This is a genomic window from Vibrio gazogenes, from assembly GCF_023920225.1.
In the GTDB taxonomy this organism is placed as follows: domain Bacteria; phylum Pseudomonadota; class Gammaproteobacteria; order Enterobacterales; family Vibrionaceae; genus Vibrio; species Vibrio gazogenes.
Map to the genome: position 1 here is coordinate 288357 of NZ_CP092588.1, position 57671 is coordinate 346027.

The 57671-nt window shown below is 45.7% G+C and carries 52 protein-coding genes and 1 pseudogene (2 of these 53 cut by a window edge); 32 read left to right on the forward strand and 21 right to left on the reverse strand.

Going from position 1 to position 57671, the window contains the following annotated elements:
- Positions 1-261: the 5' portion of a porin family protein gene (locus tag MKS89_RS16900; protein WP_072954632.1), read on the reverse strand. The gene continues 780 nt to the left of window position 1, outside the view; the window shows 261 of its 1041 coding nt (coding positions 1-261); the start codon lies at positions 259-261; its stop codon lies beyond the left edge, outside the window.
- Positions 258-698 (reverse strand): hypothetical protein, encoded by a 441-nt coding sequence (locus tag MKS89_RS16905; protein ID WP_131814838.1) that lies wholly within the window; start codon positions 696-698, stop codon positions 258-260. The genes MKS89_RS16900 and MKS89_RS16905 overlap by 4 nt, the downstream gene beginning before the upstream one ends.
- Positions 699-799: 101 nt before the next feature.
- Here MKS89_RS16905 and MKS89_RS16910 point away from each other — a divergent pair, with 101 nt between their 5' ends.
- Positions 800-3457, forward strand: a complete 2658-nt coding sequence (locus tag MKS89_RS16910; RefSeq protein ID WP_072954637.1) for a hybrid sensor histidine kinase/response regulator — start codon at positions 800-802, stop codon at positions 3455-3457.
- 37 nt (positions 3458-3494) lie between these two features.
- On the opposite strand, the gene MKS89_RS16915 is transcribed toward MKS89_RS16910, so the two are convergent.
- Positions 3495-3962 carry a dCMP deaminase family protein gene (locus tag MKS89_RS16915; RefSeq protein ID WP_072954640.1) on the reverse strand — a complete coding sequence of 156 codons (468 nt, stop codon included), beginning with the start codon at positions 3960-3962 and terminating at the stop codon, positions 3495-3497.
- Between the two features lie 584 nt (positions 3963-4546).
- Here MKS89_RS16915 and MKS89_RS16920 point away from each other — a divergent pair.
- From MKS89_RS16920 to MKS89_RS16930, 3 genes are all read left to right on the forward strand, one after another.
- Positions 4547-4966, forward strand: a complete 420-nt coding sequence (locus tag MKS89_RS16920; protein ID WP_072954643.1) for an OsmC family protein — start codon at positions 4547-4549, stop codon at positions 4964-4966.
- Positions 4967-5046: 80 nt separating this feature from the next.
- The gene (locus tag MKS89_RS16925) at positions 5047-5853 is read left to right on the forward strand and encodes an AraC family transcriptional regulator (RefSeq protein WP_072954645.1); all 807 of its coding nucleotides are present in this window, start codon (positions 5047-5049) and stop codon (positions 5851-5853) included.
- A 175-nt stretch (positions 5854-6028) separates the two neighbouring features.
- Complete coding sequence (locus tag MKS89_RS16930; RefSeq protein ID WP_072954648.1) at positions 6029-6946, forward strand: DUF808 domain-containing protein; 918 nt, start codon at positions 6029-6031, stop codon at positions 6944-6946.
- Positions 6947-7031: 85 nt separating this feature from the next.
- Here MKS89_RS16930 and MKS89_RS16935 read toward each other — a convergent pair whose 3' ends face one another.
- Positions 7032-7604 (reverse strand): O-methyltransferase, encoded by a 573-nt coding sequence (locus MKS89_RS16935; RefSeq protein ID WP_072954651.1) that lies wholly within the window; start codon positions 7602-7604, stop codon positions 7032-7034.
- Positions 7605-7696: 92 nt separating this feature from the next.
- On the reverse strand, positions 7697-7939 hold the full coding sequence (locus tag MKS89_RS16940; protein ID WP_072954653.1) for a hypothetical protein: 243 nt from the start codon (positions 7937-7939) through the stop codon (positions 7697-7699).
- 151 nt (positions 7940-8090) lie between these two features.
- Here MKS89_RS16940 and MKS89_RS16945 point away from each other — a divergent pair, with 151 nt between their 5' ends.
- The gene (locus tag MKS89_RS16945) at positions 8091-8234 is read left to right on the forward strand and encodes a hypothetical protein (RefSeq protein ID WP_159439564.1); all 144 of its coding nucleotides are present in this window, start codon (positions 8091-8093) and stop codon (positions 8232-8234) included.
- 143 nt (positions 8235-8377) lie between these two features.
- On the opposite strand, the gene MKS89_RS16950 is transcribed toward MKS89_RS16945, so the two are convergent.
- Entirely contained in the window at positions 8378-9421 is a 1044-nt protein-coding gene (locus tag MKS89_RS16950; protein WP_072954656.1) for a sigma-54 interaction domain-containing protein, read from the reverse strand.
- A 341-nt stretch (positions 9422-9762) separates the two neighbouring features.
- Between MKS89_RS16950 and MKS89_RS16955 the strand changes: the two genes are divergently transcribed.
- From MKS89_RS16955 to MKS89_RS17010, 12 genes are all read left to right on the forward strand, one after another.
- Positions 9763-10002, forward strand: coding sequence for a hypothetical protein (locus MKS89_RS16955; RefSeq protein ID WP_072954658.1), 240 nt, complete (start codon positions 9763-9765; stop codon positions 10000-10002).
- A gap of 45 nt (positions 10003-10047) precedes the next feature.
- Positions 10048-11985, forward strand: a complete 1938-nt coding sequence (tssC, locus tag MKS89_RS16960) for a type VI secretion system contractile sheath large subunit (RefSeq protein WP_077316229.1) — start codon at positions 10048-10050, stop codon at positions 11983-11985.
- A gap of 42 nt (positions 11986-12027) precedes the next feature.
- Complete coding sequence (locus tag MKS89_RS16965; protein WP_072954664.1) at positions 12028-12651, forward strand: type VI secretion system tube protein Hcp; 624 nt, start codon at positions 12028-12030, stop codon at positions 12649-12651.
- A complete protein-coding gene (locus MKS89_RS16970; protein ID WP_072954667.1) occupies positions 12648-13010 on the forward strand; it encodes a hypothetical protein in 363 nt (120 codons plus the stop codon). The genes MKS89_RS16965 and MKS89_RS16970 overlap by 4 nt, the downstream gene beginning before the upstream one ends.
- Positions 13011-13066: 56 nt before the next feature.
- A complete protein-coding gene (gene tssF / locus MKS89_RS16975) occupies positions 13067-14911 on the forward strand; it encodes a type VI secretion system baseplate subunit TssF (RefSeq protein WP_072954670.1) in 1845 nt (614 codons plus the stop codon).
- Positions 14875-15924, forward strand: a complete 1050-nt coding sequence (gene tssG / locus MKS89_RS16980; RefSeq protein ID WP_072954673.1) for a type VI secretion system baseplate subunit TssG — start codon at positions 14875-14877, stop codon at positions 15922-15924. The genes tssF and tssG overlap by 37 nt, the downstream gene beginning before the upstream one ends.
- Before the next feature lie 9 nt (positions 15925-15933).
- Positions 15934-16413, forward strand: a complete 480-nt coding sequence (locus MKS89_RS16985) for a hypothetical protein (protein ID WP_072954676.1) — start codon at positions 15934-15936, stop codon at positions 16411-16413.
- Complete coding sequence (gene tssK, locus MKS89_RS16990) at positions 16410-17828, forward strand: type VI secretion system baseplate subunit TssK (RefSeq protein WP_072954679.1); 1419 nt, start codon at positions 16410-16412, stop codon at positions 17826-17828. The genes MKS89_RS16985 and tssK overlap by 4 nt, the downstream gene beginning before the upstream one ends.
- 2 nt (positions 17829-17830) lie before the next feature.
- The gene (locus tag MKS89_RS16995) at positions 17831-18559 is read left to right on the forward strand and encodes a DotU family type IV/VI secretion system protein (RefSeq protein WP_072954682.1); all 729 of its coding nucleotides are present in this window, start codon (positions 17831-17833) and stop codon (positions 18557-18559) included.
- The gene (locus MKS89_RS17000) at positions 18556-22653 is read left to right on the forward strand and encodes a type VI secretion protein IcmF/TssM N-terminal domain-containing protein (RefSeq protein ID WP_072954684.1); all 4098 of its coding nucleotides are present in this window, start codon (positions 18556-18558) and stop codon (positions 22651-22653) included. The genes MKS89_RS16995 and MKS89_RS17000 overlap by 4 nt, the downstream gene beginning before the upstream one ends.
- A gap of 24 nt (positions 22654-22677) precedes the next feature.
- A complete protein-coding gene (gene tssA, locus MKS89_RS17005) occupies positions 22678-23817 on the forward strand; it encodes a type VI secretion system protein TssA (protein ID WP_072954687.1) in 1140 nt (379 codons plus the stop codon).
- 281 nt (positions 23818-24098) lie between these two features.
- Positions 24099-24398 (forward strand): hypothetical protein, encoded by a 300-nt coding sequence (locus tag MKS89_RS17010; protein WP_072954689.1) that lies wholly within the window; start codon positions 24099-24101, stop codon positions 24396-24398.
- A 1695-nt stretch (positions 24399-26093) separates the two neighbouring features.
- Here MKS89_RS17010 and MKS89_RS17015 read toward each other — a convergent pair.
- Positions 26094-26378 (reverse strand): hypothetical protein, encoded by a 285-nt coding sequence (locus tag MKS89_RS17015; RefSeq protein WP_205409105.1) that lies wholly within the window; start codon positions 26376-26378, stop codon positions 26094-26096.
- Between the two features lie 1174 nt (positions 26379-27552).
- On the opposite strand from MKS89_RS17015, the gene MKS89_RS17020 reads away from it, so the two are divergent.
- The 6 genes from MKS89_RS17020 (at position 27553) to MKS89_RS17045 (ending at position 36071) form a co-directional block, all read left to right on the forward strand.
- Positions 27553-28173, forward strand: coding sequence for a GNAT family N-acetyltransferase (locus tag MKS89_RS17020; RefSeq protein WP_072954697.1), 621 nt, complete (start codon positions 27553-27555; stop codon positions 28171-28173).
- A gap of 324 nt (positions 28174-28497) precedes the next feature.
- A complete protein-coding gene (locus tag MKS89_RS17025; protein ID WP_077316226.1) occupies positions 28498-31383 on the forward strand; it encodes a phage late control D family protein in 2886 nt (961 codons plus the stop codon).
- Between the two features lies 1 nt (position 31384).
- Positions 31385-33997 carry a DUF2169 domain-containing protein gene (locus MKS89_RS17030; protein ID WP_072954703.1) on the forward strand — a complete coding sequence of 871 codons (2613 nt, stop codon included), beginning with the start codon at positions 31385-31387 and terminating at the stop codon, positions 33995-33997.
- 16 nt (positions 33998-34013) lie between these two features.
- Positions 34014-35093, forward strand: a complete 1080-nt coding sequence (locus tag MKS89_RS17035) for a pentapeptide repeat-containing protein (protein ID WP_077316225.1) — start codon at positions 34014-34016, stop codon at positions 35091-35093.
- A gap of 16 nt (positions 35094-35109) precedes the next feature.
- Positions 35110-35634, forward strand: coding sequence for a DUF3540 domain-containing protein (locus tag MKS89_RS17040; RefSeq protein WP_072954708.1), 525 nt, complete (start codon positions 35110-35112; stop codon positions 35632-35634).
- Between the two features lie 38 nt (positions 35635-35672).
- Entirely contained in the window at positions 35673-36071 is a 399-nt protein-coding gene (locus MKS89_RS17045; RefSeq protein ID WP_072954711.1) for a DUF4150 domain-containing protein, read from the forward strand.
- On the opposite strand, the gene MKS89_RS17050 is transcribed toward MKS89_RS17045, so the two are convergent.
- The 3 genes from MKS89_RS17050 to pyrC all read right to left on the reverse strand — a co-directional run bounded on the left by MKS89_RS17050 (position 36061) and on the right by pyrC (position 38207).
- Positions 36061-36576 (reverse strand): hypothetical protein, encoded by a 516-nt coding sequence (locus MKS89_RS17050; protein ID WP_072954713.1) that lies wholly within the window; start codon positions 36574-36576, stop codon positions 36061-36063. The genes MKS89_RS17045 and MKS89_RS17050 overlap by 11 nt on opposite strands.
- A gap of 11 nt (positions 36577-36587) precedes the next feature.
- Complete coding sequence (locus tag MKS89_RS17055; RefSeq protein WP_072954716.1) at positions 36588-37019, reverse strand: SPOR domain-containing protein; 432 nt, start codon at positions 37017-37019, stop codon at positions 36588-36590.
- 150 nt (positions 37020-37169) lie between these two features.
- Positions 37170-38207, reverse strand: coding sequence for a dihydroorotase (pyrC, locus tag MKS89_RS17060; protein ID WP_072954719.1), 1038 nt, complete (start codon positions 38205-38207; stop codon positions 37170-37172).
- Positions 38208-38422: 215 nt separating this feature from the next.
- On the opposite strand from pyrC, the gene MKS89_RS17065 reads away from it, so the two are divergent.
- Positions 38423-40240 carry a hybrid-cluster NAD(P)-dependent oxidoreductase gene (locus tag MKS89_RS17065; RefSeq protein ID WP_072954721.1) on the forward strand — a complete coding sequence of 606 codons (1818 nt, stop codon included), beginning with the start codon at positions 38423-38425 and terminating at the stop codon, positions 40238-40240.
- A 70-nt stretch (positions 40241-40310) separates the two neighbouring features.
- Here the strand turns inward: MKS89_RS17065 and MKS89_RS17070 are convergent, their stop codons facing one another.
- Positions 40311-40937 carry a cupin domain-containing protein gene (locus MKS89_RS17070; RefSeq protein ID WP_072954724.1) on the reverse strand — a complete coding sequence of 209 codons (627 nt, stop codon included), beginning with the start codon at positions 40935-40937 and terminating at the stop codon, positions 40311-40313.
- A gap of 254 nt (positions 40938-41191) precedes the next feature.
- Here MKS89_RS17070 and MKS89_RS17075 point away from each other — a divergent pair, with 254 nt between their 5' ends.
- The gene (locus tag MKS89_RS17075) at positions 41192-42304 is read left to right on the forward strand and encodes a 1-acyl-sn-glycerol-3-phosphate acyltransferase (protein WP_072954727.1); all 1113 of its coding nucleotides are present in this window, start codon (positions 41192-41194) and stop codon (positions 42302-42304) included.
- A 133-nt stretch (positions 42305-42437) separates the two neighbouring features.
- On the opposite strand, the gene MKS89_RS17080 is transcribed toward MKS89_RS17075, so the two are convergent.
- Positions 42438-43067, reverse strand: coding sequence for a leucine-rich repeat domain-containing protein (locus MKS89_RS17080; RefSeq protein ID WP_072955097.1), 630 nt, complete (start codon positions 43065-43067; stop codon positions 42438-42440).
- Positions 43068-43334: 267 nt separating this feature from the next.
- A complete protein-coding gene (locus MKS89_RS17085; RefSeq protein ID WP_072954730.1) occupies positions 43335-43640 on the reverse strand; it encodes a YfcZ/YiiS family protein in 306 nt (101 codons plus the stop codon).
- A gap of 644 nt (positions 43641-44284) precedes the next feature.
- Between MKS89_RS17085 and MKS89_RS17090 the strand changes: the two genes are divergently transcribed.
- Positions 44285-44773 carry a TetR/AcrR family transcriptional regulator gene (locus MKS89_RS17090; protein WP_072954732.1) on the forward strand — a complete coding sequence of 163 codons (489 nt, stop codon included), beginning with the start codon at positions 44285-44287 and terminating at the stop codon, positions 44771-44773.
- 136 nt (positions 44774-44909) lie between these two features.
- On the opposite strand, the gene MKS89_RS17095 is transcribed toward MKS89_RS17090, so the two are convergent.
- Both MKS89_RS17095 and MKS89_RS17100 read right to left on the reverse strand, forming a co-directional pair.
- Positions 44910-46943: a methyl-accepting chemotaxis protein gene (locus MKS89_RS17095; protein ID WP_072954735.1), complete on the reverse strand. Its 2034-nt coding sequence runs from the start codon at positions 46941-46943 to the stop codon at positions 44910-44912.
- A 343-nt stretch (positions 46944-47286) separates the two neighbouring features.
- Positions 47287-48201 (reverse strand): homocysteine S-methyltransferase family protein, encoded by a 915-nt coding sequence (locus tag MKS89_RS17100; RefSeq protein ID WP_205409103.1) that lies wholly within the window; start codon positions 48199-48201, stop codon positions 47287-47289.
- A gap of 236 nt (positions 48202-48437) precedes the next feature.
- Here MKS89_RS17100 and MKS89_RS17105 point away from each other — a divergent pair, with 236 nt between their 5' ends.
- Both MKS89_RS17105 and MKS89_RS17110 read left to right on the forward strand, forming a co-directional pair.
- Positions 48438-48965, forward strand: a complete 528-nt coding sequence (locus MKS89_RS17105) for a PAS domain-containing protein (protein ID WP_072954737.1) — start codon at positions 48438-48440, stop codon at positions 48963-48965.
- A gap of 9 nt (positions 48966-48974) precedes the next feature.
- Entirely contained in the window at positions 48975-50459 is a 1485-nt protein-coding gene (locus MKS89_RS17110) for a methyl-accepting chemotaxis protein (RefSeq protein WP_077316224.1), read from the forward strand.
- A 167-nt stretch (positions 50460-50626) separates the two neighbouring features.
- Here MKS89_RS17110 and MKS89_RS17115 read toward each other — a convergent pair whose 3' ends face one another.
- The gene (locus MKS89_RS17115; protein WP_072954740.1) at positions 50627-51847 is read right to left on the reverse strand and encodes an aldose 1-epimerase family protein; all 1221 of its coding nucleotides are present in this window, start codon (positions 51845-51847) and stop codon (positions 50627-50629) included.
- A gap of 405 nt (positions 51848-52252) precedes the next feature.
- On the opposite strand from MKS89_RS17115, the gene MKS89_RS17120 reads away from it, so the two are divergent.
- Together MKS89_RS17120 and MKS89_RS17125 are read left to right on the forward strand one after the other, a co-directional pair.
- Complete coding sequence (locus tag MKS89_RS17120; RefSeq protein ID WP_072954743.1) at positions 52253-52495, forward strand: type II toxin-antitoxin system ParD family antitoxin; 243 nt, start codon at positions 52253-52255, stop codon at positions 52493-52495.
- The gene (locus tag MKS89_RS17125; protein WP_072954745.1) at positions 52492-52791 is read left to right on the forward strand and encodes a type II toxin-antitoxin system RelE/ParE family toxin; all 300 of its coding nucleotides are present in this window, start codon (positions 52492-52494) and stop codon (positions 52789-52791) included. Before MKS89_RS17120 ends, MKS89_RS17125 begins: the two co-directional genes overlap by 4 nt.
- Before the next feature lie 33 nt (positions 52792-52824).
- Here the strand turns inward: MKS89_RS17125 and MKS89_RS17130 are convergent, their stop codons facing one another.
- Positions 52825-53136: a putative quinol monooxygenase gene (locus MKS89_RS17130; protein WP_072954747.1), complete on the reverse strand. Its 312-nt coding sequence runs from the start codon at positions 53134-53136 to the stop codon at positions 52825-52827.
- 136 nt (positions 53137-53272) lie between these two features.
- Here MKS89_RS17130 and MKS89_RS17135 point away from each other — a divergent pair.
- Positions 53273-53476: pseudogene (locus tag MKS89_RS17135) on the forward strand (IS110 family transposase); the annotation flags it as partial.
- A gap of 363 nt (positions 53477-53839) precedes the next feature.
- Here the strand turns inward: MKS89_RS17135 and MKS89_RS17140 are convergent.
- Positions 53840-54442, reverse strand: a complete 603-nt coding sequence (locus tag MKS89_RS17140) for a nitroreductase family protein (protein WP_072954750.1) — start codon at positions 54440-54442, stop codon at positions 53840-53842.
- A 144-nt stretch (positions 54443-54586) separates the two neighbouring features.
- Between MKS89_RS17140 and MKS89_RS17145 the strand changes: the two genes are divergently transcribed.
- The gene (locus MKS89_RS17145; RefSeq protein ID WP_072954753.1) at positions 54587-55477 is read left to right on the forward strand and encodes a LysR family transcriptional regulator; all 891 of its coding nucleotides are present in this window, start codon (positions 54587-54589) and stop codon (positions 55475-55477) included.
- A gap of 116 nt (positions 55478-55593) precedes the next feature.
- On the opposite strand, the gene MKS89_RS17150 is transcribed toward MKS89_RS17145, so the two are convergent.
- From MKS89_RS17150 to MKS89_RS17160, 3 genes are all read right to left on the reverse strand, one after another.
- Entirely contained in the window at positions 55594-55788 is a 195-nt protein-coding gene (locus MKS89_RS17150; RefSeq protein ID WP_131814842.1) for a hypothetical protein, read from the reverse strand.
- A 462-nt stretch (positions 55789-56250) separates the two neighbouring features.
- Positions 56251-57297: a hypothetical protein gene (locus MKS89_RS17155; RefSeq protein ID WP_131814844.1), complete on the reverse strand. Its 1047-nt coding sequence runs from the start codon at positions 57295-57297 to the stop codon at positions 56251-56253.
- 78 nt (positions 57298-57375) lie between these two features.
- Positions 57376-57671, reverse strand: the 3' end of a protein-coding gene (locus MKS89_RS17160) for a TIGR04141 family sporadically distributed protein (protein ID WP_072954761.1). 1321 nt of this gene lie beyond the right edge of the window; the window shows 296 of its 1617 coding nt (coding positions 1322-1617); its start codon lies beyond the right edge, outside the window — the gene reads right to left on this strand; the stop codon is at positions 57376-57378.

Here is a 57671-nt window from a genome sequence, read left to right on the forward strand (position 1 = left end):
AGGCCGTTTGACGACCTGAACCGAACTCCGAAACTGATCATTGATGACCCAGTCGAGTTGCAGGCCGAGTGTACTGTCACAGTCGGCACACCATTGATCATCGATATTCCGGTAAGTAAAAACAGGGACCTCGCTGTCAGAACGGCTGAGACTGAACGTGCCGAAGCCGCTGAGACGAATGGCGTCATTAAATTCGTACTGTTGTGCACCGATTTGGAGTGTGACCATCCAGACTGAGATAAATAGTATCCAATGCTTCATAGCGAGTCCTCGTCACCCAAACGATAAAGAATACGAACCTGATCTGAAAGCCAATCTTGAGGAATATAGACAATGCCATTTGGGTGTTCATCCAACCACTGACTGATGGTGTTCATATCTTCATTGTATAGTTCATAAGGGGGGATAAATTTGCCGGAAAAACTTTGTCTGGCCCGAATCGCCTGCATCTGGGTCGGGGATTTCCCCAACAAGCGATGGTAGAAATGTGTTCTGATCGTCGAGTTAGCAGGCAAGTCAGCCAATTGAACATGAGTGCCGTTAATATGGGTCAGCCGCCCTCGGTAGAGCATTTTGACTTGAGCATCGGTTAATAACGGGAGCGTATTCGCCTTGGTAATAACCGCGAATTGCTCTGCAATACAAGGTGTACTGAATAACAACATACAAAGCATCCACCAAGTACCAACAATACGCAAATACAGTTCTCCATTGCATCGAGATTAAGTTCGGGCAAGTCATTTTATAACGTCTATATTTAAAAAGTAGGCTAGCTTCGTAAAGTTTCAAGGAAGAAATTATGTCGGTACTCAAATGTTTATCGATAAAAAACCGACTGATTGTGCTATGTATTGTACCAGTCATCATTATCAGTTGGGGTGCGTATCAGTGGTTCATGCAGGTCGAGAATCGAATGAATGGATACGCGAATACGATATTTCGCATTTCAATTTTAGAGAAAATTTCTACACTGTCCGATCAATTTTATCAGTTGTTGGATCTCCGGCAGACAACCGGTGGGGTTGAATCTGATCAATTGTTACGGTTTCAGCAGGCAACGCAAAGCGTTGCCGCTGCGCTCAAGCAAAATCAAGGTGGTGTGCTGGCTTACGGCGATCAACCGGTGATTGTCTCCAACCTCGATGAACTGTCAAAACTGACAGAACGGCTGTCCGATATTCAGGATGATGATTTGATGGCTCAGTCATTGTGGGGATTTGATTTAATCTATGAAATGATGGTTGCTTTGCAGAAGCCATCGGGCTATTTAGCTCCCACGCATATTTACCAGATGGAAACAACGTTTGGTCAGTTAAGCTGGTTTCTATATTGGATTGAGCGAGAAACTTGGCTGATGCATGAGATCCAAAATAAGCATCGGGTCGATGCCTTTATGCGCCAAGAGTATTTTGAAATTATTGCGAGACAGCAGACTTATTTAGAATATTTTATTAATTTCGGTGCCAGCGATGCACAATTGAATCAGATGACCAAGTTTTTGTCTCAGCAGGAATTTCAACAGGCCAGCGTTTTGAGAGACAAGGTACTTTATGACCGGATTGAACCACAACTTCTCAATCAATATATTACCAGCCTTGAACGTAAGCAGGATGCATTGCATCAGCTTGTGCTCGGTTATGCCAAGACGTTATCACAAAATATCGAGACGCTGGTGAATCATGATAAACAGTTTATCTATACGGCGATTGTGCTGGTGATTCTGACGTTATCTGGTTTGATTTTGCTGAGTATTAGTACGTCATATCGTATTTCGACCCGATTGAACCGGATTTTACATGCGATGGCACAAATCAATGAAAAGTCACAGGCCAACTATGTGGAGAATATTCCCGTTGACGGGTATGACGAATTTGCCCGTTTTGCGATCGGCATGAACGATGTAATGCAAACATTAACTGAGCAGAAAATCCATCTGGTTAGAGCCAAAGAAGAGGCAGTTTCCGCCAATCGGGCAAAAAGTGCCTTTCTTGCCAATATGTCCCATGAAATTCGAACTCCGTTGAATGGGATCATCGGCTTAACGGAAATGCTCAGGATGCATGAGTTGACCGCCCCCCAAAAAGAGGTGATTGCAGATATTGAAGTGTCTTCGCAAACGTTGCTGATCCTCATCAATGATATTTTAGATCTGTCTAAAATTGAATCCGGTCGACTGGCGATTTCACCGCACTCGTTCAATATCAGAGAGCTCGTTTATGACGCAGTCAATATGCTGAATTCCAAGGCGGTTGCCCAATTTAACGAGTTGCAAGTCTCACTGGGTCCGAAATTACCGACCCTTGTGATTGCTGATGAATTTCGTCTCAGACAAATTTTAATGAATCTACTGTCCAATGCTGTGAAGTTTACCCATGAAGGCAAGATCAGAACAGAAATCCTGTTTCAGGAGGCTGATTCAACATTGATCTGTCGCATCAAAGATACCGGCATCGGCATTGAGGAAGACAAAATAGAGCAAATCTTTGAGCCGTTTAGTCAAGAGGATGACAGCATCACGCGACGTTATGGCGGTACCGGATTAGGGTTGCCGATCTGTAAGCAGTTACTCACGCTGATGAATGGTGCGTTAACGGTTGAGTCGGTTAAAGGCAAAGGAAGCTGTTTTGAGGTGAAACTCCCACTCAAGCTGCCAGCGGAGCAGCCGAAGCCTGAGCCGTTTGCATTTCGGGCATTGCTGATTTCGAACAGTTCGGTATACAGTGCGCAAATCCATCATGAGTGTCAACGGCTCGGTGGGGAATTGAACCGAATCGAGTCATTGGATGACATCGGCCAAAAGCTTGACCGTTCATTAGATACGATTTTGTATTGTCCATGTCTGACACGTAACGCTAGCCAAGAGATTAAGAAACTACGTCAGCTTTTTCCATCCGTAAGAATTGTCATTTGTCAGCATCATCTCTTCTTAAACCGGGCATTGGTGAGCCTGGCCGATGCAAATATTACTCTACCGTTCTTGGGAGGGCGCATGGAGTCGGCACTGCGTGAAACTCATCCGGGACTTCATCAACCCACTCAGGCAAAAAGCACGGTGACAGACGAGCGGCTCACAAAACGAATCTTAGTGGTGGAAGATAATCTGATGAATCAGAAGATTGCCAGCTTCTTTCTCGATAAAGCCGATTTTGAATATACCGTGGTCAACAATGGTCAGGAAGCATTGGATGTGATAACGCAGGGGGGGCAGTATACCGCGGTATTGATGGATTGCATGATGCCCGTGATGGATGGTTTTACTGCCACGCGCAAAATTCGCCACTGGGAAATTGAAAATCAACGTGGACACATCCCCATTATTGCACTGACGGCCAGTGTGCTCGATGAAGATATTACCAAATGTTATGAAGCAGGCATGGATGCATACCTGCCCAAACCTTATAAAGCGGAACAGCTGCTCGACATGCTTAACTCGTTTCAGGTGTCGTCATTCCGCTAAACTGATGGGCTGAGCTCTTGTATGCCGGCAGCGTGAACTAACGAGTATTGCTATCCGTGCGGTTGTTCAGCTCGCTGAGCGGTATCCAGTAGACACCGACATTGGCTTGATCGAACATATCCTGACTGACTTGAATTTTATCCCCCCAGCGGGAGAGAAAGTCTTGGCTCTGTTCAGGACAGTATACGGTAGTGATTCCGGTCTGGATAATTTTGGCGGCACAATTGGGACAGGGAAAGTGCGTGACATAAATGTCGCAGCCATCCAAGTCACGTTTGGCGAAGAGGATTGCATTTTCTTCCGCGTGCAGGGTTTTCAGGTATTTCATATCCCGATCATCGATATCGACACTATCGGAGATGCCATGCGGATAGCCATTGAATCCGACGGAGACGATGCGGTTCTGTTTGGTAATTACGGCACCAACCTGAGTGGAAGGATCTTTACTCCAGGACGAGACCAGTTCGGCCATCTGATAGAAGCGGTGAACCCATTTTGACATCATGTGTGATAACCCTATGTTATTTTCGCCTATTTATATCACGCAGTTTATATTGAATCCGGTGCGGAGGGAACCGGGGAGATTTTTAGGATATTTTTTGTAAGAGATCTCTTACGTGGGATGTGAGAAATGGCTGTTTGTTTGTCAGTGTTATATGTATGTTATTATTTTAACTGAATGATAATATTGTAATTTTATATTTTTGTGAAGTTCGTCAGTGGGATAATTTTCGACCCGATGATTTGCACGGAAATCGAATTCGCGTATTCTGAAACTGTCGGTAGGATACTGACAAGAACAGGAAAGGCCCAAGGATTGGTCATCTTCAGGAAGAAGATTCGATGGTTCAGGACGACTCATCGGCATGGATCGCAAAGGGACACCCGCCAAGATGGCGATGTAATGGAATGCGCTGAAGGACTCAGCAGACTATCAGGGAATAGATGCAGGGAGCACATTGAGTAGCTGGATTGCTGCGAGTACGAACAGAAACCCCATCAAGCTTTGCTTGATGGGGTTTTCTATTTGCATTCCAGTTAACGGCGTGTAGGATAAGCTGCGTTTTTCAATAGATAAAGGTTAAGCATATGCAAGCTGAGGTTACTTGGGTTGATGGATTGAAATTTATAGGTCAGTCCGCGTCGGGTCATTCGATTGTTATGGATGGCAGCGGCGGTAAAACGGCGCCGAGTCCGATGGAAATGGTGCTGATGGCTGCCGGAAGCTGTAGCTCTGTCGATGTTGTCGACGGGCTGAAATCCGCAGGACAGCGAGTCACCGACTGCCGAGCGAAGTTAACCACGGAGCGTCGTGACACAGCGCCGCGTCTGTTTACTCAGATCCATATCCATTTTCAAGTTTCCGGTGAAGCATTGGATCCGGCGATTGTCAGCAAAGTGACCACAGATTCACTGGAAAAATATTGCTCCGTTTGTCTGATGCTCGGACAAGGCGTGGAAATGCGTCATAGCTGGGAAATCATCGCAGCGGATACTGACAATTGCTGATGCCATGCATTGGTGAATGCATTCCCAAACAAAAACAAACAAGAATGATGGCGTGAAAATCAATCGATGATGAGGTGCTGATGAGAAAAAACAAATCGACTTGGCGGCTTCATCCTCAGTTTGCTGTGAAACAGGCACCTTCAGATGTTTTTATGAATTTCGAAGCGTTTGTTTCGAATACGGAAACACGCATTCACAGTCATCCTTGGGGGCAGGTGCAACTGATTTCCGGCGGCATTTTAGAAATGGAAGCCGAGGAAACTCGCTTTCTTGCACCCCCGCATTTGGCAATTTGGGTACCGGCTGGTGTTGTGCATCGTAGCTATAATCGCAAGCCGCTCGACTACTGTTCCCTCAATATCGATCAGTCCCTGACCCCGGCATTTCCGCAGCAGACCAGCTTACTGAAAATCACACCGATTGTGCAGGCGATTATTGAAGATTTTCGCCAGCGGCAAGTGAGCGTACCGCAGAGCGAGGCGGATCAGCGATTGGTTGATGTTTTGCTCGATCAACTGTCCGCTCAGGAGACCGAACTGCACTTTTTGCCTTCATCAACCCATAAATATCTCTTATCCATCTTGGCTGCGGTTGAAGACAATCCCGCCGATGATACCAGTTTAAAAATCTGGGCAGAGCGGGTACACACCACGGAACGGACACTGGCACGCTGTTGTCAGAGTGAACTAGGGATGAGTTTCACAGAGTGGCGGATGCGGGTTCGCTACCTGCATTCGATGGAGTTGCTGCGTCGTGGCTGCTCAGTCAAAGAGGTGGCATACACTCTGGGTTATCGTCAGGCCAGCCCGTTTATCAGTATGTTTAAAAAATATGCAGGTGTGACACCAGAACAGTATAAGCACCGTTTCCTCGCCCTTGATGAGTGAGTATTCACGCGTCATTACCTGATTTTTCCATGGTGTTTGTCGTGATGTAGTACTGGATTGATGTGCTTGTCTTACGGCGCGGATCGGGTCATGATGAGTGCTGCATTTCAATACAGTTTTTTAATGCATTTTTTCAATACATTGTTTCAATACAATACCGAATGAGAGAACCTTTATGGCCGGAGTCAGCTTACTTACTCTTCTTGATGATATCGCGACCCTGCTCGACGATATTGCGGTGATGTCTAAAGTCGCTGCCAAAAAAACGGCTGGGGTGCTGGGGGACGATCTGGCGCTGAATGCGCAGCAGGTCTCCGGTGTGGCGGCTGAGCGTGAAATTCCCGTAGTGTGGGCCGTTGCGAAAGGCTCGCTGCGCAATAAAGTGATTCTCGTCCCGATTGCGTGGGGGTTAAGCCAAGTCGCTCCGTGGTTAATCATGCCATTGTTGTTGCTCGGTGGGTTATATCTCTGTTTTGAAGGGGCGGAGAAGGTGATTGAAAAATATAGTCACTCACCGCATCAGGATGCTGAACAAGCACAACAGGAAGAAGACGAGAGCTCGTTGTCTCTCGAAGCATATGAAAAGTGCAAAGTCGCCGGGGCGATCCGCACTGACTTTATTTTGTCAGCAGAGATCATTGTGATTGCGCTGGGGACGGTGCAGGGACAGTCAGCCCTTGATCAAATCTTAGTGATGGGGTTTGTCGCGGTATTGATGACGGCGGGTGTGTATGGCTTAGTTGCCGGGATTGTCAAACTTGATGATCTCGGATTCTATCTCGAACGACGTTCCCACAGCCGGGGCATTTTTCATGTGATAGGGCAGATGCTGATTCACGCCGCCCCACGGTTTATGAAACTTCTGACTGTGGTCGGTACGCTGGCGATGTTTCTGGTCGGTGGCAGTATTATTACCCATCAGGTGATGTTACTGCATCATGGTATTGAGTCATTCGTCCATTGGATACCGGATATCTCTCTGATGCATTCAGTCGGTCGTCTCATCGGGCAGAGTCTCATCGGTTTTCTCGCCGGATTAACCCTCGCGGTGATATGGATAAGCGGACATCGCCTTTTTACCCGCTCTTCGTAGTGACTTCATTTTTCTCATAGAACTGGCTCTCACGGACCTCATAATCAACTTGTTTTGCAAGCTGAATGCCTTGCTAGCCGCGTGTTTAGCTTTTGTAAACGAGCAACTCACCCTTACCAACGGGAACTAATGAAGTGCTTAGGTTGCTTTGATGACTTAACCAGCATGTGAACGCTTCAAGCTCATCTTGATGAGAGGTCGCATTGTCACAAACAAGCAGACCACCGGGCTTGAGGCGCTGAAATAACCGTTCAGCTAATGCGACATAGGTTTTTCGGTCTGCATCGAGGAAAATAAAATCCATCTGCTCAGGAACATCGGTTAGCACTTCACTGATGTCACCAACCAGCTGAGTCACCTTTGAACTGACATTCGCGCTTGCAAAGTTTACGCTGGCTTCTCTGACCTTTTCCAGGTTCGCTTCAACAGTGTAAACCATGCCGCTGTCTTGAAGTGCAGACGCCAGCCAAATGGTTGAATATCCGTTAGATGTGCCGATCTCTAAGATTTGATTTGCACCGGTGGCCTTTACGAGAACAGAAAGAAACTCACCAGTATCTCTCGTGATATTGAGATATTTCTTTGATTTATCAGATTGAGCCTGGTCATTCTCAATACCAAGTCGCTCTAGCTTTGCCATGATTTTTTGTCGTTCCATTGTATTTTCTCTAGCACATTTGGGGGGGTAGATTAAACACGAATATAGGTCAAAGTTGTTCCTTGAGTGATCTCCAAAGGCTGATAAGTCATTTATTGAAACGCTGTGCCATGATTTTCTAGCGTTTCTTTACCACACATCGTACACACGACATATCTGTCGGTTAACTCCAACGAAGCGCCAGCGGGTAAAGAGGCGGCGGAACCACTAAAGAAACCATCCAGAAATGCTTTGAACTGTTCTTTTCTCGATTGACCGTATTTCGATGGTTTTTGCTTCATCACCTCTTTGTGCTCGGTGTCCTGACCGCAATTTTCACAAAATCTAGTCTTCATCCTGATATCCTTGAAGTGGCTATACATTGATGAATGTACCATTTCCGCTTTTCTCATGTTTGACATGACGCCACACTTTCACACGATGTTATATTTTTCTTTTTACGTCAGTGAATGAAGGAAATGATGAGAAGCATCACATTTCAGTTTCATGCAGAACTGTAAGCCTCAGGCTGTGAAGATACTGGCAGAAGAAGGGGCGGCTTTTGTGTGCCAAGAAACTGTTGATGTCGACAGGAAATCGATTCATCAAGCACTGCTTGAAATTGTCAGTGGACAGAAATTAAATATGTAACCACTTGTAGGAGGCGATGGCGTATCACGTTATCCTCTTCTATTCCCAGCATTGTGATATGAGAATATTATAAAATAAATTTTTATAATCTACATACATAGTCATTTGAATGATTCATCAATTTATCCTAGTCGATGGTGTATTTATAAAATATTTACCTCGTTGTTTTTAATGTTATATTTTTTCACCATTTTACCAAAAGCTCTTCTCTCTTTTCCACAGAGTTTTGCGGCTTGCGTAACATTGCCATCACAGATATAAAGTATTCTAGAAACAAATTTTGCTTCAAATGTTTCTATAGCTGCCCTTTTCGCATCTGAAAAGTTCAAAAGCTCATCAACATTATTTTCCATCAATGGTAATGTGAAGGTCATTGTCTCATGTAATGAGAGATGAGGTTTTGTGATCGTTGGATGAGTATCGTCAATAAGTTCTCTGTCTGAACTTTGTATATCGATCAATTCATTTTTTGATAATAAATAATGCCGATGAATACAATTTTCTAATTCTCTGATGTTACCAGGCCATGACTGGCTGGTGAGGTAGTCCATTAAATCTGCCGTGACAGATGTTCTGTTGAGTAGATATTGGCGGTTGAGCTTATCTATAAAGTGTTTAACAAGTAATGGTATATCTGACTTTCTCTCTCTCAGTGGAGGAATTGAGATGGATAAAATAAATATTCTGAAGTACAGATCCTGACGGAAGTGTCCCTCTTTTATCTTTTCCTCAAGGTTTGAATTTGTTGCGACAATGAAGCGTACATTGACCTTGAGAGTATCGTTCGAACCGATAGGTCTATATTCAGACTCTTGTAGTACTCTTAACAGAGAAGCTTGAGATTTCAAAGACAAACTGTCAATTTCATCGAGAAATATCGTACCGCCATTCGCTGATGATAGGAGCCCTTCTTTATCATTTTTGGCATCGGTAAATGCGCCTTTTTTATAGCCAAAGAGTTCGCTGATGAATAATTCATCTGTAAAGGTCGAACAGTTAATCGCGATAAATGGCTTCCTCGATAAGCATCCACTGTAGTGTAATCCTCTGGCAACCAGTTCCTTACCGGTCCCTGTTTCTCCAGAAATTAACAGTGTCGCTGTATAGTTAGATAGGGATTTAATGTTTTCTTTCAGGTTTAGAATACTGGCCGATTGACCAATGATGTTTTTTTCAATGATGTTCACCTTTCCACTCCCTGTATGATATCAATGAAGTTTAAATTGTTATTCTATTTGATGGATAAAGCAATATGTATACCAATTGTTTCTTATCCTTTTTGTTTATCTATAAGCTATTTTGTGGGTCATTGCTAACCCAGTTGGGTTATTTATATAAATTTATGAAAATATTTATATGTATTTAATTTACCCATTAGCGGGTTTTATTTAATGCAGTTGGGTATTTGGAATCTGAGTAATGGTTTATTAAATAAATATTTTTTATTAAAAACAGTAAATTATAAGTTTTAATGTTTTGGCATTTATATTGCTTATTCCTGATAAGTTAAATCAAAGGGCCATACCTTATGGGTAATAATTATAGCTGTAAAAGTGATGTTGCCGTTTTAATTAATGACTATTTAAAACAACATCCAGATAGTGAAGATACTATTTTAGGAATAAGAGATTGGTGGGTTAAACAACAACTATTAGATGACTCAATAGTAGCTGTTGATAATGCTCTAAAGTTTTTGGAAAAAGAGGGCAAAGTCATATCGACCATTAGAAATAACCAAGTTTATTTTCGCTTAGCGAAAAATAATTAAAACATTTCATGTGAGATGTTCCACAAATTTAATGGAGATTGAATTTTGGAAAGCAATCAGAAAAAACTATCCAGAATTAGAAAACCTCGAGTGCACATTACTTATGATGTGGAAATAGGAGATGCAATCGTTCAACGTGAGCTGCCACTGATTGTCGGGGTGTTGTCTGATCTGTCTGGGTCCCCGAAAGAGGCGCTACCTCCTCTTAAAGAGAGAGCGTTTGTTGAAATAGACCGCGATAACTTTAACGATGTGATGGCTGGGAGTGGTGTTCGACTCGCTTATAAAGTTGATAATTTAGTCAATGATGAAGGTGAAAAGCTCAATCTAGAACTCTTTTTTAATCGAATTGAAGATTTTGAGCCCATTAACTTAGTAAAACAAATTGTGCCAACCAATGCGATTTATGAATCCAGAAACCGTATTCGTGATATGACCGCAAAGTTGGATGGCAATGACCCTCTCGATGCGATTCTGACAGAAATTCTCGCAGATGAAGAGAAGCAAACGGAACTGACGGATTTGTTTGCTGAGGGGACGGATTGGCGAGCTGTCACGCCGACGGATACCGTCAGTAGAATGCTCGCGGAAGGTCGAATGGCTTTGGATGAAGGTCAAATTCCCTATTCATTAGAATTAATTGGTGAATTTGCTCAGTCGATTTTAAAAAATCGTGCAACGCTGACCGGACGTTTTGCCAGTGACCTCATGACGGACAAAATCGCGCAGATTGACAGCAATCTAACCAACCAAATCAACCAAGTGATGCATGCCCCAGAGTTTCAAGCCTTAGAAGCGACATGGCGTGGTTTGCACTTCTTTGTCATGAATACAGAAACGGGCGCGACACTTAAAATTCGCTTACTGAATGTATCGAAAAAAGATCTGCTTAAAGATTTGCAAAAAGCCGTTGAGTTTGACCAAAGTGCTTTATTCAAGAAAGTTTATGAAGAAGAGTTTGGTACCTACGGGGGCGACCCGTACTCATTCTTAATGGGGGATTATGAATTTGGTCGCCACCCGGAAGATATTGAACTCCTTGAAAAAATTTCGGGTGTCGCCTCTTCGGCCCATGCGCCGTTTATATCTTCAGCCTACGCTAAATTGTTCGATATGGAAGATTTCTTTACGCTTGCACAGCCCAGAGATCTGACCAAAATCTTCGAGAGCGCTGAGTTAATCAAATGGCGGAGCTTTCGCAGTAGCGAAGATGCACGTTATGTGTCACTGACTTTGCCTAAAGTCTTACTACGCCTACCTTATGGCCCCGAAACGGTTGTAGCAGAGGGCTTTGATTTTGTAGAAGATGTTGATGGTTCCGATGCACGTAAATATTTGTGGGGTAATCCCGCGTATGTGCTCGGCCAGAGAATCACCAATGCTTTTTCTCAATACGGTTGGCTGGCCGCTATTCGTGGTGTTGAAGGTGGCGGATTAGTCGAAGGATTACCCGCGCATACGTTTAAAACGCCAGCAGGTGACATCAAACTGACTTGCCCCACTCAAGTTTCCATCACCGATCGTCGTGAAAAAGAGCTCAATGATCTCGGCTTTATGGCCATTTTGCATTGCAAAGGTAGTGATAAAGCCGCTTTCTTTGGTGGGCAGACCACCGGGCAGCCCCTCAAATACAACACCGATTCAGCCAATGCCAACGCACGTATTTCTACCATGCTTCCCTATGTACTAAACGCGTCCCGCTTTGCCCACTACATCAAAGTGATTATGCGTGACAAAGTGGGGAGTTTTGCAACTAAAGATGGTATCTCCGATTACCTCAATAATTGGATTAGCAATTATGTGTTGGTCGATGATGCCGCCCCGCAAACCATGAAAGCCAGCTATCCCTTGAGAGAATCCCGTATTGATGTGATGGATATTCCGGGCAAACCGGGCAGTTATCGCTCCATTGTGTTTTTGCGCCCGCATTTTCAGTTGGAAGAGTTGACGGCCTCGATTCGTCTGGTGGCAGAGCTGCCTTAATAAAACTGATTTGATAACAAAATCTTAAGAGAAGAGACGATTATGGACTTAATATTATTGCAATTCGGAGCTGATGGTATTGCAGCAGGTGATTTGAACCCGGAAGGTACGGCGATTGGCACCATGATTGACGGTGGAGCAGGGCCAAATTGGTCAGCAATGACGGCGAATGCCGGTGGTGCGTTGTTTGATGGAAAAAAATGCATTGAACTGGTTTCTGTGAGCCAAGGGATACAACAGCAAGTTACCACCGATGTGAGTAATAATGCACGTACATCAGGGCGACCTGTGATTACTGACTTTACCTGCGTGAAATACACGGATGTCACCTCACCTAAAATGTTCGACTACTGTTTGCGGGCCAAATTGCTCGATGATCCTAAAAAAGATCCGCCAACCATGATTTGGGTACTGCGGAACTCTGGGGATCAGCTGAATATCATCATGCGCTTTGAATTGCGTGCAGCTTTGATCTCCGAGACCCATTTTCAATCCCACCCCAATGATATGCCGACAGAGCAATTTAAATTGAATTTTACTGAAATCGGTTGGTATCACCAGGTTCAGGGAGCTGCAATGACCAATGCCGGGACCACAGGTGCTGCATGGAGTATTGGTAATAACCGGCCGATTGCACAAATCACAAAAGGCAGCTCATATTCATGAAAGCTTTCTTTGAAAAGTTAACTGCACCGGGGGAGATCATCACAACACGAGATTCTGTGGTTCGTAATGTCGAACATATTTTGTGTTTTGGCGCGTTCCTTGACGCGGGCGTGGATGCTGATACTGATACGTTGAGTGATGACCACAACGGGCCTTGGTCCGTTGTGGACGTATCTTTAAGTCATGAGCAGCAGATTATTCAGTTTCAACAGTATTTGGCTCAACTGATTAACGTTCATGAGCCGAGAATCAAAGAAGTGCAGGTAATGACTATCAAATCCAGAGCGGAAGTCTCCTATTGTCAGCTAAAAATTTGTCTTTATAACGAAGAGTTCGAGCAAGATTTTGTCTTTCATTAGTCGCTACTGAGTCAGGTTGTAAAGCACGACCGAGCACATAAAAGGGTCACTTTGACATGTCACAGAACCACCATTTTTTTCAACAAGAAATGCGCTATCTGAGAAAGTCTGTAGAAGATTTTAGCCGTACCTATCCTGAGATCGCGGCTGAACTTCAGTTGAGTGCTGGCCGGTCGGCAGATCCTCATGTGGAGCAGTTGTTGCAGTCGTTTGCTTATATGACCGGGCGTTTACGTGCTGATTTAGTGCAGCAACAAAGTCAAATACCCAATCAATTACTGAGCAGCCTTTATCCGAATTTGATGCGGTCACTGCCTTGTATGACGGTATTACAAGCGAATGTTGAAATTGATGGTGCCAATTTTATTAATGGTTATGTGCTTGAAAAGGGACGTCAATTTGTCGCGACAGCCAGTCGTATCGGTGCAAATGGTGAGAAAGACACACTCGAGTGTCGATTTGAAAACAGTTATGAAACCCCATTATGGCCGTTAATCGCTGAAAAGACCGATATTATTCCGAAAAATTCATTTGCTGAATTGGACCAACTCGGAACGAAATCGGGGCAGCTTTTAAAATCGATTCTTTCGATTAAAGTCAGCAATCTGGGCACGGATCCGATCAAAGATTACCCTATTGACCGTTTACGTTTTTACATTGCGGATGTTGAGCAACGAGCAAAACTGTATCAACTGTTAAATGATCATTTGCTGGGGGTGGCCGTTCGAGTGGGAGATAAAATTACTCGCTTGGATGGGCCGAGCAAGCCGTTATCCGCCATTTTGCAATGGCAAGGGTTTGAAGAACAGCAAAATGTACTGCCAGATGATGCCGGAAGTTTACGCGCTTATCGCCTACTTCAGGAATATTTTTCTTTTACTGAGAAATTTTATTTTCTTGATATCAAGGGCTTGGATGAGTGTGACATCTTGAGTGAAGCGCATGACAATATCGAGGTTCTGTTGTTACTGGAGCAATCGTCGAAAAGCATTCATCTTCATCCTCACTGCTTCAAGTTAAATTGTTTTCCTGCGATTAATTTGTATGAAAAAACATTTAAGCCCATTGCATTGATTCAGAGTCAGCATGAATATCGGCTATTAGCCGATGAACGGCATTATCTGTATGGCGAAGTCCACAATATTACCGACGTGAGAAGTATTGCTTATAACAGCAAAAGCCGCCTGGTTAGCCCATGGCTAGGTGCAAATGCCCAAAGTAGTGCTCAGCAATTTTATATTACGCGTCCGGTGGATTTATTAGCGCCCGGAGAGCATGGGCTGGATATTCTAATTTCTCTCTATCAACCGGATTTTTCTCCTAGTGACCCTGTGGATCAAACACTTGTCGTCAAAGGGTTGTGTAATAACCGCCGTATTCCTGAGTCGTTGAGAGCAGGTCAGACCATGCAGCTGGTCGGGTCGGGGCCAATGATCAATGCGAGTATCCAAGATAGCCCCAGTAAATTCAGAGCGGCCAAGTTGCAGAGCAAGAATACGCTGAAGCTATTGTCTCAATTGTCATTAAACCTGAGTTCACTGAGTGGAAAGGAAGACAGTCTGGTCGCTTTGAAGCAAACGTTGGGCTTATATAGCCATGCCAGTTCTATGACGCATCAACGTCAATTAGCGGGAATTGACACGATGAACGTGCAAGCCATTACCAAGCGGATTGGCGCGGATTCATGGCGGGGTCACTGCCGCGGAAGCCTGATTACATTAGCCATTAACGAAGACTATTTTTCGGATTCTAATCCATTACTGTTCGGTGCTGTATTGAGTTACTTCTTTGGTTTATATACGACGTTAAATCATTTTGTTCAATTGCAACTGGTCAGTGATCAACGAGAAGGAGTGTGGCGACAATGGCAACCACGCATTGGCGAAAAGGTTATTCTGTAAACCAATTATTTCATGAAGCTGGGGTGACTTGGTCATTCTATCAATTGGTGCGCTTATTCATTGGTAGCGGCGTAACAGAAGACGATATCTTAGAAGAATTGGGGCGAAAAGTTTTCTTTACCGGCTCGCTTTCTCGTAGCTTGCCACCCGGAGAAATTCGCCGAGTCTCATCGTCAAAGCAAGCCCTGATGTCTGAGCATGACGTAGACCATGCAGAAAAACACATGATTGAGTGTGCCTACTACAATATTTATGGTTTGGACGGACCGCTGCCTGAGCCATTCTCTGAAATGATGATCGATGATCTGCATGATGGTCAGGGGGGGATGAAGGCATTTATTAATATTTTTAATCATCGTATTCATGCCCTTCGCTACCTCATTCAGGCGCAGCATAGTTATACCTTGGCAAGCAGTGATGCCAGCCATAGTTATATCGGTCAATGTTTATTGGCGTTAAGTGGTCATTCGCTTCCTCAACAGCGCCGTTTGAGTGGGCAACATCCCAGCGATTTGATTGCACTTTCTGGTCATTTAGCCAATTGTCGTCTCAATTTCCCGACCATCTGCCGGGTCATGCAGACGGTACTGAATTTACCCGTGATTGAACTGCAAAGTCTGCTTGGTCGTTGGCTGACGGTCCAGAAACAAGACCAGACATTGTTAGGTGAATCGAATCACCGCTTAGGGGGTGAAGCGACATTAGGTAAAAGAGTTTGGGATCAGCAGGCTGCATTTGGTTTAGTGGTTGGTCCGGTCAGTCATCGTCGTCTTGCCCAGCTTGTCCCCGGTGGTGAGGATTTTCCAAAACTGAAACAGTTGGTCACTTGGCTAGCTGAAAAGCGTTGCGATTGTTTCATGACGATAGTGTGCCAGCCCGAAGAGAAGCACGAGGAAAACGCAACCCATTTAGGCAACCGGCCGAGCATGACCAATCGTTTGGGCTATGGGGCTGCATTACAAAGTGCGGTTCCCCAAACGAAACGCATCAGTTTCATGTTGAATATCGTGTAGGGGGATGCCATGAGAAAAAATGCTATTGGTACGGTTTTGCTGATACTCCTTCTGACAGCGTCAGGATGCGGTGTCACAAAGTACATTCCATTCTATCCCGAGCAGAATAATGAGATAGCGTCTATTTCTGTCCAGTCAGATGTGCACAGTAACCAAAATATTCCGGTATCCATGGATATTCTGTTTGTTTATCAAGACGGTTTAGAAGAAGGCTTAAAACATCTGACAGGCTCAGCATGGTTCAAAAACAAAGCAGCGTTTTTACTACGCTATCAACATGCTCTGGATATCGTTCATCTGGAAGTTGTGCCACAGACTGCACCGCAAGAAGTGCCATTGCCCGACAATTATCAAGCCGCAATTCAAGTGATTCTATTTGCGAACTATCTCGATCCAAAAGGTCAATATCAGGCGGATTTGAGTCAGTTTAAACATTTGGATATTCGGTTACGCAAAGATCGCTATACATTAAAGGAACAAAGCGAATGACTACCTTAAGTACCTTGCCACAACCCGTATGTTGGTTTGAAGGTATGATGCTTTCTCCTCAGCATTTCCAACAAAATCATATCTACTGGGAGCGGCAGCTTGAATTTTTAACCCAATCTCTCCAGCCCTATCAATGGGGCATTTTGTCGATGCGAGTCGATGAAAGTCGGTTGCTGGAAGGCGTTGTTGAAGTCACCGCTTTGCGAGCGATCATGCCGGATGGATTATTGGTTGATTACGATGGTTTGACGACCGAACCGGCAGCGCTTCGGTTGGCCTTGGATCTCAACGACTATCCGGAACTGGCAGAAGTCGGCAAAGCAAAAATTATGTTAACGGTGCCGATTCGGGTGCCGGGCAGTGCCAGTCACAGCTCGGATATTCAGCGTTTTGTCGCCACACAGAGTGAACCTGTGAAAGATGATAATACCGGTGAGGGCAGCGCCGAAGTGCAACGTTTACAACCCTGTATGGCTCTACAAATCGGTAGCAAAGTTCGTCAGCAATACGTGTCGCTTCCGCTCTTAGAAGTCAGAAAAACCGAGGGTGACCAGTTCGAAGTCACCGAATATTCTCCCCCGCTGCTGCAAATCGGCGCAGACCATTTCTTACACCAGCAAGAACAAGGGCTTGAGCGCCGACCGCTACAGAACCGCCTACAAAAAGGTGCTTTTCTGATCCGTAAAAAAGCGCGTCAATTAGCGGGCTTTGCCGAGAAAGGCGATGAACAGTTTGGTAACCGGGTCACTGAGCAACACCGCCATTGGATTCGTGCGATGGTCCAGCATTTGCCGGAATTTGAGTTATTAGCGGACAATGAAAAAAGTGCACCGTGGTCGGTATACCAAGTGTTGGCGCGCGTGGTTGGCACCTTGTGTGAGCTAGATATGAGCGCTATCCCGCCCAAATTACCGAGGTATAGCCATGACGACTGTCAAAGTGGTATCGACGTTGCGCTCAACTATATTATTTCGCAACTTGATAAAGTGAATTTACGTTATACCAGCTTACCATTTGAAGAAGGGCAGGATGGTGTCTTCTCGATTGCTTTTGATAAAGCATGGAGTGGCCAAGATCTTTTGATTGAATTGCAGGCGAGAGACAATCAAATTCCTGCTGAGATGGCGGAATGGCTGGCGGATTGTCGTATCGCTTCAGCTCGCATTCATAAAGAATTATCGATAAAACGCGTGTTGGGTGCAAAATCTGAAGCGACGGAATTCGATGAAGCAACGGGGATCAGACAGTCGTCCGGCAATGCTCTGTTTTATATCAAAGTTGATGAACGCTTTATCAAAGCCGGACAATCATTAGTCATTGCGTGTACCAATGGCAAAATTAAGTCCATGCAACCCAAGCGTATTATTTTGCATCTGCCGCATCAAACCAATATTGCTTTGGATGAAGGAGATTGATCGTGCCTCAGTCCTCACTGAATCTGGTCGAGCTCACAACTGAGTTTTATCAAAAAATTGCCACCGTCAAAAACTGGATACAAGACGAACAGTTATTGGTGGAAGCCAAGCTCATTTTAAAGTTACAAGAGCCGCCAACGCATGAAGATGCCGCCCATGCAATGAGTCTGTTTTTGTGTCAATGGTTGAATCAGCAACGTCAATATTGGACAGCTAAACTCAGTGAGCGGCAGGCCATTATTTTTGATCAAGCGTGTTTTGCTTTGGCCGCAATGGCGGATGAAATTTTCATACTGGAGTTAGATTGGATCGGGCAGGCGTATTGGAGCGATGTCTTACTAGAAGATTATTTCTATCAGAGTTGCTCAGCTGGCGGGACGTTGTATCGTCAATTCGATCGGTTATTGCAAGGTTCCAAGCATGATAGTTTTGAAATTCAGCTCGCCTCGGTCTATCTGCTTGTGCTGCGGCTGGGGTTTGCCGGGCAGTATCGTGATGACCCTATTTTAGAGCAGTATCGAGACAAGCTCTTTAAGCTGGTTTCCCGCCATCAGGCGATATCGGTCGATTACTTACAACCACAAGCTTATCAACACAACTTAAAGTCCCAATATGAGCAACGTTTAGCACCCATAGGGAACTGGTATCGTGGTATTGCCTACGGCACTACGCTCTTTCTCACTGTTGGGGTGGTGGCTTGGTTGCTATTGAATCAAGAGTTGTTCTCATGAGTGATATTCCAACGCTAATCCAAAACGCTGTCAACCAAACCCCGTCGTTCTTCAGGCAATTGGATTACCTGGTCGATAAATTATCCAGTTTGTATCAGCAGTTGATGGTGCGTTTATCACCATTGATCGAACACTTCAGGCCGATATGGCAAGACCCACTTTGGCAGATGGTCGGGCTTATTGTTGCGATTATTTTAGCCATTATGTTGGTCATTTTTGGGGTGAAATATCTCAAACGAGTGGTGATGTGGACCGCACGGTTATTGGTCGGCAGTTGTCGTTGGATTTATCGAACCCTACTGTGGCCATGGCGGAAAATAGGGCAAGGGTGGCAGAAGCGTAAAGCCTTGCGGGCGTCCGCCAGTACGATTCGTCGTCGACGGCGTCATATTCATGCCAGTCGCGCCGCGAATGCGATTAAATTTTTGATCACGCGCCGAGAGTGGCGTTACCACTTACCTTGGACGCTTCTGATCGGTGAAGACAGTGATAATCGTGCGGCGTTGATTCAATCGGTAAAAACCGGTCGCCGTGCCAATCTATTACCACAAGAGAAACGCATGTTGGGGCAGCGGAGTGGGTGGCACTTTTATGATCATGGCGTGGTGATTGAAACTTGTGGCGACGAGCTCTCTGAGACCTTAAATCAACTGCATTGGTTCCGGCCTGAACGCGCTTTAGACAATATCACGCTGGTTATTTCTGCAAAAAGCTTGCTTCATGATCCGCAACCCGGTGCGTTGGATGCACTTGGCGAACGTGTGTTTCAGCAACTGTGGCAGGTACAAAAAACATCGGGTTTCGTGTTACCTGTTTATGTTTTTATTTCTGATTGTGACCAAGTGGCTGGGTTTGAAGCCTTTTGGCAAGCACAGCCAGATGCGCAGCGCCAGCAGATGGTCGGTTGGTCAAATCCTTACCGTTTAGAGCGAGCGTTCAATATTGAATGGATCAGAGAAGCGTTTGTCAGCACGTTAGAGGCTTTGCAGAATGCCCAACTGCGTGTTGCGTCCAGCGGTGGTGCGTTATCTGAAATCGATGACTTTATGTTATTTGTGAACCGCTTTGCCAAACTGGAAATGCCACTCACTGAAGTCATAAAATCGGCGTTTACACGCAGTGGATTACAAGAGTCTCCGCCATTGAGAGGGGTCTATTTCTGTGGTCAATATGATCAGCGGACAGCGTTTGTCGAAGATGCTTTTCATCAGAAAATTTTTGCTGAGCGCCACCTTGCATCGATGGTAGAAAAACGCCGCTTTTCTACCAACCAACTGTTACGACGCTTTCAAATCGGCACACTGGTGAGTGCGGTGGTGATGACAGGCTGGCTTGGCATCGACATTGTTCGATTTTACCAATGGAACCAATATGTGCGCGGTACTTATCAACAGTTGAGCCAATTAGCGCCGGATGACAGTGCCACCGGGGCCAATACCTATCAGTTATTGATTGGCTTAAATCATATCAGTCAACGTAACCTGTCTCTCATGATCCCGCTTTCTTGGTTTGATTGGCAAGAAAGAGACAAAGAGCGTCTGGTGGCGAAAAATCTCATCCAAAAAACACTGTTGGTCGGGTTGGATGCACGACTAAAACTGCGGGCCAAACAACTTTCGCTGTTGATGAGTGAGGAGGATCTCGCGCAAACCAGTTATCCGGTATTAATGCAGACAATGCAGGTGTTTCAAACGCAACTGTTAGGTTTTGTGCAGAACCAGGACTATTTAGCGTTGTTAGCGAGCCCGATGGCCAGCACGCAAGGCGTGTCAGAAAAGCTGACTTCGTTACTGAATTATCTTTATGATAATCCCGTGCCCACAGGTATCGATTTAAACGACCAGTTGATAGTAGGGGCGGTGCGCCGCGCGAACTATGCAGAGCCTTGGATCGTTGAAAATCGATCGCTGGTTTCGACCTCACTGATCATGAGGTATCTGGACGATCTCACCCATCATCTGCATCATGCGCTGATAAAATACGCCCAACAACTGCCGATTGCAGCGGTGCAGCGCTTTAATAACACCCTGCAACCAGTGCCGGAACAGAATACGATGCCACCGGCGCGGATTATCCCGGCCAGTCAAGCGTTTCAGCGCTGGCTCAATACCACCAAAAAAGATTGGCTGACCACATCGGTAACCAGCAGCCCCTGTTCTGTTTTAGACCACCAATTTGATGCAATCCGGCAGGCTTTGCTACCTCATGGTTTCTATAACAGCCAAGATTTAGCGCGCATGCAGGCCCGTTTTTCTCCTGAGCGTTGTGATCAAGCCGTGAGACAAGCTCTGGTCAGTGTCACAGCTTCTCCATTTGGTTCATTGTTTCAGTTTGATCAGCGGGGTTTATTGAGTGAATCGCCAGACTTAACCGCTATGCTCAATAGCTTGAATACCATCACAAAAATTGGCTTTGTCCGTGAGGGATTTCCGCCCTTCATTGACTCTTCAGAGCCAATCATTTTATGGCAACCCGCTCCCTTACAAAAGTTAATTTCCGCTTTAGCCGACTACCAGAACTATTTAACGCAACCTGGTCACGCTTCGCTATTTGTTGGGGCTTTACAAAATCGGTTACAACAGGCAACGCAACGTTTATTAAGTAACGCCATGATTCATCCCTCGCAACAAGTGGGCCCACCAGCGGCGGTGCTCGATATCGTGTCTTATCGGGAAAAGAGCCTCCACAACGCGGTCAAAAGTTTTACTCAGGTGCAAGGGCTACTGATTCAAATAGACAGCCTACTCAAGCAGCAAGGTGATTATGCCAGTGTGCAATGGCTGAATCAGCAGATTCAGAAATTCATCTTTCAGCAGCTAAAAATAGCCGATCAACTGGTGAGAGACTATCACCTCTATCAGCCGCTTAACGCGCCTCAATGGCAGCAATCAACGTTGAGTCAAGCGCTGTTTGATATAAGCAGTGGCAAATCGCTGAAAGCCTACCTGACCAATCAACGTCAGCGTCTCAGCTATCTGGCCTATAATCAGGCGCAGCCGTTAATCACCTACTTACAAAATACGCAGACCGGGCTGAGTAACGAGCGGGTACAACGCTGGCTGGCAACATTACAGAACCTGAGAAATTTTGAGCGTGGCGAGCCCAATAACATGCCGTTATTACTTGATAAACTGATCGGCGAAAAATTCAAACAGGCGGCGGTCTCAGAGTGTTCGTCTTTGGATCTGATGCGAGAATTGTCAGGAGAAGACGGCTGGTTTGCGATTCGTCATGACCAAATTATTCGCCAGGTTGCGATGCATTGCAGTAGCTCGGAGCAAAGCTTAGCTATCGCACGGTATGTCGATATTGCCGAGCAGTTCAATCAAGACGTTGCGGGTAAATTCCCGTTTGCTGATTCACCCGTCGCCGGTGATGTGGGATTAAAAGCATTGCATCGTTACCTCGAACGTTATCGCCAAGACAGCCAAGGCTTATTCGCGCTGCTGACTCAAGAGCGGCAAAAAGATCACCAAATCCCGCAGTCATGGATTCATTTTATCCAACAGATGGACGCCATCAGTGAGTTCATGCAGCAAGCGTGGGATGACAAAACCAAAACATGGCGCGTGGCACTGAAGGTAACGTTTAACGCCCCCAACCAACAAGGCCAAGGTAATAATCAAGTGATTCAGTGGACGCTGAGCGATGATAAACACGTGGCGGGCTTTCCCAATGGCGATGATCAACTGACATGGCAACCTGATGAACCCTTGTCTTTGTCATTACGGTGGGCAGAAGGGTCGGCTTACCGTCCTCAGGACATGGCCGGTCAGGCCGCCGCGCATAAACCAAGGATTGATCCGCAGGAACGTACCGCGACCTTTATCAGCCAAGGCAAATGGGGCTTATTCCAATGGCTACGCCGCTATGACAGCGATGAAATGCACGTCTCTCATGGTGTTCGTTTGCTGTCATTTTATGTCCCAGTTGGCTTGAAGGACGAGTCAGGCAACACCAAACCGTTGAGCAGTCCGACCTATATTAGTCGCTCGAACATACTGTTGCAGGCACAAGTGGCGGATGAAACAGGGCAGTGGCACACCGTCGCTTTTCCCGATTCATTCCCGACTTATGCGCCCAAATTTAAATGATGAGGCAAGATAGAGAGCATCCATATGACGCACATAGTCAACCCACATCCTTCCTCTACGGAAGCATACATCGCCAGCCACTTTGGCATGACCCTGGATGAGTTATTAGCCCCCATTGGTGAGCATGGTGTGGGGGAATCCGTTCGCCATAATGGGGTTTACTTTACCATTAAAGAAGCACGGCAAAACGATGACCCTACACTGCCAATGGGCGTGTGGACCCACGATCTGAAAGTTGCCGACTGGGCGTTAGTTAAAACCACCGCCATACAGGCGCTTGCCAATAAAAGTAAAGATTTGCAGCTTGGAATTTGGTTATTTGAGGCCAATCTTCACTTGGAAGGATTGGCCGGGATTGCCCCGGCTGCCTTTTTATTGCAGCAGTTGTGTATGCAATATTGGGACACAATGTACCCTGAAATGCTTGATGATGATGTGGAATTTCGCACTAACCCGCTGAGTTGGATCAACAACAAATTAACCTTGGTCGTGCAGAGTTTTCCATTAACGTCCGCTGAACTTGATGGCGAGGAGCTGAGCTGGAACGACTGGCAAAATGCGCAATACTACGAAAAGCTGCAACGACAGAATAAGTTAAAAACACCCTGGCAAGGTGCGACGACCCAAGATTTTAAGCAGCGCTTAGCCGCGACCGCCAGTGACTTTTTGCAAGAACAGCGCGCTCACGTGGTGGCTGCTCAGCAAGCCATCAATGCATTTGTGGATTGGTTGGATGAGATGTTGGCAGCGCAAAGCCCAACATTTAGTGATTTTGTCGGATGTTTAGCGCAAATAGAGACACTCTGGCACCAAGAACTACAGCGCCGGGGCATTTCTCTTTCATCCTCAGACGATGAGGCCGCAGGCGCTTCACTGGACCAAAGTGGCGATGCTGCGCATGGGGAAGGTGATGGCGGTGGTGGCGATGATGGGCAAGGCGGCTCCTCCTCTGGGGCCATTCGTACCCGCGAAGACGCGTTTGCCGCATTGCTCCGTGCCGCCGATTTTTTAAGACGCGATGACCCACACTCGATTGTGCCTTATCTGGTCTATACCGCTTGTGATTGGGGCAACATGAGCGCTCCCGAGCTATACCAAGAAATATTTCTAAGAAGAAGCGGGCAAATTAATGTGTTCGATATGATGGGGATCGAGCCTGAGTAATCTCGCAATGGCCCCGATATCCACGACTAGGTTCGCGAGCTTACGATTGGGGATGTGTAATGACCCACCTGGCCCCTGTTTTTAGGGTTTTAATCCACCCACTCCAGTCAATAAAGAATGGGTAATGATAATTTAAGCTAATGTTTTTAAATGTATTTTTTGTTTTTTGAAAAGTTGGCAATGTAATTGCTATCTACAGTATAAACAGTGTGAACAGCGTTCTCGTTTTTCACGAAATGTTCATCAGGAAACCACAACAAACCGATTTAAAGGGATAGATCATGGCAGAAGATATCGCATTTAAAATTCAATTGGGCTTAGTGTTGCCAAAGTTAGAAGAACAGCTTGCTTCCTCACTTACCAGCATTATCGAAGAAGTGATGGCACATTTAAAAAAAGGCACCTTAGCTGAGGAAGAAGGACCAACGACGGAAGATGTCAAAGATCTCATTCTCAAAGATTTAGAAATCTTCTTAGATAACGCGATTCTTCCTGCGATTGCCGCAAAGAACCAACCAGCACAAGCGCCAGAGGCTGCGGCAGCCGAACCGTCACCGGAAGAGGCCCCAGCAGAGGCCTAAACTGAGCGAGTTCGATTGATCGATATGCCTAATAAACACGACGACGAAAAGTTGGCCGATAGCTGATGAATCATCTTGCGCCATCGCCAACCACATTGACAAACTCAAGCAGCTTCATGATCAAGGTGCAGCAGCAATACGCATCGCTGAGTATGTCAAACGTTGGTTGCAGTGGGCACGAAGCGGGGTAGAGATAGATTTACAGCACGTTCTCGACGTGGTTAAAACATGTTGGCTTGGGAGCGGGTTAGTAGAGAAAGGGGTTTGGGGTTAGATAGTTTTTGAACGATCCCAAATATCGTGACCCCAAATATCCGGTAAACCAGGTTGGGTTGGATATAAGATGGGACAAGACGTGAACGAGAAGGGGGCAAATACAAACAAATGATAATCAGAATTCAATGTGTACGAATAACAAAAAAACATCACAACCAATGCTCTGGAGACACCGTGCGATGAGGCGAGTGCCCAGAGAAATCGGGAGGTAAGATGGCAGGGAAGAAACAACAGAAAAAATGGGTGAAGCACCCCGGTAACGCGTATGCATCAGGGCTACGGAAGGGCGGACCATCCAGTAAGCGCTCGAAACAAAGCGGCGTGCCCGAAAAAGCGTATAGCGCGATAGTAGCTGCGAGGGCACGCAAAGTAGAAAAAGGGACCAGTAGTTTCGGCCAGGAAGGTCTAGCGCGGTGCCATCGTGCGTCAGACAAATACACTCGGGACCGCCTGGCGGCCGCATCGAATATGCTAGTTACCGAGTCATCACAAGAAGAGAGAACCAAAGTGCTCCGCGCCACCGTCGAGTACGTAAACACCTTACACAAAAAAGAGGGCACGGACCCTACCACGGACAGAGCCACACAGACGGTGACGAAGGCCCTCACTGAGCAATCTCAACAAGGGCAAAGCACGGTCTCTGAGGCTGATTATCAAGCTGCGGTGACAAGACTCGCGAACCATGCATCAGAAAACTTCTTTATGGGTGATGGACCTACGAATAGCGCGATTGGCGCGCATGCGGATGGCAGGGACACCGGAGGGGGAACAAAGACACGAAGCCCCACCCCAAGATCGAGGGCGATACATCAAGCGGGTGCTCTACTAGATAAGCGAACTGGACGAAGTGTCTCACCAAGAACGCGAGCCTTTGCAAAAGGGGAACTCCCAGGAGGTATGCAAACCTCGGCACGCCCGAAGTAGAACGATGAAGAATAGTGGCGCCCTACTTCACCCATCGCAAAAACACGCGTAGAGCAAATCTGAAACTCGCTCCTCGACCGGGGCCCGTCTGCTTCACTTGAAATGATGCTAACGGGCGGCACGAAATACGAAACAAAAGAAAGGATTCATACCACTAAACAAGAGCAGAAGGCCAATAGAGGTGCGGGAAGAATGAAACAGATCCTAGGAATAAAACACCGTGGCCCCCCTGATGTAAGCTCGAATCTGGGATGCAGCGCTAACCAGTACATGACAGCTATACAACCCAGGCGGGAACGTGTCGGCCTTGACCAACAAACGGCGGCGTGGCCAGTCAAAAAGGGTGGCATGGGATGAATGTCCGACTAAGAGTAGGATATTTGGGGGCAGATCCAAAACTATTCCGTAGGGACGAGGCGTTGCGTCATGATTGAAGCAAACTGATTAAAGCTTGGCAGTCTGCGCCATCTTTAGTTTCTTGATCTGACCCCAAAATCACTCTTCCTTTCTTTTTGGTCCTCGTTTTAGTGGCGTCACTCTTCGTCCTGTGAGTTGTTCTATTTCTTGTTTAAATCGATCATTTCCTAGTGCCATGTTTTGTTGAGTGACCAGGCTAAGTTTTTGTGTTTCTTTTTCATCTATATGTCCACGGAAAAAAGATACGTAGGTTTCTGAGCGTTGCTTTTGGTTTTTGCCTAGGCCTATAACAGCGGGTGATGTGTCCAGAAATTTGTGCTTAGTCTTTCTTCTTGTTGTGCGTGGGAAACGTAGCTTGACCATTTGTAGTCAGTGGGATGGTTAACCATGTTTGCTCGAACGGGATTTAATTCTATATATCTTTGGCAAACAAGAAGGTATTCGGGGGCGTTGATCAAACCGGATTTAAATCTACCTTCCCATAGGGTGCCGCTACGTTGGTAGGCGTAGTTGCAATACCTTACGTATCGACGCCCAATGGCTTGCATCATTTGTGAAATACCATTGTCTGTCATCGGTGTCGCGAGTAAGGGGATATGGTTGGTCATGAAGACCCAGCGTGGATTTTTACCTTGAATTGTTGGGCGTACACAGAGAGCCAATATGAATAGGTAATAAAATCTTCTTCTGAGCCGCAACAAACCTGTCGATTGTTTCCTTTTTGGATGATGTGTTGGGTTATGTTTGGAAGGCAGAGTCGAGGTGATCTAGTCTTATCAAGACGACCTGTGCCTGAAAAATTTGTGCTGCCTTGTACTTAATCTCATAATAGCGAGTTTTAGACTTAATTCCTCAATCGAAATCCTGTTAATGAGACCCAACGCACCGGGTATTAAATCCCCCAGTTGTGTAATGAGTTGTTTAACCTTATCTCAATGCCAGTGCCAAAGACTAAAACCACTCAATGAAAAATATAACAAAACTGTATAAAAAGAATGGCTGGAATCCCACTGAATCAGGCGCTTGAGCCAGTTGTTGTTCAATTTTATAGAAAGCCAAATGACTGGATGCCACCTATAAAAGTCACATAGATATTTGGCATTGATTCTGCTACTCCTTTTTGATTATGTTGAAGTGACGTTGAAGTGGTTTGAACAAGACTATGAGGCAGAAGGGATATGGTTGCACTACAAAAACAAAGTTCGGTGATTGAATTAAATACCACATCGCCTGATGATTTTGCTGAAGCTCAATATGCTCAGTTGAATATGAGTGATTGGTTGCGGTAGTTGCAACACCTTCAGTTTCAAGACATTGAAACTCGAGATCGGCTGGGTTGGATATTGGGTTTAAGGGACTATTTTATAGCATCACGCCATTCTCAATCTGATTACGTACTTATGCTTGATCTTTCGGTATGGCTTTGTGATTGGGTGATGATGATTGATATCTGTCATGCGATATTAAAATCTGATGGAGAGCCGCTAAGTTATCCGCTTTACAAAAGGACAATGCTATTCATCGCTGATGCTCTTATGTGCAATTAGGCGATCCTCGGCAAGCGAGCCATATTTTGAGATGCGCTTTACTGAAACATTATAATGAACGCGAATTTGGTAAATATTATGACTGGATTCAATATAATTATATAAACACAAAAGAAACAACCTATCTAAATAATGGAAGTGCGGGTGAGATAACATTAACCCTGCTAGAGCCTCTCCATATTGATGCGTATCGTTGGGCTTACACCAAACAAAGTGACGCAAATAAAAGTGTCGCTACCCTATGTAATTTACCTGACTTTCATAATGATGGTGACTGGCTAAGCTGGTTACACGACTGTCGCCACTACCCAAATCATTATCTCTATGCCGTTATCCATCAAGAATGGGGTTTTATTGGCTCAGTTTGCTTAGAAGTCTTTAACGGCACAGGTTTTTTCTATTACTGGCTAGGGGAAGATTTCCAAGGCTACGGTTTGGGGCCACAAGCGGTGACCCTTTTGCTTAATATTGGTGAACAGCAAAAAGGGATGCGCTGTTGTTATGCCAAGGTGTATGACCACAACTTACCTTCGCAAAAAGCCCTCACTAAAATTGGTTTTACAGCATTGCCTATTCAAGTGTCCTCTGCGGCTAACAACGAAAAGTGGTAATACTATGGCCCAGAGAAAAGCGAGCGACAATGGCGTGATGAGTTACGCAAACTGATCACCGATATGGGCTCTGACTACCAGTTAGTCGCCACCAAAGAGGATCTATTGCATGAATAGTGTCGCCTCAGATTTTACCCTATCAATGACGCTGATGCCGTGGGTAAGGAATCACCCAGCCGCCGATCGTTTAACCCATAAGCATTGACTGAGACACAATAAGAAATAATTTAACCATTTGTTTTATAAAGTCTTATATGGTTGGCACTCTTTCTGCAATACCTTAACCAAAGCATTTTTAATGGGTATAACTGGGGTGTGGTGCGGATGAGCGTGAATGACTTGCCTTTAGACTATATGGCATTGCAGGGAGGACGACAATTTAACACGTCGCTGTCGTTTTCTGTTGATGTGGGCCATGACGCCAAGACGTTGAATGCCAATTACCTTCGCTTGGTCTCCCTACAAGGGCAGGAGCAGGTTTCCGAACCTTATCAATTTACCCTAGTGTTACGGGGCAATGGGTTAAATGATGTCGCCCAACGTAATCAGCAACCGTTCAGTGACTTTAGTGGCTTATCGGCACTGGACAAACCCATTAAGTCACTCCCTGATGTCCAGGGTGTCGCGGCTGATCTTCTGGGGCAGTGGGCACAGGCCAAACTCGGTTACAGCGCCGATTTTAAACCGGTGCCTAATCAGGCCAGTGCTTTACCGGGTAACCCAAATACGCCGTTGCCGTCCCGTTATTTTCAAGGCATTGTGAGTTCTGTGAGTTTAAGTGCACCGGGTGAGTTCACCGCTGAGCTAGTGTCTCCGCTTTTTCCTTTAACCCTGCGCAATAAGTATCAAGTTTATAAAGGCTTGACGATTCAAGGTGTCCTTGCGGCGTTACTTGAGCCTGAAACGTCTCGTTATGGTGAGCGCTTTACCGTGGATTATCGCATTACCGGGTGGTCGGCGTCGCGGGTGCAAGACTGGCTGCAAGCAGGCGAGACGGACTTCGCTATGTTACAACGGCTGATGAACAAAGCCGCCATACATTTCTACTTTATTCATGGTGATCAGGGCCTCACCTTAGTTTTTTCTAATCAGCCGTCGCGTCAGCAAGGCGTGGCCATACCGGGCGCCAGTAATGGAGATGTTGCCCTACGTTACAGTTATACCAGCATCGCGGATCTCGGGCTTCAGCAGAACGATCTGTTGTGTAATCTGAGCTATAAAACCCAATTAACCACTCAGGGAGTATCGAGTGTTTTAACGCACCGGGAGGCAAACTGGGAAACCAATGACATCGCAGAAGTAACCAGTTACCCGGTGGCTGACGGGAAGCGCGATCATTCGGACTTTCATTTTTATAAGACCTTTGCCTATGGCGTCAATCAGGATGAGTCACAAGAAAGTCTGTCCAATATTGACAAACAACTTGCCTGCCAACAAACAACGTTAACGGGTGAGGCGACGAGCTATCTGCTGAGCCCGGGGTATGCGTTTACTCTGACTCAACAAGCCACTCGTCCCAGTGCTGCCTCTACTTTAAATCCAAAAGGGACCCTAATGAGTCAAGGCCAGCATGCCGACAGTCCGCACTCCACAGCCGCCAATTTAATGCCAGCTCAGTTTGATGGCAGCGTATTTGTCGTGACGAAGATTACCCATAAAGTCTCGGAGCACAGCCCTTACACTGGGTCCGTTGAAGCGACTCCTTTACCAAAGGGGGCAGCAGCGAAACAGAGCGATGTATTAATCACGCCATTTAATATTCAGGATACCCATCAGGGCAGTGTGTTAGCGACAGTGGTAGAAAGCGCTGTTCCCAAAAGCAGTTATTTTTTGGAGAAAGGCGATTTTCATACTGAGCTTGCGACGACACAGTTTGGATTGGAGCAAGCCGATGACCCTATTATTCGGCAAAAACAAATGGGGTGTGTCGTGCAGTTTGTCACCGACACTGGGACTGATATCACCCATTGGGTCGCGCTCTCTGATGGGGCACAAAGTGCGCCTGCCGCACAATCTATTGTGATGATCGGACGAGGGGACAATGAGAGCGAGATTCCCCAAATTCAACAAGTGGTCTCTTCTCATGGTTCAAAAACCATTCAGCCCGCTTTATGGCGCAATAACAGTTGGATGTTTAATACGAACTGGGGCAGCAGTTGTAACACCAGTTATGGGGATAGCCTCAATATTCATTTTGGCAGTGAAGCCACGCCTGATCTGAAAACCGCGATGACGATCGTGCAGAGCGCCTATGGAAACCCAACTGTATTGGGCGCTAAATTTGGTGGGGCGGATTATGATCACGGCTGCTCCTTCAGTTATTCCACCACCGGGCAAGGAGCGAAGGGATTAGCAAATGCCAGTGTGTCACAAGGCAGTCACTTCAGTGAAAGCCATAGTGAGCAGGATTACAGTGTCGGATACACCAACACGCGGCAGAGTTTTTCTAAAACCAATAAAAGCGTCAATGTCTCTTATCAGGGGCCGTTTACTGAGGCGGTGGATGAAAGCGACCTCAGTTTTATTAATGGCAAAATACCTAATCAGGAAATTATTGATATCTGTAATAATTTACCCGACGGCTCCAGTTATAACAGTAACCATGTGACGGGAAAAAGTATCAATTTAAGTGGCACTGGTGCACCACCGCCATCCGCTCCTTCTTTTATTGCTGCTCAATCTTATTCGAGTTCCGTCGTTGTTGGCGACACTGAGAATCATAGTGAGCAACACGGTAATACAAGCACCACAAGCGTCTTTAATGGGAACAAGGTGGATAAAAGCACGGTGACGGGAGATTCACACTTGACCAGTTCCATATCGGGTGATGCGAGGTCGGAGAGCCACTTTTTAGGCGCAAAATCTGATACAAGCACAGTGACGGGGGCTGCGACTTCGATGAGCAGCTTTTTAGGTGCTAGGTCTGATACGAACATGGTCACCGGCATGACCACCTCGATGAACACATTTCTAGGTGCAAAGTCTGATACAAACTTATCTGGAGGCGCTTGTACAAACATGCAGAGTGTCCTTGGGATCTCAACTGATATATCCAATTTTAGCGGTGTAAAAATGAAAAGTGAGAACAGTGAAGGCCCGGTAATAGACCTCAATGAAGCACCAGTGGCTGGCCGCACCATTGAGTCATTATTGTCCGTGCAGATAGCCGTCACGAATATAACATTGGAGGGGATTCTTTCTATTCTGTGATATGCAAATCATTAAGCCTTCCACATTAAGCCTGTTAAAACAAACCTATGACTTGCAAGGTCATCAGTTTGTGGTTAGCGCATTGAGTTTTTTTCAGCTTGGTGAAACACCAACATTACTGGACGAAAGCACCCAGTGGCTTCGGTTACAGCCTTATCTGTCGACAGGTATTATTTTGGATACAGGCCATGCAAAAGGCCGCTTTGAGTGTCTTTTAGCAGGGACGGCCTACGCCAAAGAGGCCAAGCCAGTTACCCAAATGATGGTGCAGCTTAAAATGGGTGACGTGGCGAAGTCTGTTCGTGTCATCGGTAATCGTACTTGCCACTCAGGTGGTTTATTGCGCAGCAAACAGGTGAGTGCGCCTGAACCTTTTATTCAGATGCCGTTAGGCGATGCCGAGTCCTATGGCGGAGAGGGTTTTACTGAAAACCCACAAGGCAAAGGGGTTTTGAATAAAACCAATTTTGATAGGGAAAAAGACGTTTACCATCTCGCTAACCTCTATCTGGCAGAGGAATCGATTGCACCGGACAAAGCAAAGCGCGAAGTGGCGAATTTTCTGCCAAGAGAGCTGACACACCCACAACGCGCCCAATATCAGGGTACCTACGATCAACACTGGTTGGATCATACCCACCCAGGGCTGCCTGATGATACCAATCCTCGGCTCTTTAATGTGGCCCCGCCCTCCCAACAACAAAAAACGCCCTTTTTACCCAGTGAACACTACGTTTTGTCGGGTTTCCACCCAGAAAAAAGCCGGATAGAAGGTCATCTGCCTAATGTTCTGGTGAGGGCGTTTGTGACCCAAGAGCATCACGAACATTCAGATTTTATAGAAATTTCTACACATATTGATACGGTTTGGTTTTTTCCTGAATTGGAACTTGGTATAGCGATTCACCGTGGGGTGTCACCTGCCTATGATTCGGCGGGGCTGGATATTAAAAATCTTTTGCTTGCCCTTGAAAATGTTGAGGATATTCCTCGCGATAAAGCCTATTTTCAACGGGTACTCAAAGAGCGTTTAGACCCGAAAACTGCGGCAGGGCACGCCTTTCACGCTTCACCGTTATTGCCGCAACATAGCGAAGAAGAAACCGCGCGGCGGGCGAAGCTTTATGCACAAGCACAAGCGGAACAAGAAGCAAAGAATGCCAAACAGCGTTTGAAACTACTAAAACAAATGCAATCAGAACACCCTGAGTTAGACTGGGATAACATCTTTGCGCAACAAAAAACACGACAGAATGGCATGCCGGAGTTAGGTCCGATTCCTCAGGAACTGATCGACAAAAAAGATTTTGATTTGACGCCGTATATTGAATTTTCTCGCCAACAGGTCCAGAAGGCCAAAGAACAAATGGCCCAGTCTCAAAAAGCGCTGCAGGCGAAGCTCAAACAGGAGCCAAAACCGCATGAAGACGAACCTCAAGCGAGTCTATTGGCTCGTTTTTCCGAGGTCGTCCTGATACAAGCGGATGAGCAAGTGCAACAAGCATTACCAGAAGCGGCCAGTGCGGCACGGAAACAGGCTCATGCCCATCAGCTAATGTTAAAATCCCAGCGTCGGGCTCGGCAGTTGTCTCCTCATGTCAACCAGCCGCGGCATGTGTCTGTTGCAGGGGCTGGACTCTTGCGCCAGCAAGTGCTCTCTTGCCTTGCACAAGGTGACTCATTGGCTGGCCGGGATTTATTTGGTGCGGATTTGTCCGGATTGGATCTCCGAGGTCAGGATTTACGTGATGTGATGCTGGAAAGGGCGAATCTGACTCATGCTAATTTAGCAGGCTGCCTATGCGATGGCGTGGTCTTAACTGAAGCCAATCTGGATGGTGCCTGCTTCGATGGCTGCCGATTTACTCGTGCGAATTTATCGCAGGTTGCCTGCCGAGGTCTGCGTTGTCAACAAGCCACATTTGATCACACCTTAGTCATTGAGAGTCACTTTGAGCAAGGTCTTTTTATGGCGTCACAGTTTAGCAAAATGCAGCTGGTCTCAAGCGACTTCTCGTCGAGTGATTTCTCGAAATCGATTTGGGTTGGTGTTCAGTTTATTCAGTCATGTTTAAAAGAGACACGATGGCCGGATACACAGGTTTCTTTATGTACTTTTTTAGAATGTCCATTGCAACTCAGCCAATGGCAAAAGGCGAAGTTGACTCGGTGTGCTTTCTTAAAAACGGATGTGTCCCATGGGAATTTCTCGCAGATACAGGCGCAAAAAACACAAATAGATGCGACATACACCTGTGAAGAAGCGGACTTTAGTCACGGTCATTGGGAATATTGTGGTTTTCGTAACGTGTCGTTTGAACATTGTTGTTTTAGTGCGAGCGTTTTTCAGCACTGTGATTTTAGTTTGGCAAAACTGACGAATTGCGCATTGAATCAATCACTGTGGCACAGTTGTTTGCTGTTTCAAGGACAGTTGTTGCATTGCTCAGGAGAGCAGGCGGTGTTCTATCAATCGAATCTACGCAAGACAAGGTTTAGCGATAGTGATTTATCTCTAGTGACGTTTCACCAAACCAATATGCGAGAGGTAGAGTTTCAACATTGTCACCTAGCAAAAATGGTGCGCTACCCAGTGCCGTCGTTAACTGCATGATGAGGAATGATAACAAATGAAGGAGCCAATGTTGGGTATGTATCAACAGATACAAGCCGCTATCGCGGCTCGCAAGCCAATACAGAATATGGACTTTCGATCAGTCAATTTTAATGGACTTGATCTGACAGGCGGACATTTTGTTCAGTGTCAATTCGATGGTTGTGTTTTTCGTCAGTGCGATCTGACCCGTGCTCACTTTATTGAGTGTCAGATGGTTGAAAGCCAGTTTATTGATAATACTTATTTTTCCAGCAAGATAACGGCGAGTAATTTATTAAAAACTCAGTGGAAGGGAAGCGTGCATAAGTTAATGGTGACGGATAGTGTGCTGACTGGGTCTATTTGGCAGGCGGTTCATTTGCAGTCGTGCAATATCACATTGGGAGATATGAGTCAGGCTGAATTCCATCATTGCCAGTGGAAAACGGTGTCTGTGGCCAAAGTGGTCATGGAAAACACGGTGTTTCACCAGGCACAGTTTGAGAATGTCTCATGGACGGATACAGACTTCACCAAATTACAGGTCACACAGTGTGAATTTCTCCGTGTATTGTTACTGAACTGTGATTTAAGTGGTTTGGATTTTGCGGGCCTGTCTTTTCAGTATTGTAGTTGTAATCACAGTCGAATGGTTGGCACGAGCTTTTATCAGGCGAAAGTGAACAACAGCAATTTCTCTAATAGTGAAGTGCGCGATTGTGATTTTCGTCATGCACAGCTGCAAAAATCTTTGTTTGTTGCGAGCGACTTATCGGAGTGTGATTTTAGTTGGGCGTTAGCGAGCCATATAAAATTTAATCAAGCTCAGTTGTTGGATTGTCAGTTCGTTCAGAGTGATTTAACGCAGGCCAGTTTTCAGCATGCGACCCTTGAGTCTGTCGACTTTACCGGGAGTCAATTGGTCTATACAAATTTAAGTTATGCGAGGCCCAGCAAGTGTCGATTTGAGCAATGCAGTGTAAAGCGCACCAATGTGCATGCACTGGTGGAAGAGAAATGCCGTTGGCACGGTACCAAAAAACAAGGCTTGTTAGAGACAGATAAAACGCAACAAGCAATGGATTCCCGATTACGTTCTTTTATGAGTCATTAAAAAGGTTGGAAGTGAAATGAATCATCTCTTGAAACTACCCAAATCCGCAAAACCAAAGCCCATGCCGGAAAGTTATATCGGAAGAGTGACAGGCGTTGAGGAAGGGCAAAACACATGGCGAATTGATCAGCTTTTTTTAGCAAAAGCGGCGGAAAGCTTGTTAGTCAAAGTCGAAATTGGCGATGTTGTGGCGTTTATCGAGTATCAACATAACCTCATCATCGTGCAAATTTTACAGCGCGAAGGTGACCGGAAAACCACCATACAGAGTCACAATGATGTGTGTTGGATTGCGCCGAAGATGTCATTTCAAACGCAGGATGAGCTCGAACTACTCGCCTTAAATCGTATCTCGATTACGGCGGATCACCTTATGCAAAGTGCCCAGGGAACGTCCATTCAGCAAGCGCAGAAGATGATATTAAGCGCTCAGTCGGTGTCAGCTAGCGCGGACGATGTGATGAACCTAACGGCAAAGCAGCACATGTTGATCGCAGAAGAAGAAGTCCGTATCGATGGTGAGCGCATCAATATGGGTTAGCTATTCCAACAGTGAATTTAAGACGATAAGGTAAGAGTATGTTTGCCAATACACAAAATACCGCGATGCATATGGGAATGCCAGATGTTTGTAAAACTCAGGTCGCTTTAGCGGTCGTACCGATTCCGTATCCCAATATTGCGATGACGGACATGGCTGTCCCTAATGTGGATAATGTGCTGATCGAAGTCATGCCTGTTCACAATTTGATGACGATGGTTGAAATGTCAAATGGTGATGAAGCAGGCATTGAAATGGGAATTGTATCAAGCTTGATTATGGGGCCAGTGAAGCATGAATTGGGGAGTTTGAAAGTCATTTTTATGGCAGCGCCAGCGACAACGATGACAGCAGTGACTGGCCAGAATGGGACCGAACCCAATGCTCCGGGCCTGACCTTAACGCCAAGCCAAGTCAAAGTGATAATCAATGGCTGATTGGGTGGCGATGATGGTGATGACCTTGGTGCAAAGATGTTTCACGATGAGCTGGGTGGTGAGCGTGATGCGTCAGGGTATTTTTATACAAGTGTTTGTTGGTTGCCGACGGCGCTAATTGCGTTCTCAGTTTGGTGCCTGCTGCTAATGCTTGGCGATTTTGTACTTGTTCACCGCCCCGACCATTAAAATACTGTTGGGTTGAGGGGTTCAATTGGTGGAAGTGCGCTGACTCGGTGCGGGTCGGAAGAATCCCGCCATGGTGCTCTGCGCCCGGTTTACGAAGCGAGCCACTCGGTAGCGCCATCACTTCAAGTGTACGCAGGCGCTGTTCTGTTGCCGGGGGCGCGGAAGAAGCGTGCAGATGATGGTTTTCTAGGTACTCCCCAAAAGCTGTCCCCAATTGGTAAGTGTGGCTGGTCATTGGGTGATTCGCCCCACCGTCTTTGACGACTCGGACCATCTGTTGGTCATTTCTCAACGGGGGTAGGTAATTCATGCGCATATGGCAGCACCCTATTTTTCTTTCAGTTGCTTCGGAAGTAACTTTAAACTAGACGAAATCTGATCGGCTTTCAAATCTTGTTGTGCTAATGCGGCTTTTTCTTGTGATGGATAGCTGCCTTCTAACACGAGGTACCAAAATCGTTGGTTATCAGTTGTCTTGACGATGCGGTAATGGTTTCCTACCGGTAAAGTTTTAGCGAAGCTTTGTGCCTGGGGCAGTTGTGGATACATGCCCAGTTGCAGTGTGAATTTTGCATCCTCTGGCAGCGGGGGGGTTAGATAAAAATCGCGGATTAGAATTGGTGATGACTCCGACGTTTGGTCAATGTTGACGCTCGGAAAACCTTGCTGCTGGCCTGAAGGAGTTAGTTTTGGCAGAGACAAGCTCAGGCCGACGCCAACGAGAATAAGTGTGACTAATGTGAATATCAGTTTGTACATAAGTTCTCTTGATTGGTATATCCGAGTGTTGGACGCTGACTGTGATCAACGGTAGCGTCCGTTGAACAAAGCCTCGATTGAACACATCTGTCTAGAACTTCAAGGGATGACAAGCATATTGCAGAGCGGGCTTATGCCCGCTCAAAAAATTCAAACGTCTGATTTGACCTGCCATGCGATGGTTTCACCGGCGCGAATCGGGACGACGATTTCCGAGCCGAACGGGAGCACTTCAGGGACCTGCCAAGGGGTTTTGACCAGTGTGATGGTGTCAGTATTACGCGGTAAGCCGTAGAAATCCGGTCCGTGATGACTGGCGAAGCCTTCGAGATATGCCAATTTACCCGCCTGTTCAAAGACTTCTGCATACAGCTCAATCGCAGCGTGCGCGGTATAAGAGCCTGCGCAGCCACACGCATTTTCTTTGTTGGCTTTGGTATGCGGGGCCGAGTCGGTGCCGAGGAAGAATTTCGGGCTGCCGGATGTAGCGGCTTGAATCAGTGCTTGCTGATGTGTATTGCGTTTGAGGATCGGTAAACAGTAGTAGTGCGGCTTAATCCCGCCGACCAGCATGTGATTGCGGTTATATAAAAGATGGTGCGCGGTGATCGTGGCTGCGACATTAGGGCCGGCTTGTTCTACAAATCGGACGGCATCTGCCGTGGTAATGTGTTCGACGACGATCTTCAAATCCGGAAAATCGCGCACAATCGGTGCCAGTACCTCGCTCAGAAAGGTGGTTTCCCGGTCAAAAATATCAACATCATGACTGGTGACTTCACCATGGATCAGCAGCAGCATGCCTGTCTCTTGCATGGTTTTGAGGACGGGATAAATGGTGCTGACCGAAGTGACACCCGAATCGGAATTGGTGGTTGCGCCGGCCGGATAAAGCTTGGCTGCCACAACGATGCCGGATGATTTGGCCTGTTGGATCTCTTCTGGCGTGGTGTTATCGGTGAGATAAAGCGACATCAGGGGCGTGAAGCCGGGCTGAGGCTGAGCATCCATGATTCGTTGTCGATAAGCCTGGGCCATATCGGTTGTGGTGGTTGGTGGAACTGTGTTGGGCATAATCAGGGCACGGCCATTGTAGCGACTGATATCTTTGACTGTGTCTGGCAAAACGTCTCCGTCCCGCAGGTGTACGTGCCAGTCGTCGGGTCGGGTCAGCGTGAGTATTGTCATGAAAGATTCCACCTTTATCTCTGATACTAAAATGTCAGTTCACCCGCGTGAATCTGGGGGAGAACTTAGTGAATGCGTGTGAATCATAGAAGAAAAAGTAATCCATTTCATCTATTAAATATGGGCGGCTCAATAAAAGGTTACTGGAGCACTTGGATGGGGGATTTATCATGATATGCTTATCGGTCATGATTCAAAAATAAAGGGAAATCAGCATGTCAGCACAAGTCGATCAGATTCATATTTATCCGGTGAAATCCGTGGGTGGGATTTCACTGTCACAAAGCTGGGCGGATAAAGAAGGGTTGGCATTTGATCGACGCTTTATGTTGGCGTTAGCGGACGGTAGTATGGTTACAGCCCGGAAATTTCCCCGACTGGTGACGGTGCGTTCGGCCCTGATGCCTGACGGCGTACTGTTTCAGGTTGAGGGCGAAGAGCCGCTGCGGATCCGCTATGCGGATTTTAAAATGCAGGAAATTGCCACCACGGTTTGGCGTGATACCTTCACGGCTTATACCACCACCGATGAAGCGAATGATTGGTTTAGCCGGGTGATTGATCGGCAGGTTGAACTGATCTTTACCGGTGAACATTCACAGCGTTATCGTGAATCGGTCGGTAATGCAGTGGGGTTCGCCGACGGCTATCCTTTACTGATCATCAGTCAGGGTTCATTGGATGAGCTCAATCGCCGCAGTCCTGAACAGCATGTTATGCAACAGTTCCGAGCCAATATTGTGATTTCCGGTACCGAACCTTTTGCCGAAGATGGCTGGAAGCGTATTCGGATCGGCACCGCTGAATTTGAACTCGTTAAACCTTGTAAGCGCTGTATTTTAGCCACAGTCGAGCCAGAAAGTGGCCAGTTGAGGGCGTCGCAAGAGCCGCTGAAAACATTAGTACAATTCCGGCGCGATGCATCCGGTGGTGTCTTTTTCGGTCAGAATATGGTGGTTCGGACTGCGGGGATGATTCAGACCGATGATGTTGTGGAAGTGCTGGAATATAAAGAAAAAGAGCAATATCCGGATGAGCAGCCGCAGTGGCAAACGCTGACTTGTGTCGAAAAAGAAGAGATCGCCCGCGATTTTGTCACGTTCTGGCTGGAGCCACAGCAGGGGCAAACGCTGACTTATCTGCCGGGACAGCATTTACCGATTGCGTTAACCATCAACGGAGAAACGATCAACCGTCACTATACGTTGTCTTCCAGCCCGTCCCGGCCGGGACGACTGGCGATTTCAGTGAAGCGGGTCAGTGATGGTCAGGTGTCGAATTGGTTGCTCGATCATTTTCAAATCGGAGACATCCTTCAGGCACAAGCACCGGGCGGTCAGTTTCACTTGCAATCCGATTCATCCCATTACCCGTTGTTGCTGCTCTCTGCCGGTAGTGGCGTCACGCCGATGTTGTCGATGCTGCGCTATTTAGCGGATCATCAACAAATGCGGGATGTGGTGTTTTATCATCAGTGTCGCTCGGTGGATGATATTCCGTGTCGTGAAGAATTAGAACATTTGAATCATCAGCATTCGGGTTTGAAGGTGATTATTTCGCTGACACAGCCCCCTCAGGAGTGGTTTGGTCTGAAAGGGCGTTTTTCTTTGTCACACCTGCGTCAGGTGCAGGATGTGGAACGGCGGCAGGTGTTTGTTTGCGGGCCGGACGGTTTCATGAAAAAAGCGAAAAACCTCCTGATGAAAGCAGGCTTGCCGGCGCACTATTATCATCAAGAAGCATTCGGGGCTCAGAAAATTGCTGAACGCCCACATCTGAACGTGACGCTGACAATTAACGGCGAAAAGGTGGCGGGAAATAATCAACAGACATTGTTGGAACAGGCGGAAGATCAGGGGATTGCGATCAGCAATAGTTGCCGGGCCGGGTTGTGTGGCGCTTGTCGGGTGAAAGTCACACAAGGGCGAGTGTCTCAGCCGGATGTCCCTGCATTGGAAGATAAAGATCGCCAAGCGGGTATGGTCTTGGCGTGTTGCTGTGTTCCGGATACCGATCTTGAGATCAGTTACTAGTGACTCAGGCGTCACGTCATCGAAGCGGCGTATCCGTTTGGCGATACGCTTGATTCATGGATCGACGCCATCACTGTACGTCGCGGCTGTATTCCAGCAAACTCTGGCGCAATTGATTCAGTTGCGCCAGTTGTCCGTCAAAAAGCTGATCGGCGACTTGATTGGCGGAGACACCGGATTGCATTTTTTTCTGTGCTTCACGTAATAACAAAATGAGATGAACTTCCGGTGAAATGCCTTCAACGGGTTGAGGATACTGGGTTTGCCACTGCTTGAGTAAATGCGTGAATTTGTTCTCACGCAGCTCAGGACGGAAATGCAGCACTTCATCAGTGAGCACGCCGAGCAGATGTGAGTAAACCGTCATTTGTGGTGTGGTCTCGGCAAGGCGCGTTAATACGGCACGACATAAAGGGCTGAGTGCCACAAATCCTGCCTGAGGTGGAAAATTGTGGCGCAAGCGAGCTGAAAATTCGATGCGCGTTAGACGCGTTTGTGGAAGAATCGTCAATGCATGCAGACACTGGCAGGGGACCCATAAGGCTTGCTCTGCGGTGGCTGCGTACTCATGCTTGCCTAGTTTCAATAACGCCATGCCTTGCTCGATGAGAAGAAACACGTGTTTCAGCGATTTTTTCCGAGCGGTGATCTGAAGGTAATCGGTCGTGGCTGAGTCCACTTGAATGGCGTAGTGCATGGCTGGTCTCTCTTTATCAAACGCGCATAGGTTAACTTGTCCATCAGCAAAAGCCAAATAAACTCGACTATATTCAATTAGTTGCTTTTATTGAGTGTGACTGTGATAACAAAAGGATGTGATCGATTTCATTATCACTTCCGAGAATAATGCTATACTGGTCAGACCTGAGGGTCTGTTTTCTAACAATAGCTGCGAATACGAGGAAGTGTGCGTAGAATGGGCCAGTTTTTTTCGAATCATATAGTATTATAATGACATCAATTACCGATCCTTATGCAGAGATTCGTCCTTACGAAGACGATGAAATTCCTGCAGCTATCAATCGTCTCATTGAAGACGATGAATTTATTCATGCAATTGTTAAACATCGATTCAAGCACCATGCCGGGTGGATACAAATCCTGATGAGTCCTTGGGTCAAAATGTATCTGAAGATCAAATGGCGGAAACTGACTTCTGTTGAGGCCATTCAGCTTGAAGTAAAAAAATACCTTGATCAAACATTAGAAACGACAACCGGTGGCGTGACCTATTCCGGTCTGGACAAGCTGGATAAAAATCAGGCTTATCTGTTTGTTTCTAATCATCGTGACATTGCGATGGATCCGGCGCTGGTGAACTATGGCCTGCATATTTCCGGTCATCAAACGGTGAGAATCGCAATTGGTGACAATCTGTTACGTAAGCCGTGTGCCACGGAACTGATGAAACTGAATAAGAGCTTTATCGTCAAGCGTTCTGCCAAAGGGCCACGCGAAATGATGAAAGCGCTGTCGACACTGTCCGGTTATATCAAAAGTTCGTTGGATACGGGTCATTCTATCTGGATTGCCCAGCGTGAAGGGCGGGCAAAAGATGGTAATGACTTTACGGATCCGGCTATTCTGAAGATGTTTCATGTGGCAGGTCGCAGTAAAAAAATTGATTTTGCCACGTATGCCAAGTCGCTGAAAATAGTGCCGGTGGCGATTGCGTACGAAAATGATCCCTGTGATTTGGCCAAAGCCAGAGAGTTGTATGAAAAAGCGACACTGGGCACCTATGAGAAAAGAGAATTTGAAGATATTGAAAGTATCATTCAAGGAATTGTGGGCGAAAAAGGGCGTATTCATGTGACATTTGGTGACGTGATTGACCAAGATTTCGCAACACCTGATGCACTGGCCGAAGAGATTGATCGGCAAATTCATCAACATTATCAGTTGTTTCCAATCAATTTACTGGCTGCCGGATGTGAAGGAGATGACGTGACGCTTGAAACCCGAGAGATACTAAAACAAAAGCTCGCGAGTTTGCCGGAAGGTGCGCATGAATATCTGCTTGCCAGTTATGCCAACCCGGTGAAAAACAAGCCACAAGCTTAAGTGCATCATCGAGTTTCAGTCCGGTAAAAATGAAGTCATCCGGCAAAAGCTCAGGGCACATTCATGGGTAAATAATAAGATGAGCAAACGATAAGATGGGCAAACAATAAACTGATAATTTACCGTAGCAAGGCTATCTTGCTACGGCACCATCCAGTGTTAAATTCTTCGGCCATTTTTTGATGGTGTTCCCCCCCAGATAGATATTTCCTTTCACTGTCATTGTTTCCGGAAATGCATGGATTCCTGAGCCGCCGATATATAAATTTCCTTCCACAATCAGGCCATCAGGGAGTTCAGTCAGTGGGGTTCGAATGACACTCAAGTCACCTTTGACTCTGAGTCTGGCGGGCAGTTTTTCTAATGGTGTATCGGTAAAATTGAGATAACCACCGACTCGAACACCGCGTGACCAACGTTTGATTTGGGAGCCGAGTAAATTGGCGTAGCCTTTAATCTTTATGCCGGGAGGTACAGTTGCCAATTGGCAGTTGGTGGCAATCAGCGCTCCCTGAATATCGATGTCTCTTGGCAGCGTACGAATCGGGGTTCGGGAAATATCCAGATCGCGTTTAATCACCAGACCGGATGGCAATTCAGCGAATGGTTTGCCACTGAGATCCAAATTGCCGTAGTTATCCAGATAATTGAGGATCTGATAATGATTCAGCCCTTGAGCGGCGGCTATCTGAGCAAAGCTGAAAGTCAGTAATCCGAGAACCACTGTCAGAAGCGGATGCACTGCATATCTGAATATAAACATGTTGAACATAAAAACGCTGAACATAAACGGTGAATAGATGCAGTATGGCGGATCGATGCATGGCTTGCAATGCTGAGCAGTGGGTTAAACATCACGGTAAAAGGTGTGCTGCCGAGAGACATCTGATGGCTTGTTGTGAGACGTATATCGAAAGAGAAACACAAAAATCGACCACAGACACAAGGTATTGATGTCTGTAGTCAAAACTCACAGAACCCTAAATGGTTCTGTGATTGGTATTCATCGATGTGGGATGAGATGAATGATTTATCCGCGAACCAGAGAGCGAGATTTGAGTTCAAAAATCAGTTTTTCAGCACTGACTTCAAACTGAAAGCGAGCATGGAGTTCTTGTGCATCGTCAGTGATTGGTGTGGTTTCATATTTCACATCAGCGCAGACTTGTTTCGCGAGTGCAATGTATTTGTCAAGTTCAGCCTGAAGTGCTGCCGCGCCATGTGCGAGTACAGTGACTTCTGCAACATCGTCACCTTCTTTGATGATGTAGCCGATTTCACCGAGTGTTCCGCAAGCTTCGCAGATTTCGTTTTCTATATTGTCATTTGTATTCATAAAGTTACCCCATTAGTTAGGAACTAATACTCGAATGTTCTGATCGTGTGATTGACACACTATTGCCCGAGTATATACCTGAATCACCGCCAACAAGTTGATTTATCACAATGGATGATCTTCATGGTATGAAGATTGTTCAGTAACACGTTGATTTTGTGTAACGATTGGGGGACATGAGACTTAAGAAATATTTATATGTGATTAAACTCTCATAATCATCAGGATTCATGCCAAGGGGGTAACAGAATTCAGGCGATATCATTGTTCTACTCAATAGATCTGAGATGATAACCGCTATATTCAGGCGTTATCATATCTGGGCGCTTGATTGAACACCATTCTATTTCAATTCGGTGACCTGATCGGAGAGAGTCAGGTGACGATATCAGCACATCAATGTGAGTCATCGTTTGATTTGCAAGATGGGTCAGAATGTAACTTGAGGACAGCTTGAATGGTGTTCATTTATTTTTGATTGAACGTTGGGAACTCCGATATTGCTGAGCGATATTGCTTGAGAAAGCAGAGAGGCAATTTGACTTCCCGTATTTTTTGCATGGATCATCAGGTGAAGTGCCTCTTACCTTGGCATAATGTGCTTACAAAAGGTGAGGCTCACCTCATTTTAAGAGAGTCACATTATGCCTAAGCGTAGTAGAGAAGACACAGAAATCACGATTCAGACAATTTTAGATGCCGTCGTCTATCAGGTGCTGAACCTTGGTTACGACCGTATGTCATATACGACACTCAGCCAACAGACGGGAATCTCCCGGACAGGGATCAGTCACCACTTTCCTAAAAAAACGGATTTTGCCACAGCATTGAATAGCCAAATTTTCCTGCTTTTCACGTCTTATCTGGAGTTGGAAAATGGCGTTGCTGCATTTCGTCGAAGCTGGATGCAGGCATTGGAACACAGTCAATTTGTCGCTATTTTAAGATTCCTTTTCCACCACATCATTGCTGCTGAACGTTCTGTCGATGTTTCCCGACAAGGATTAGAACGCATGTACCATCTGATTGAAGAAAAGTTGGGAACCGATGCGGATAGAGAGTTGGAATGGCTGTTGGGAAAATCACTGGTGGCGATGAGTCATCATGAACTGCTAGAACCGGAAGCGGTTTAATCGGTGCGATATCTCCGGTTGATAAATGGAAGGGCTGCAAATGCAGCCCTTTCCATTTATTTGCTGGTTGTGAATCATTTCATCGTTATGGATAACATCAGTGCTACTCATGCACGACATTGATTCTTCCCCGGAGTTAATGGAAAAAGTCGACCTGATTTTTCAGATGTTCTGCCAGAGATTCCAGTGATGAGGCGCTCTCGGCAGTTTTCTCATTGGTTTGTTGGCCTTGTTGGTTCAACTGACTGATATCTGAAGCACTTTGGGCAACATCGGCGGAAACTTGCGCCTGTTGCTCTGCCGTTGTTGCAATGGTTTGGGCTTGAGAGGCAATCGAATGAATCTGCTGAGCAATCGTTTCAAGTGATGTCCCGGCATTTTGAGACTTACTCATCATGCTATCCGCATGATGTTGACTATGCTGCATTAACTGAACGGCGTTTGTGGTTGAGTGTTTGAGCTTGTCGATAATGCTCACCACACTCTGAACCGACGTCTGTGTCCTTTGGGCTAACGTCCTGACTTCATCCGCAACTACAGCAAAACCACGCCCTTGCTCACCGGCTCGTGCTGCTTCGATTGCCGCATTGAGGGCCAGCAGGTTGGTCTGTTCAGCAATAGCATCAATCATTTCCGTCACGGTTTGAATACTTTCACTGTCGGTTCTGAGCTGATCGATGGCCTGAGAGGATTGTGCCAATTGGTCATTCAATTGAGCTACATCGATACACACATCTTCCACTAAATTCAGACCAGATTGTGTATTCTCATTGGCTTGTCGGACATTATCAGCAATCGCTTCGACCTGCATTGCCACATCTTTGGCTGAGGTTGCCATTTCTTCAATGGCCGTGACGACCTGTTCAACCTGTTCATGTTGACGTTTAGACTGGGTTAATCCGACATTGGCATCACTGAGCACACTTGCTGATTGAGCCTGAACCTGATCACTGGTGGAGCGAATATTACCGACCAAGTGATTCAGTTGAGTCATCATGGTCGCTGCACTATTGTACAGTCGGAGGATTTCATTCTTAGTTTCTTTGGCACCCGTCTTGATACTCAGGCTGATTTCCCCTTGGCCCAATCGTTCCATAATCTGGCTTAGATTGATTAGTGGTTTAATCGTGTGGCTGAGGAATAGTGCAATGATGACAAGTGTCGTACCGCCGACCAGCGATGAAATCAGGACAATCAATTTCAGGAGTTCCTGACTGCCTTCGGTGATCTCATTAATATAGGTACCGCCAAGGAGTTTCCAGTCCCAGCCGGGAACATCGGTATAGACAAGGTAGCGTTCCCGAATATCACCATGAGAGGATTGATGGTAGCGAATCAAACCTTCATTATGTTTGAAAATATCGAGAAAGATGCTTTTCCCGTCTGCATCTTTTTCGGCAAGAATCGAGTCCGCTTGCGTATTGTCACTGCTGAGCAGATATTTCCCTTGGGAATGTTCACGTGCATCCACAACCATGGTGCTACCGGTCCGGCCCCATTTGACGTGACTGAGATTACGCAAAAGCTTGGTTGTCGCTTTTTCAACGGGAACCCCGATAAATGAAATGGCGACAACGCGCTGATGATTGTCTTTGAGCGGATTATAGTAAGTGAGATAGTGAGTGCCGAACAGACTCACCTGAGCATAATAGGGTTCACCACGACTGAGTTTTTCATACCCAGGGTGTGATTGCCCCAGTAGCGTTCCGACCGCTCGCTCGCCTTGTTTGTTTTTCAATGAGGTCGAAACGCGTACCCAGTCTTGACCCGTCGGCAGAAATAACGTGGCAATGGCACCGGTATCTCGTGTGAATTGATCGACAATCTCTGTTGAGTCAATGACGCTTTTCCCATTGATTGTGACATCCGTGACTGGGTGTCCGCGGAAATCAACCACCTTATCCTGCCATGTTAATCCTTTCAGATAGCTGTTATGAAAGGTTGATTCCAATGTTTTGCTGGTATCAAGATAAGTGAAAAACTGTTGTGATATCGATTGAGCAATCCCCTCTACTTTCGATTGGTGATCGGCCAGTGTTGAATTTAAAAGGATACTTGCAGCACTGCGGTATACGAGTAATGCAATGGTTGAAAAAGAGATGATTAAGCAAAAGAGCATGATTACTCGTAATTGAGTGTTAATGCTCTTGTTTTCGTAGTAACGAATCATAGGCGTCCTATAGTAAAAATGGATGAGCTAACGTCTATATAGTTTTATTTTTGAGCGAGTTAACTGATAGATGTACTAATATTGCGTGATTCGATTAAGTAGCACATTGATTTGGATTAACAATTGAGGTTGTTTGTGTAGAAAATCTAGATGATTGACATGATCGCGTCATATCGGTGTGTTTTCGTGCACGATAGCTGTTGTTTTTTGTTATTTTTTGAACGAAGATCACGTGATGTGGATGAAAATTCAGCGCTTAGCGCTGAATTCGTGATGAAAGGAATGCATTTTTAACCTGATTTTTCGGTATCAGAGATAGCAGGATTTGTCTGTGATTTAGTGTTTAAGACTTCAGGTGTTGACGGAGTTCGTTAATATGCGCGGCTCCGATACCGCAGCAGCCGCCGATCAGTGAGGCACCCTGACGACACCATTTTTCTGCCCACGCGACATAAGCCGGTGGCGTCATATCTGCTCTGATTTCGTCAATCTCTTCATTGGCTGCCGCATCTTTTTTCTGCGGAGCAAATGCATTGGCATAGGCACCAAGCTGAATGTGGCTTTTGCCGAGTTCAGCCAGCGTGTGACGCGCTACATCAATTGCGTCTTCGATTGTTTCCGGTTGACAGCAGTTGAACAGAATTGCCTGAACATCCTGCCCGGCCATGGCCTGTACCGCTTGTGCTACAGTTTCGCCGGAACGAATCGTTGGTTGTTCGACGGGTTCTGCATCTTCCAATGTAAACGAAACCCAGACTGGTTTTGCTTGGTCGCTGAAGCGGTCAATTGATGCTTTGATCGCTGTTGCTTCAGCAATCAGACTTTGGGTTTCGATCATCCAGAAATCAACAAAAGCATCGAGCCCTCGAATCAGCGGTGCTGCGATTTCATCCACTCGATCCGCTTGATATAAATCAGGGCGATAAGAGCCGAATAACGGCGGAAGAGAGCCGGCCACTTGGGCGTGAGTCTGAGTTGCTTCAACAGCCTGACGCGCCATTTGTCCTGCTTTTTGTGCCAGTGTCAGCGCTTCATTGTTAAATCGGGTTTCACCGATATGAAAGGGTACCAAGGCGTAGCTGTTGGTGGTAATCACTTCTGAGCCACTACGGATAAAGACTTCATGTGCCTGTTGGACAATCTCCGGTGTTTCAATCAAAGCAAGGGCAGACCATTCGGGTTGGCGAAAGGGCGCTCCGAGACGTTCCAGCTCTCGGCTCATTCCGCCGTCGAGGATGGTGACTTGATGTTCTGACATGAGATACCTCTGTGTTGATTGCTGTCCAAGAAAAATTTAATGCATGTCTGGCAGTGTAGATGTCCGCAGCAGTTTAGCGTAATCGGATGGGGATGCAATAGATTCTGTGATTTTACGATTTCGAAGTAAAGAGAATGAATTCTAGAAAGTTGATATGTATCAAGGTATAAACTTTGCCATATTTTAGCCATAGCATATAGTTTCTTTAGAGGATCGCTCACTATCTAAGGAAAGATATGGCTGCAACAGAACAGGAAGTGTCATTCGATCGGAGTGAACTGATCATTACCAAAACCGATCTGCAAGGGAAAATCACCTATGCCAACCGGACGTTCATGCGCGTTGCGAACTACGCAGAAGATGAGTTGCTTGGTCAAGATCATAATTTGATCCGTCATCCTTCCATGCCGCGAGGTGTCTTTTATGGTTTATGGCATGCCTTGAAATCAGGAGAAGAGTTTTTTGGTTTTGTGAAAAACTATACCTCAGATAAAAATTACTACTGGGTGTTTGCCAATATTACGCCTGATCGAATTGGTGGTGATGTCGTTGGTTTTTACTCAGTACGTCGGGTCGCGCCTAAAGGTGCGGTGCAAACGATAGAAGGAATCTATCAGAAAATGCGCGAATTGGAGCAGACGACCGAAAGAAAACAAGCGCCCGAAGTCTCGTGGCAGTGGATGGTTGACTTAATTCGTCAGCAACATCAGATGGGGTATGAAGAGTACATCATCGACCTTTACCAGAAACATCGTTCAGATTAAAAGGAGTGAATGATGCGTAGTACGAGTCAGGTCAGTCATAATGTTTTATTTCAGCGGCAGAAGTTTTTGATTATCTGTTCAGTGTTTACCCTCGTCATTATTGGGTTATCGATTGCCAATGTTTTTGATCACGGCTTCAATTATTTCAACGTTCTCTTACCATTATTTACCATTGTCTTTTCGGCTTATGCCTATTGGGATCAGTTGCAACCTTTAATGGTGCTGAACCGGATCCTTGATGCTTTGAATGATGCCAGAAAAGGCAATGTTCATATTCGGATTACCGATACCAAAGGGTTGGGAGAAGTCGGCCATGTGGCATGGGCGTTGAATGACTTTCTGGATATTGTTGAGACAAACTTTAAAGAGTTGTCCAACACTTTTCAGCGCACAAGTAAAGGTGAGTTTTATCGCCGTGGGTTGGTGGACGGCATGCCCGGTGAGTTTGATGAGACGATGAGCAATATCAATGAAGCTATCGAATCAATGCAGCAAGCGTATGTATTTTCGCGGAAAAACCGCTTAAAAAGTGAATTGCATCACCTCAATACAACCAATTTGATCGTCAATCTAAAGAATAATCAGGAAGAATTGGTGACATTATCAAATCAGATGGATGATGTACTGACCATTGCGACAGAAAGCCGTGATGGTGCGGAACAGAGTCGTGAAGTGGTGGGAGATATCCGTCATGCGCTTGATGATGTGAACGTGCTGATGGTGAGTATGGAACAAACCGCACAAACCTTGGGTAAGGAGAGTATTCGGATTGCGGATATGATCAAAGTCATTAGCGGGATTGCCGAACAGACGAATTTACTGGCCCTCAATGCTGCCATTGAAGCTGCCCGGGCCGGTGATGTCGGACGCGGTTTTGCCGTGGTTGCCGATGAAGTGCGTTCACTGGCTGATCGCACCAGAAGCTCAGCCGCGGATATCAGTGAGATTATTAACTCACTGACGGGGCCGATTGAAGAAATGGTGTCTCAGACATTGACCGTCGGCCAACAGATGAAAAGTGTCGGGGATGAAGTGACCAATTTTCATAGCAACTTTGACAAGGTTGCCAATGCATCACAGCAGACCATTTCTTTAATGAATCAGGCCAAAGACTATTCTTTTGCATCGTTGATTAAACTGGATCATGTCATTTATAAACAAAATGGTTATATCGCACTGGAATCAAACGGGGAAGGTGCTGAAGCCAAAGAAGTTCAGGTTGATCATTTCAATTGCCGGATGGGTAAATGGTATTACGAAGGTGAAGGTCGTGAGGCGTTCAGTCAGACAACGGCCTATCGCCGTTTAGAAGAACACCATCAAGCTGTGCATCAAAATATGCGCCAAGCACTGGCATTAGTCCGTGAAGATTGGCTGACGGATGATGATGTCTTGAACCGTTTGGTTGCTGTGGTTGATCAAGCCGAGCGAGCCAGTAATCGCATGATCGAATATGTTTCTGAAATGGTTATAGAAAAGTATCATCACCAATAGGGGATGTTGCGTGAGTCCGCTGTCGTATTGCCATATGATATAAAAACAAGAAAGACCCGACCGGGTCTTTCTTGTTATTTGTCTCTGGTTGTCGATGTTACTCTGCCTGCTGAGCATCCGTCTGCGGCATATGAACAGAGACGACAAACATGGTATGAAAATACCCATTAGTGGACTTTACTTAGATCAACCAGTGGTTTTTTCACCTGTTTGACGCGGCGATTGCCTTGAATGTCTGCCACGGTGGCTAAAGCCTGTTTCACTTCTCCGCTGCTCCGTAAGACGGTGTAGGTCACATCAAAATGTTTGGATGCCCCCGCCTCAATTTTAGGCACTAACCCCAGCGGACGTTGATATTTGGTGTTATACGCATAGCTGGTGCCCGGTTCGATTCCGGTGACATAGCCTTGTTGCAATGTATCGGTATTTTTCCAGATGGTTAGCACCGGCAGTTGTTTGATGTTATATCCAACCGAGACACCCAGATCACCGGCCTGGTTATGCAGCACAGCCAGCGTGTTGCCCTGTTTATCACCGATAGGCTTCAGATTATAAACCATTTCATCATAGCCTTTGGTTGGGCCAAGGTAAGTTTGCCAGTTTTTCAGACCTTTTCTCGCATAATCGTTGAAGGGCGAAATCTCACTGGCGGCCGCAGTAATTTTGGCACCTTTTTCAAGAATCGGACGACCAAAGTTAGAGTGGTAAATGATCTGATATTCATCTTCATAATCGGCTTTATTGGTCAGGGTGTCATGGACGGCGAACTGGTTGCTACCGGGGGTGACTGAGAATGAAGTGAGCGTAACTAACTCCGCTTTTTTAAAGGTTCTTTCAGAGACTTCGCCTTCGACAGTAATGGTATAAGGAGGGTGTTCGTCAATAGTCACTTTGACTGTCGAAGCCGGGGTATTTTGCAAGCGGCCATGTAAGCTGAGTAACTGGCCGTTATCATCGACGCCCGGGTGACCGGTCCATTCATAACCGCAGCGCACCATCATCTCATTGAAACCATCTAACCAGCCCAGCCCGTTGCGGCTTTCCAGATCGATAAAGGCAGGGTTGACGATTTCTTTGACCGGAGAATCCCAGCCGAGAATGCGTTTGCCATCTTTTTTAACGTTGAATATCCCCATCCCACGGGTAGGCACTAAGGTAATTTCCAGTTCACCGTTGTTAATCACTAAAGTCTCGACTCCCATCTGTTTACCGCCATGTAACTGACGTTTTTCGATGGAGAAGGGTTGCTGAATCCCCAAGTCTTTATTGGTAACTTTCCACGCACCGACATCAATGTTGGCTGTGGCATCAGTCAACACATATTGTGCAGCATTCACGAGACCGGGGGCAGCGATAAGTAGGGCAGCGACGAGAGGTTTAATCTTCATGACGTTTGATTCCTTGTTAGTGAGTTTGATTTATTGTTTTACTGAATCGATTCAGCTAATAAAATACAAACTCACCATTCAGGATCAAATGCAAATCGGTGAAGGTGTGAGCTAATGCTGATGTTTGACAGTATGCGGACTGATTTCTGATTGATGAATCACGTTCAGCTGTTGGGGGATTATTGAGCGGTTTTCTGTGGGGGTAAGGATGATGTCATCTAATCTTGGTCGCTATTATTTACCGCTTGAAGCACCGCAGAAAGCGATCAAATTGATAGCATTGTTAAATGCTGTTCAATGTTCAGGATAGTGAATGTTGATGTTTCATGTGCTTTTTATGCGCGATTTGCAATACAATTGAAGTGATACCATAATTAGGTATTATTTGGTACTAAGGAGGGCGTTATGGCTAAAAATACCAGCATTACTTTGGGTGAACACTTTGATAGCTTTATTGCTAACCAGATTCAAAGCGGACGCTATGGTTCTGCGAGCGAAGTTATCCGCTCTGCTCTACGCTTACTTGAAACGCAAGAAACGAAAATGAACACCTTACGACAACTACTTGTTGAAGGTGAAGAGAGTGGTTTGGCTGACTATGACCTCAATTCGTTTATCAATGAACTCGATAGCGAAGAGAAAAAATGAAACCATTCCAACTGACCAATAGGGCGAAGTCTGATTTAAAAGACATCGCTCTATTTACCTATCACCGGTGGGGGCGCGAACAGCGAAATGCTTACGTAAAACAATTCGACGAGACCTTTTGGCTATTAGCTGAAAACCCTGATATCGGTAAAAACTGTGATGAAATCAGAAATGGCTACAAAAAGTTTCCTCAAGGCAGCCATGTTATTTTTTATCAACAAATCAGTAGCCAAAATATTCAAATCATCAGAATCTTACATAAAAGTATGGATGTAAATCCTATATTTGGCGCATGATGCCCCAGTCAATTGCACTGGCTTGTTATATATTTATTCGATTACTTTATAGTAATAAGGTTGTCCTGACTCATACATATTCATCAGCTTTTCTGGCAAAAATCCACCTGGTTTGACTGGACCTAAAAGTACTTTTAAATATTCAATATGGGAAGTTAAGTCTTCTTCTGATTCCCATTGCTCATAAAGTACAAATTCCGTTGGTTCTTCAAGGCTTTGATTGAACGAATAAGATATACAACCTTTACGTTTACCTACTGTTTCTGCCGTCAGCATTGACGCCATTTCTAAATATTCGTCAAGCATCTCTTCCTTTACTTTTAATTGCGCTATGATGGTTAACAAATTGATCTCCCTAGCTATGAAAATATATAGAAATAATGACTCCCCACTAAGACTGCTGATCTCCAATCAATCGTGGATTAGCTGAAAGCTAGAGCCATAATAGTTTTGTTAACGAAACTAAAAATTGGAGATCAGTATGACAAAAAATAACATACTTTTCATTGGTCTTGATACCCATAAAGAACTTGTTGAAATCGCCTATATCGAAGACCAACGTGGAGCGCAGCCTGTTCATTATGGGAGAGTTTCTCGTGCGAAAACATCCATCATAAAACTCGCAAGACAATTTCAATCCAAGTATCCCGATGCCACTCTTTATTTCGTTGATGAAGCTGGGCCTTTGCACCTTGTTCCCACGGAGGACCGTGGGAACAAGGGTTGAACCGTGAAAGTGGCCATTATTGCCAGCATCAGGAAGATGGCTGTCATCCTGAATTCAATGCTCAGAGACGAAAGCAAATGGGATGCTATGAGTAAAAATTAATTGTTGACGGCATCGTCTTATGTGGACTCATCCGGCAACACCTTCCTCAAACGGAGAGCATGAGAAATGTAACACAGCGCTAGTGCGACAGAATCGCACTAGCGCTCAATTCTCCTCGACCAAGAAAACGATTCAACAACAAGACACCAGAGGAAACGTACTATGGAATCTAATTATTTCTGTCGCACTTCAAACTTGATACTCAGTGTTATTAATATTTTAAAACTGATCTTTGATAACAATTTCGGAAAGAGGTAGTTGGCCACCGCGAGGGTAGGCTTGAGTCGTTCCTTTGCCAATGGCCAGCATCATCACAATTACGTGATTTTCCGGTAAGCGGATAATTTCACCTACCTTGTCTATATCAAAACCAATCATGGGGCTGGTTTGATAACCCAGGTCTTCGGCGGCGAGCATGATATTTTGTGCCGCCATGGCTCCAGAACGGATGACTTCATCCCGTTGCAGCCATTCTCGATCACGATAGAAGTCTTGTAACATGGTCACCAAAGTTTCTCTCGTTTGCTGGTCCACGTTTGCCCAGTAGCGCTCGGGCGATTCTTGCCAAGACAGAGTATCCCCTGTGACTAGCAACAATGTTGATGCATCGGTCACTTGCGCTTGATCCCATGCGGCGGCTCTGAGTTGCTGACGGATGGCTTGGTCTTGTACATGGACAAAACGCCAATGCTGAATGTTAAAAGAGGTTGGTGCTAATACTGCGGCTTGTAGAATCGTATTTAGATCTTCCTGATTCATCACATAGTTCGGATCGTATTGTTTGATCGAACGACGATGGCGAATAGCTTCAATCGTATTCATTGTGTGCTCCTTGTCATGGTAAGTGGCTATAGGAATTATTTTCTTCTCTTTGCTTCTTTGCGTATATTAAATTTAATGCTGTTCTTGTTTTGCAATAATTGCAAAGATAAAAACGCTATAAATTCCATGTGTAAGGGGATAAAAATGCTGGAAGCCATGGAGCAGTTTGTCAAAGTAATAGAACTGGGGTCATTCAGTGCGGCCGCTTCTGTGTTGGGAAAAACACCAAGTACTCTGACACGCAGATTGGATCAACTAGAGCATGAGTTAGGTGTTAAGTTGCTGGTTCGCTCAACACGCCATCTTGAGTTAACCCCAGATGGTGAGCAGTTTTATAGTCAATGCCAGGGTATCGTTAGTGCCGTGGGACAAGTGAAAGAGAGCTTCCGCAAGCCCAGAGAAGTCGTGGAAGGCATGTTGCAAATTACGACTTTTGATACCTTTGGGCGAGAGATGCTAGCACCGCTGTTGCCTGAATTTCGTCAGCGTTACCCAGATGTGCGAATTGGTCTTAGCTTAGAAAATCGCATGGAAGACCTTTATGAAAGCAATGCAGATTTGGCGGTTCGCTATGGTCGTCCGGAAGACTCTAACTTGATTTATCGCCCCTTGTTGGATATGTCTGCTGTGTTAGTGGCTGGGCCTGATTACCTTGCCAAGCATCCGCCTTTAACTTCGCCTGAAGATTTACGCCAGCATCCATGTTTGGCGTTCTTGCGTCCGCGCCAGTTTACTTGGTGGTATTTCAAAAAAGGCAATGAAACCCGCAAAGTTCGTATTGACCCTGTATTAGCCTCAAAAGGCGGTGCTCCCTTGCTAATCTGGGCTCGTGAAAATCAGGGTATTACCATAGTGAGTCGTGTGTTTGCTGAACACGATTTAAAAGCAGGGCGTTTGGTTGAGCTCTTACCTAGTTGGCAACCTTCTTTGACTGAGCAAGGTGACGCTATGATCTATCTCACATGGAAAGCCAGTAGTGCGAAACGCCCCGTAGTTCGGGCGATGGTGGATTTTTTAGTTGAACGCGTGAGTTAAAATGTTTATCTACACCTGTTCTTCGTCCCTCAAGCACTATCAAAGGCATGAGTTCAGATTCGCATAACGCCAGAATAAGCCACCAATTTAGAGCGGCAGCGGAAAATTGGTCGGCTTCATTCACTGGTTAGGCTTTGTTGTGACTCAATTCTTTGAAGGAATTCGTCAAAGATAGATCGATAATCTTTTTCCTCTATCTCTAAATCAAGCTCGTTGCAAACTGAAAAGACCACATCAGGCAACTTTCCAGAAACATCATAAAGTGCTCCCATAGGTTTTTTCGTGAATTCGAGATGCTCTTTATTTTGCAAGGCTGAAAGCTCAGCAATGCACCTCGTTCCCACGCTTCGCGTGGGAATGCATACCTGACTTAGAAGTGGTACGCAAAGTTCAGCGTTTGTACCACCCCTGGTTATCATCCAGTGCATCATCCGCAATAAGCGATCAGTTTTGGCAGGAAGGCGTATACCCTGAATGAATACAAAGTGATGAAATGATGCATCAGAAGGTTGAATCGATTCACCAAAACCTTGTTAAAATAGGCTAGGTCGATAAAGTGACTCACTGGCGTTATTTCAGTGCTCGTCATCATGAAGGCGAAACAGGACGAATTGATATCTGCCAATCATGGTAATTTTGGACTCGGTATGTATTCCCACGGAGGGCCGTGGGAACAAGGGTTGAGGGCATAGGTTTGGCAGTGTTTTTGCTAGCTTTTTTTAGCAAAAACAATGACGAACCGTTATGCGTCTGATTGATTTTCCTTGTTATATCTATTTTATTTTATCTAATAGAAGCTTAGGGTTGATGCTTATTGCACCCCATTCAATATTTCCAATTTTTATGGCACCATCAAATAAACTTATTTTTTCATCTAGGCAATCCAAAAGCATTAACCTTTCTGATTGCTTTTCAACTTTATTTTGCAAGCTATTGATGGTTTCATTTTTAAGTTCAATAATCGAGTCCTTCAACTGAACTTGACTTTTAAAGCTGTTGATTTGAGCTTGAAGATTTGAAACTACCATTCTCTCATAAGGTGTGGAAGTATGTGCAGGAAGAAACTCTGAATATGGAAGGGCTAGATATAAATGAAACAACCTCTCAACTTCTGAAAGCATTTCTGGTGCATTCTCTGGTGCCACTATTAACTTTGTTTGGCTTCCATTTTGTTCAGAGTGAATATTTGCATTAATACCAATCTCAGAAAGTAACTCACCAAACCATACTAAATACTGAGCGCACACAAATTGGTAGTTAGGTGGAAAATTGAAAATTTTAATCAATACTTGATCTTGTACATTTCTATTTAACTTGAACTCCGTCTGTTCGTAGATATTTGCCGCATGCTCAATAGTTTGATTAATAAGGTCACCAATCAGGTCGTTGCCTTCTACCTCTTTGATAATATGGATATACATTGAACCAAGATCTTCATCGCCCGCTAAACCTACATACCCATTAACGGCTACTTCCTGTGCATAACGTTCACTAAACTGCGTAATTGTAAAAGGTTTAGCCCAATCTATGAAATCTATTGACAGTGTTACATCAATTAATAGTTTGTCGGATTTCAGCTCACGACTTAAATCTACCCATGAAAACCTTGGATCCCCATGGCAATCAGTAGTATATAGTGTGAGTCCTTCTGGAAAATCGTGCGCAGTGACTTGTTTAATTAGAGTTATAACATTAGACGACACGTCTTCAACCAAAAATGGCAGTGGGTCCATTCCGTCTAATACTTTTAATTCTGCTACTATGTTGCCTTGGTCTGACACAACCAGCTTATCATCTTGAATTTTTATACTTTTATCCACTGTACCTCCAATAGATATAACGCTCGGCTTTGCGGCGTGCCGAAGCGAAGCTGAGGCGCGTCCGACAACAGCCATTTGTTAGTTTTTCTTTGGCTTATATTTCTTTGTTTTAAGAACACTATCATCAACATCTATCTTAGCAAGCGCGACATTGTAATTTAGTGCTTTTAAAGTTCTGAGTGCGTTCTTTAAAGTAACCTTTGAAAAGAACGGAAGCTCTTCAGGAATCTTTTTCTTAGTTGCTATTGCATACACAATTGAATAATTTTGTGGATCGGGCCTCGCCTTGGCGTCCGCTAATTTTATTGAAGCCGGTAATTTTGGATTCAACCTCTCTCGATACCAACCGTCCTTAACAAATGCCTCTGCCGCGA

What these genes read in the sequence shown, in the direction of transcription:
- MKS89_RS17095 (WP_072954735.1), bottom strand. Translation starts at nt 46,943, where the DNA reads ATGATTCGTTACTACGAAAACAAGAGCATTAACACTCAATTACGAGTA.
- MKS89_RS17035 (WP_077316225.1), top strand. Translation starts at nt 34,014, where the DNA reads ATGAAGGAGCCAATGTTGGGTATGTATCAACAGATACAAGCCGCTATC.
- MKS89_RS17085 (WP_072954730.1), bottom strand. Translation starts at nt 43,640, where the DNA reads ATGAATACAAATGACAATATAGAAAACGAAATCTGCGAAGCTTGCGGA.
- MKS89_RS16910 (WP_072954637.1), top strand. Translation starts at nt 800, where the DNA reads ATGTCGGTACTCAAATGTTTATCGATAAAAAACCGACTGATTGTGCTA.
- MKS89_RS17030 (WP_072954703.1), top strand. Translation starts at nt 31,385, where the DNA reads ATGCAAATCATTAAGCCTTCCACATTAAGCCTGTTAAAACAAACCTAT.
- MKS89_RS17070 (WP_072954724.1), bottom strand. Translation starts at nt 40,937, where the DNA reads ATGCACTACGCCATTCAAGTGGACTCAGCCACGACCGATTACCTTCAG.
- MKS89_RS17040 (WP_072954708.1), top strand. Translation starts at nt 35,110, where the DNA reads ATGAATCATCTCTTGAAACTACCCAAATCCGCAAAACCAAAGCCCATG.
- tssG (WP_072954673.1), top strand. Translation starts at nt 14,875, where the DNA reads ATGGCAACCACGCATTGGCGAAAAGGTTATTCTGTAAACCAATTATTT.
- MKS89_RS16915 (WP_072954640.1), bottom strand. Translation starts at nt 3,962, where the DNA reads ATGATGTCAAAATGGGTTCACCGCTTCTATCAGATGGCCGAACTGGTC.
- MKS89_RS17010 (WP_072954689.1), top strand. Translation starts at nt 24,099, where the DNA reads ATGGCAGAAGATATCGCATTTAAAATTCAATTGGGCTTAGTGTTGCCA.
- MKS89_RS17025 (WP_077316226.1), top strand. Translation starts at nt 28,498, where the DNA reads ATGAGCGTGAATGACTTGCCTTTAGACTATATGGCATTGCAGGGAGGA.
- MKS89_RS17015 (WP_205409105.1), bottom strand. Translation starts at nt 26,378, where the DNA reads ATGGTCAAGCTACGTTTCCCACGCACAACAAGAAGAAAGACTAAGCAC.
- pyrC (WP_072954719.1), bottom strand. Translation starts at nt 38,207, where the DNA reads ATGACAATACTCACGCTGACCCGACCCGACGACTGGCACGTACACCTG.
- MKS89_RS17065 (WP_072954721.1), top strand. Translation starts at nt 38,423, where the DNA reads ATGTCAGCACAAGTCGATCAGATTCATATTTATCCGGTGAAATCCGTG.
- MKS89_RS17045 (WP_072954711.1), top strand. Translation starts at nt 35,673, where the DNA reads ATGTTTGCCAATACACAAAATACCGCGATGCATATGGGAATGCCAGAT.
- MKS89_RS17000 (WP_072954684.1), top strand. Translation starts at nt 18,556, where the DNA reads ATGAGTGATATTCCAACGCTAATCCAAAACGCTGTCAACCAAACCCCG.
- MKS89_RS16935 (WP_072954651.1), bottom strand. Translation starts at nt 7,604, where the DNA reads ATGGAACGACAAAAAATCATGGCAAAGCTAGAGCGACTTGGTATTGAG.
- MKS89_RS16970 (WP_072954667.1), top strand. Translation starts at nt 12,648, where the DNA reads ATGAAAGCTTTCTTTGAAAAGTTAACTGCACCGGGGGAGATCATCACA.
- MKS89_RS17075 (WP_072954727.1), top strand. Translation starts at nt 41,192, where the DNA reads ATGACATCAATTACCGATCCTTATGCAGAGATTCGTCCTTACGAAGAC.
- MKS89_RS16965 (WP_072954664.1), top strand. Translation starts at nt 12,028, where the DNA reads ATGGACTTAATATTATTGCAATTCGGAGCTGATGGTATTGCAGCAGGT.
- MKS89_RS17110 (WP_077316224.1), top strand. Translation starts at nt 48,975, where the DNA reads ATGATGCGTAGTACGAGTCAGGTCAGTCATAATGTTTTATTTCAGCGG.
- MKS89_RS17125 (WP_072954745.1), top strand. Translation starts at nt 52,492, where the DNA reads ATGAAACCATTCCAACTGACCAATAGGGCGAAGTCTGATTTAAAAGAC.
- tssA (WP_072954687.1), top strand. Translation starts at nt 22,678, where the DNA reads ATGACGCACATAGTCAACCCACATCCTTCCTCTACGGAAGCATACATC.
- MKS89_RS16920 (WP_072954643.1), top strand. Translation starts at nt 4,547, where the DNA reads ATGCAAGCTGAGGTTACTTGGGTTGATGGATTGAAATTTATAGGTCAG.
- MKS89_RS16945 (WP_159439564.1), top strand. Translation starts at nt 8,091, where the DNA reads ATGCAGAACTGTAAGCCTCAGGCTGTGAAGATACTGGCAGAAGAAGGG.
- MKS89_RS17120 (WP_072954743.1), top strand. Translation starts at nt 52,253, where the DNA reads ATGGCTAAAAATACCAGCATTACTTTGGGTGAACACTTTGATAGCTTT.
- MKS89_RS17080 (WP_072955097.1), bottom strand. Translation starts at nt 43,067, where the DNA reads ATGTTTATATTCAGATATGCAGTGCATCCGCTTCTGACAGTGGTTCTC.
- MKS89_RS17145 (WP_072954753.1), top strand. Translation starts at nt 54,587, where the DNA reads ATGCTGGAAGCCATGGAGCAGTTTGTCAAAGTAATAGAACTGGGGTCA.
- MKS89_RS16940 (WP_072954653.1), bottom strand. Translation starts at nt 7,939, where the DNA reads ATGAAGACTAGATTTTGTGAAAATTGCGGTCAGGACACCGAGCACAAA.
- tssF (WP_072954670.1), top strand. Translation starts at nt 13,067, where the DNA reads ATGTCACAGAACCACCATTTTTTTCAACAAGAAATGCGCTATCTGAGA.
- MKS89_RS17050 (WP_072954713.1), bottom strand. Translation starts at nt 36,576, where the DNA reads ATGCGCATGAATTACCTACCCCCGTTGAGAAATGACCAACAGATGGTC.
- MKS89_RS16930 (WP_072954648.1), top strand. Translation starts at nt 6,029, where the DNA reads ATGGCCGGAGTCAGCTTACTTACTCTTCTTGATGATATCGCGACCCTG.
- MKS89_RS16955 (WP_072954658.1), top strand. Translation starts at nt 9,763, where the DNA reads ATGGGTAATAATTATAGCTGTAAAAGTGATGTTGCCGTTTTAATTAAT.
- MKS89_RS17115 (WP_072954740.1), bottom strand. Translation starts at nt 51,847, where the DNA reads ATGAAGATTAAACCTCTCGTCGCTGCCCTACTTATCGCTGCCCCCGGT.
- MKS89_RS17140 (WP_072954750.1), bottom strand. Translation starts at nt 54,442, where the DNA reads ATGAATACGATTGAAGCTATTCGCCATCGTCGTTCGATCAAACAATAC.
- tssK (WP_072954679.1), top strand. Translation starts at nt 16,410, where the DNA reads ATGACTACCTTAAGTACCTTGCCACAACCCGTATGTTGGTTTGAAGGT.
- MKS89_RS16985 (WP_072954676.1), top strand. Translation starts at nt 15,934, where the DNA reads ATGAGAAAAAATGCTATTGGTACGGTTTTGCTGATACTCCTTCTGACA.
- MKS89_RS17105 (WP_072954737.1), top strand. Translation starts at nt 48,438, where the DNA reads ATGGCTGCAACAGAACAGGAAGTGTCATTCGATCGGAGTGAACTGATC.
- MKS89_RS17090 (WP_072954732.1), top strand. Translation starts at nt 44,285, where the DNA reads ATGCCTAAGCGTAGTAGAGAAGACACAGAAATCACGATTCAGACAATT.
- MKS89_RS16925 (WP_072954645.1), top strand. Translation starts at nt 5,047, where the DNA reads ATGAGAAAAAACAAATCGACTTGGCGGCTTCATCCTCAGTTTGCTGTG.
- MKS89_RS17055 (WP_072954716.1), bottom strand. Translation starts at nt 37,019, where the DNA reads ATGTACAAACTGATATTCACATTAGTCACACTTATTCTCGTTGGCGTC.
- MKS89_RS17100 (WP_205409103.1), bottom strand. Translation starts at nt 48,201, where the DNA reads ATGTCAGAACATCAAGTCACCATCCTCGACGGCGGAATGAGCCGAGAG.